Annotated in this window: 48 protein-coding genes and 3 pseudogenes (1 of these 51 cut by a window edge); 33 read left to right on the forward strand and 18 right to left on the reverse strand. The window is 62.8% G+C overall.

All coding sequences use genetic code 11. The features are described 5' to 3' along the window. Window positions 1-308 precede the first annotated feature (308 nt). Window positions 309-1133 carry an alpha/beta hydrolase gene (locus P0D89_RS26105; RefSeq protein WP_408362585.1) on the reverse strand — a complete coding sequence of 275 codons (825 nt, stop codon included), beginning with the start codon at window positions 1131-1133 and terminating at the stop codon, window positions 309-311. Window positions 1134-1885: 752 nt separating this feature from the next. Beyond that, window positions 1886-2149 carry a hypothetical protein gene (locus P0D89_RS26110; RefSeq protein WP_408362586.1) on the reverse strand — a complete coding sequence of 88 codons (264 nt, stop codon included), beginning with the start codon at window positions 2147-2149 and terminating at the stop codon, window positions 1886-1888. A 384-nt stretch (window positions 2150-2533) separates the two neighbouring features. Between P0D89_RS26110 and P0D89_RS26115 the strand changes: the two genes are divergently transcribed. Beyond that, window positions 2534-4396, forward strand: a complete 1863-nt coding sequence (locus P0D89_RS26115) for a hybrid sensor histidine kinase/response regulator (protein WP_408362587.1) — start codon at window positions 2534-2536, stop codon at window positions 4394-4396. On the opposite strand, the gene P0D89_RS26120 is transcribed toward P0D89_RS26115, so the two are convergent. The 3 genes from P0D89_RS26120 to P0D89_RS26135 all read right to left on the reverse strand — a co-directional run bounded on the left by P0D89_RS26120 (window position 4338) and on the right by P0D89_RS26135 (window position 6681). Further along, window positions 4338-5150, reverse strand: coding sequence for a response regulator (locus P0D89_RS26120; RefSeq protein ID WP_408362588.1), 813 nt, complete (start codon window positions 5148-5150; stop codon window positions 4338-4340). The two genes, P0D89_RS26115 and P0D89_RS26120, sit on opposite strands and share 59 nt — an antisense overlap. Before the next feature lie 36 nt (window positions 5151-5186). After that, window positions 5187-5378: a hypothetical protein gene (locus P0D89_RS26125; protein ID WP_408362589.1), complete on the reverse strand. Its 192-nt coding sequence runs from the start codon at window positions 5376-5378 to the stop codon at window positions 5187-5189. Between the two features lie 604 nt (window positions 5379-5982). Further along, window positions 5983-6681, reverse strand: coding sequence for a YbfB/YjiJ family MFS transporter (locus P0D89_RS26135; protein ID WP_408362636.1), 699 nt, complete (start codon window positions 6679-6681; stop codon window positions 5983-5985). 30 nt (window positions 6682-6711) lie between these two features. Here P0D89_RS26135 and P0D89_RS26140 point away from each other — a divergent pair, with 30 nt between their 5' ends. Then, window positions 6712-6969 carry a hypothetical protein gene (locus P0D89_RS26140; protein WP_408362637.1) on the forward strand — a complete coding sequence of 86 codons (258 nt, stop codon included), beginning with the start codon at window positions 6712-6714 and terminating at the stop codon, window positions 6967-6969. Between the two features lie 294 nt (window positions 6970-7263). On the opposite strand, the gene P0D89_RS26145 is transcribed toward P0D89_RS26140, so the two are convergent. Next, window positions 7264-7902 (reverse strand): TetR/AcrR family transcriptional regulator, encoded by a 639-nt coding sequence (locus P0D89_RS26145; RefSeq protein ID WP_408362590.1) that lies wholly within the window; start codon window positions 7900-7902, stop codon window positions 7264-7266. Between the two features lie 228 nt (window positions 7903-8130). Between P0D89_RS26145 and P0D89_RS26150 the strand changes: the two genes are divergently transcribed. From P0D89_RS26150 to P0D89_RS26175, 6 genes are all read left to right on the forward strand, one after another. Then, window positions 8131-8532 (forward strand): nuclear transport factor 2 family protein, encoded by a 402-nt coding sequence (locus P0D89_RS26150; RefSeq protein ID WP_408362591.1) that lies wholly within the window; start codon window positions 8131-8133, stop codon window positions 8530-8532. 43 nt (window positions 8533-8575) lie between these two features. Next, entirely contained in the window at window positions 8576-9331 is a 756-nt protein-coding gene (locus P0D89_RS26155; RefSeq protein ID WP_408362592.1) for an SDR family oxidoreductase, read from the forward strand. Window positions 9332-9578: 247 nt separating this feature from the next. Further along, the gene (locus tag P0D89_RS26160) at window positions 9579-10301 is read left to right on the forward strand and encodes a hypothetical protein (RefSeq protein WP_408362593.1); all 723 of its coding nucleotides are present in this window, start codon (window positions 9579-9581) and stop codon (window positions 10299-10301) included. 442 nt (window positions 10302-10743) lie between these two features. After that, a complete protein-coding gene (locus P0D89_RS26165) occupies window positions 10744-10908 on the forward strand; it encodes an FmdB family zinc ribbon protein (RefSeq protein WP_408362594.1) in 165 nt (54 codons plus the stop codon). Window positions 10909-11381: 473 nt separating this feature from the next. Next, window positions 11382-11651: a MoaD/ThiS family protein gene (locus tag P0D89_RS26170; protein ID WP_408377460.1), complete on the forward strand. Its 270-nt coding sequence runs from the start codon at window positions 11382-11384 to the stop codon at window positions 11649-11651. A 134-nt stretch (window positions 11652-11785) separates the two neighbouring features. Then, entirely contained in the window at window positions 11786-12955 is a 1170-nt protein-coding gene (locus tag P0D89_RS26175; protein WP_408362596.1) for a WD40/YVTN/BNR-like repeat-containing protein, read from the forward strand. 316 nt (window positions 12956-13271) lie between these two features. Here P0D89_RS26175 and P0D89_RS26180 read toward each other — a convergent pair whose 3' ends face one another. Then, window positions 13272-14243: a LysR family transcriptional regulator gene (locus P0D89_RS26180; protein WP_408362597.1), complete on the reverse strand. Its 972-nt coding sequence runs from the start codon at window positions 14241-14243 to the stop codon at window positions 13272-13274. 219 nt (window positions 14244-14462) lie between these two features. Between P0D89_RS26180 and P0D89_RS26185 the strand changes: the two genes are divergently transcribed. After that, complete coding sequence (locus P0D89_RS26185) at window positions 14463-15329, forward strand: SMP-30/gluconolactonase/LRE family protein (RefSeq protein WP_408362598.1); 867 nt, start codon at window positions 14463-14465, stop codon at window positions 15327-15329. 121 nt (window positions 15330-15450) lie between these two features. Beyond that, entirely contained in the window at window positions 15451-16911 is a 1461-nt protein-coding gene (locus P0D89_RS26190) for an alpha/beta fold hydrolase (protein WP_408362599.1), read from the forward strand. A 122-nt stretch (window positions 16912-17033) separates the two neighbouring features. Here the strand turns inward: P0D89_RS26190 and P0D89_RS26195 are convergent, their stop codons facing one another. Beyond that, window positions 17034-17192, reverse strand: coding sequence for a hypothetical protein (locus tag P0D89_RS26195; protein WP_408362639.1), 159 nt, complete (start codon window positions 17190-17192; stop codon window positions 17034-17036). On the opposite strand from P0D89_RS26195, the gene P0D89_RS26200 reads away from it, so the two are divergent. Then, entirely contained in the window at window positions 17133-17372 is a 240-nt protein-coding gene (locus P0D89_RS26200; protein ID WP_408362600.1) for a hypothetical protein, read from the forward strand. The genes P0D89_RS26195 and P0D89_RS26200 overlap by 60 nt on opposite strands. A gap of 101 nt (window positions 17373-17473) precedes the next feature. On the opposite strand, the gene P0D89_RS26205 is transcribed toward P0D89_RS26200, so the two are convergent. Beyond that, window positions 17474-17692 carry a DUF6566 family protein gene (locus P0D89_RS26205; protein ID WP_408362601.1) on the reverse strand — a complete coding sequence of 73 codons (219 nt, stop codon included), beginning with the start codon at window positions 17690-17692 and terminating at the stop codon, window positions 17474-17476. After that, window positions 17692-18345: a hypothetical protein gene (locus P0D89_RS26210; protein WP_408362602.1), complete on the reverse strand. Its 654-nt coding sequence runs from the start codon at window positions 18343-18345 to the stop codon at window positions 17692-17694. The genes P0D89_RS26205 and P0D89_RS26210 overlap by 1 nt, the downstream gene beginning before the upstream one ends. An 87-nt stretch (window positions 18346-18432) precedes the next feature. On the opposite strand from P0D89_RS26210, the gene imuA reads away from it, so the two are divergent. The 3 genes from imuA to P0D89_RS26225 are packed head-to-tail and all read left to right on the forward strand — an operon-like array spanning window position 18433 to window position 23695. After that, the gene (gene imuA / locus P0D89_RS26215; protein ID WP_408362603.1) at window positions 18433-19140 is read left to right on the forward strand and encodes a translesion DNA synthesis-associated protein ImuA; all 708 of its coding nucleotides are present in this window, start codon (window positions 18433-18435) and stop codon (window positions 19138-19140) included. Continuing rightward, window positions 19070-20539, forward strand: coding sequence for a Y-family DNA polymerase (locus tag P0D89_RS26220; protein ID WP_408362604.1), 1470 nt, complete (start codon window positions 19070-19072; stop codon window positions 20537-20539). Before imuA ends, P0D89_RS26220 begins: the two co-directional genes overlap by 71 nt. Before the next feature lie 6 nt (window positions 20540-20545). Beyond that, on the forward strand, window positions 20546-23695 hold the full coding sequence (locus P0D89_RS26225) for an error-prone DNA polymerase (protein ID WP_408362605.1): 3150 nt from the start codon (window positions 20546-20548) through the stop codon (window positions 23693-23695). 79 nt (window positions 23696-23774) lie between these two features. On the opposite strand, the gene P0D89_RS26230 is transcribed toward P0D89_RS26225, so the two are convergent. Further along, on the reverse strand, window positions 23775-24737 hold the full coding sequence (locus P0D89_RS26230) for a GlxA family transcriptional regulator (RefSeq protein WP_408362606.1): 963 nt from the start codon (window positions 24735-24737) through the stop codon (window positions 23775-23777). A 143-nt stretch (window positions 24738-24880) separates the two neighbouring features. Between P0D89_RS26230 and P0D89_RS26235 the strand changes: the two genes are divergently transcribed. Further along, window positions 24881-25597 carry a GNAT family N-acetyltransferase gene (locus tag P0D89_RS26235; RefSeq protein ID WP_408362608.1) on the forward strand — a complete coding sequence of 239 codons (717 nt, stop codon included), beginning with the start codon at window positions 24881-24883 and terminating at the stop codon, window positions 25595-25597. A 153-nt stretch (window positions 25598-25750) separates the two neighbouring features. Next, window positions 25751-26191 carry an SDR family NAD(P)-dependent oxidoreductase gene (locus tag P0D89_RS26240; protein ID WP_408362609.1) on the forward strand — a complete coding sequence of 147 codons (441 nt, stop codon included), beginning with the start codon at window positions 25751-25753 and terminating at the stop codon, window positions 26189-26191. 154 nt (window positions 26192-26345) lie between these two features. On the opposite strand, the gene P0D89_RS26245 is transcribed toward P0D89_RS26240, so the two are convergent. Then, window positions 26346-27326 carry a LysR family transcriptional regulator gene (locus tag P0D89_RS26245; protein WP_408362610.1) on the reverse strand — a complete coding sequence of 327 codons (981 nt, stop codon included), beginning with the start codon at window positions 27324-27326 and terminating at the stop codon, window positions 26346-26348. 455 nt (window positions 27327-27781) lie between these two features. Between P0D89_RS26245 and P0D89_RS26250 the strand changes: the two genes are divergently transcribed. From P0D89_RS26250 to P0D89_RS26265, 4 genes are all read left to right on the forward strand, one after another. After that, window positions 27782-29053, forward strand: coding sequence for an MFS transporter (locus tag P0D89_RS26250; RefSeq protein ID WP_408362611.1), 1272 nt, complete (start codon window positions 27782-27784; stop codon window positions 29051-29053). Window positions 29054-29112: 59 nt separating this feature from the next. Beyond that, complete coding sequence (locus P0D89_RS26255; RefSeq protein WP_408362612.1) at window positions 29113-30030, forward strand: LysR substrate-binding domain-containing protein; 918 nt, start codon at window positions 29113-29115, stop codon at window positions 30028-30030. Window positions 30031-30210: 180 nt separating this feature from the next. After that, a complete protein-coding gene (locus P0D89_RS26260) occupies window positions 30211-31518 on the forward strand; it encodes an MFS transporter (protein WP_408362613.1) in 1308 nt (435 codons plus the stop codon). 70 nt (window positions 31519-31588) lie between these two features. Continuing rightward, window positions 31589-32836, forward strand: coding sequence for a metal-dependent hydrolase family protein (locus P0D89_RS26265; protein ID WP_408362614.1), 1248 nt, complete (start codon window positions 31589-31591; stop codon window positions 32834-32836). Window positions 32837-32883: 47 nt separating this feature from the next. Here the strand turns inward: P0D89_RS26265 and P0D89_RS26270 are convergent, their stop codons facing one another. Continuing rightward, window positions 32884-33795, reverse strand: coding sequence for a DMT family transporter (locus P0D89_RS26270; RefSeq protein ID WP_408362615.1), 912 nt, complete (start codon window positions 33793-33795; stop codon window positions 32884-32886). Between the two features lie 130 nt (window positions 33796-33925). Here P0D89_RS26270 and P0D89_RS26275 point away from each other — a divergent pair, with 130 nt between their 5' ends. From P0D89_RS26275 to P0D89_RS26295, 5 genes are all read left to right on the forward strand, one after another. Further along, complete coding sequence (locus P0D89_RS26275) at window positions 33926-34855, forward strand: LysR family transcriptional regulator (protein WP_408362616.1); 930 nt, start codon at window positions 33926-33928, stop codon at window positions 34853-34855. 98 nt (window positions 34856-34953) lie between these two features. After that, window positions 34954-36036, forward strand: a complete 1083-nt coding sequence (locus tag P0D89_RS26280) for an asparaginase (protein WP_408362617.1) — start codon at window positions 34954-34956, stop codon at window positions 36034-36036. Between the two features lie 401 nt (window positions 36037-36437). Continuing rightward, window positions 36438-37001: a DUF4142 domain-containing protein gene (locus tag P0D89_RS26285; RefSeq protein WP_408362618.1), complete on the forward strand. Its 564-nt coding sequence runs from the start codon at window positions 36438-36440 to the stop codon at window positions 36999-37001. A 188-nt stretch (window positions 37002-37189) separates the two neighbouring features. Further along, window positions 37190-38950 carry a tetratricopeptide repeat protein gene (locus tag P0D89_RS26290; protein WP_408362619.1) on the forward strand — a complete coding sequence of 587 codons (1761 nt, stop codon included), beginning with the start codon at window positions 37190-37192 and terminating at the stop codon, window positions 38948-38950. A gap of 146 nt (window positions 38951-39096) precedes the next feature. Next, on the forward strand, window positions 39097-40122 hold the full coding sequence (locus tag P0D89_RS26295; protein ID WP_408362620.1) for an aldo/keto reductase: 1026 nt from the start codon (window positions 39097-39099) through the stop codon (window positions 40120-40122). A 43-nt stretch (window positions 40123-40165) separates the two neighbouring features. Here P0D89_RS26295 and P0D89_RS26300 read toward each other — a convergent pair whose 3' ends face one another. From P0D89_RS26300 to P0D89_RS26310, 3 genes are all read right to left on the reverse strand, one after another. Further along, window positions 40166-40606, reverse strand: a complete 441-nt coding sequence (locus P0D89_RS26300; RefSeq protein WP_408362621.1) for a hypothetical protein — start codon at window positions 40604-40606, stop codon at window positions 40166-40168. A 255-nt stretch (window positions 40607-40861) separates the two neighbouring features. Then, complete coding sequence (locus tag P0D89_RS26305; protein ID WP_408362622.1) at window positions 40862-41758, reverse strand: SDR family oxidoreductase; 897 nt, start codon at window positions 41756-41758, stop codon at window positions 40862-40864. Between the two features lie 133 nt (window positions 41759-41891). After that, window positions 41892-42635, reverse strand: coding sequence for an SDR family oxidoreductase (locus P0D89_RS26310; protein ID WP_408362624.1), 744 nt, complete (start codon window positions 42633-42635; stop codon window positions 41892-41894). Window positions 42636-42840: 205 nt separating this feature from the next. Here P0D89_RS26310 and P0D89_RS26315 point away from each other — a divergent pair. Next, window positions 42841-43064: pseudogene (locus P0D89_RS26315) on the forward strand (LysR substrate-binding domain-containing protein); the annotation flags it as partial. 30 nt (window positions 43065-43094) lie between these two features. Here the strand turns inward: P0D89_RS26315 and P0D89_RS26320 are convergent. Continuing rightward, window positions 43095-44111 (reverse strand): glutathione S-transferase family protein, encoded by a 1017-nt coding sequence (locus P0D89_RS26320; RefSeq protein ID WP_408362625.1) that lies wholly within the window; start codon window positions 44109-44111, stop codon window positions 43095-43097. A 221-nt stretch (window positions 44112-44332) separates the two neighbouring features. Here P0D89_RS26320 and P0D89_RS26325 point away from each other — a divergent pair, with 221 nt between their 5' ends. Both P0D89_RS26325 and P0D89_RS26330 read left to right on the forward strand, forming a co-directional pair. Further along, window positions 44333-45256, forward strand: coding sequence for a LysR family transcriptional regulator (locus tag P0D89_RS26325; protein WP_408362626.1), 924 nt, complete (start codon window positions 44333-44335; stop codon window positions 45254-45256). A gap of 207 nt (window positions 45257-45463) precedes the next feature. Further along, window positions 45464-45781, forward strand: a complete 318-nt coding sequence (locus tag P0D89_RS26330; RefSeq protein WP_408362627.1) for a single-stranded DNA-binding protein — start codon at window positions 45464-45466, stop codon at window positions 45779-45781. Here P0D89_RS26330 and P0D89_RS26335 read toward each other — a convergent pair. Further along, window positions 45751-46430 (reverse strand): annotated as a pseudogene (locus tag P0D89_RS26335) (LysR substrate-binding domain-containing protein); the annotation flags it as partial. The gene P0D89_RS26330 and the pseudogene P0D89_RS26335 overlap by 31 nt on opposite strands. Between P0D89_RS26335 and P0D89_RS26340 the strand changes: the two are divergent. The 5 genes and pseudogenes from P0D89_RS26340 to rfbC form a co-directional block, all read left to right on the forward strand. Further along, a pseudogene (locus tag P0D89_RS26340) lies at window positions 46430-46689 on the forward strand (MFS transporter); the annotation flags it as partial. The pseudogenes P0D89_RS26335 and P0D89_RS26340 overlap by 1 nt on opposite strands. Window positions 46690-47012: 323 nt before the next feature. Then, complete coding sequence (gene cuyB, locus P0D89_RS26345; protein WP_408362628.1) at window positions 47013-48527, forward strand: cysteate racemase; 1515 nt, start codon at window positions 47013-47015, stop codon at window positions 48525-48527. A gap of 444 nt (window positions 48528-48971) precedes the next feature. Then, window positions 48972-54857 (forward strand): excinuclease ABC subunit UvrA, encoded by a 5886-nt coding sequence (gene uvrA / locus P0D89_RS26350; protein ID WP_408362629.1) that lies wholly within the window; start codon window positions 48972-48974, stop codon window positions 54855-54857. Between the two features lie 872 nt (window positions 54858-55729). Beyond that, window positions 55730-56725, forward strand: a complete 996-nt coding sequence (locus tag P0D89_RS26355) for a GlxA family transcriptional regulator (RefSeq protein WP_408362630.1) — start codon at window positions 55730-55732, stop codon at window positions 56723-56725. A gap of 103 nt (window positions 56726-56828) precedes the next feature. Further along, window positions 56829-56848, forward strand: the start of a protein-coding gene (gene rfbC, locus P0D89_RS26360) for a dTDP-4-dehydrorhamnose 3,5-epimerase (protein ID WP_408362631.1). It continues 532 nt past the right edge of the window; 20 of the gene's 552 nt are visible here — the first part of the coding sequence; its start codon is at window positions 56829-56831; the stop codon falls past the right edge of the window.

The following is a 56848-nucleotide window of genomic DNA, read 5'->3' on the forward strand; positions in this document are numbered from 1 at the left end:
CGAGAAAGCCCACGCTCTTTTCACGAAACGGTTCTCCCGTTGAGCAGAATTCGACGATCCGGCTAGATGCAAAGGTATCGCTAATGGCCGAGCGAATCAACGTTCTTCCCGGGAATAGGCACTTTTTACACGACCACCGAAGTTCACTCGTTAAAGCTCGAGCGGCAGCTGAGGCCAGTGGACGGCCATCAAGAGACATTTGTCCGATCGGCTACCGAGACACTCCTACGGCGGCTTCGATTTCGACACCGGTCATTTCGGCTGGGCGAAAGCCGCAGTCTTTCTGCTCCGATTATCGAATCGCATCTTTAATGCGCGTCGATGAAGGCGGTGACGTCGGCCAGAACCGGTGAGACCGTATTCTGCGCCGCCGAAAACGACTCGACGATCGTATCGTGGCCGTAACCCGGATATTTTTTCAGTTCGACGGTGTCGCGATGCGCTCGCAGCGTGTCTGCGAAACGATCACTGTTATGCGGATCGACATCGGTATCCGCCGTGCCGGCGGCGAGCAACATCGGTGGCTCGTTTCCCGTGACGAATGCGATGGGCAGCGCCCGCTGGCGCAGTGCCGCTGGAAAGATCTCGTCCATGTGAGGGTCGCTCGTCGGAATTGCGGCGTACGGACCCGCGAGTCCGATCATCCCGGCGAGCGAGGTATTCGACATGCCCTGCGCGGCCAGATAGCGCGGATCGGTCGCGAGCATCGCCGCCATATGCGCGCCGGAGGAATGTCCCATCACGAAAATGCGTCCGGGGTCGCCACCGAGTTCGCGCACGTGATCGCGCGTCCAGCGCACGGCAGCAGCAGGGTCGTCGAGAAAGCCAGGGAAGACGGCCTCCGGATAGACGCGATAGTCCGCCGCGATCGTTACGATGCCTCGCGCGGCGAGCGCTTGCGCGACTCCGCGCGACTCCGAGCGATGACCACTTTGCCAGGCTCCGCCGTAGAAATACACGACGACGGGGTGGTTCGCGCGGGTGCGGGACTCGGGCGCATATACGTCGAGCCGCTGGCGGGGCGCCTTGCCATAGGCGATGCCGCCCGGCTCGTCGTGCTCGCGCGCCCGCGACGCGAATATGCCGGCTGCGCATGCGGCCAGTGACAGTGAAATGAACCTTCGTCTCGCCATTGCACGCATGTTGCTATCGACCCGCGATTGTTATCGAAAAAGACGGCTGTCGCGCGCTTGAGCGACGCAAGTCCGAAAACGAACGCGCCCTCGTTCATTGATATCGCGTCAGGCACGCAAGGCACTTGTGTCGACAAGTGATAGCAAGCCGTCGGCCGACTCGATCAGGACGCGGTCGGCCTGCTTCTTCGTTATTAAACGACATCTGAAGATGGCTGTACGTGCGGAAGATATCGTTCGCAACAGGGAAGTCAGCGTCCGCCTGAGGGCCGGACCGCCCGCAAGGGCAGTCCCACGAGTGACCGATGCGCTCAAGAGCGCGACGTTTGAACCGCAATGCGCGAGAGGCCGTTTCACGCCCTGAGTCAGTCTGTCAAGCATTTCGTGGGGACAGCGGACGTCTGCGTGTCCAACTCAGTCATCCTATCCGGGGCTGTCACAACGAGAAGTTCGAATTGAACAAATGGCTTTTCTGTCTCACCGCAATTGCGCTGGCCGCGTGTTCTTCAACGACCGGCATCGTGCCGATCGGTAGCGGAATGTCTATGCTCGGAGTGCAGGATGGCTGGGCTCATCGCAAAGCAAGGGACTCCTATGGAAGGCAGGACAAGGACGTGGAGGCGGCGAGCAGCCGCGGCCGGGACTATGGCTTAAGTGTATTCGCCGTTCGATAGAGAACGATGATTCAAAGACTGCTTATTTCGATCGCCTTCCCGTTGTCCGTGCGGCCCGATCGCCTGGTCAAGGGAAACTCAACTGCCTTTAAGGAGCTCTTGCAGCCGCGCCGCCTCGCCATTTTTCTGTGACCGCACGAGGTCCTGGTAAACTTCCTCGCGGGTTTTGCCATGGAGTCTGGCGGGAGCGCCAGACATGGAGTTTGCAGAAGCGTCCGGACCTTCCGAGTTGTCCGCGCTGGTCTGCGCCTCTGTCGTCGAATTTGTGCTGGTGGCTTGCGCATTGACGTGCCAGGCGCACGTGTAGAGTAGTCCACCAGCGACGAGTAACACCGTTTTCATGAGAATCTCCTTTAACGAGCGTTGCCGCGACGTCCGGTTGCGACGAGACGAGGCAAACGCCCGAACCGCCTCAAGAACAAAAATAATGCGAACGAAAGTCCGGAAGAGGAGGGCGTACCGAGGTGATCGACAGTTACGAAGAAAGCTCGATTCTCGTTTACCGGCGCTGTCATCTCGATTCTCTGTCGACCCGGACGCCGTCGCCACCCACATAGGTAGGTGGGCGGCTGGAATCGAGTCTGAAAAGATGTAGGCGTTGCTGGTCTGGCAGGCGCATCCAGAACGCTACATTTGTATGTATGGCTTTGGATGGCGGCCTGCTATTCTGTTTGAATTGCACGCTGCCCTATCCGCGGACGGCGAATTTCCTGATCGAGCGTCGTCATGAGATCGTCAGGCCTCAGGGTGCACAGGTTCAGATCGGCGGCTCAGGAATCCGCGTTCCGGATGGACTACGCGCGGCGCTTCTTCGGACAGCGGAGTCTCGCCATCACAATCTTCACCGCGTTGTGGGTCGGGTTTTCCATCCACGACTTCGGGCGGTTAGCCGTACTCGATCCCTCCCATCTGCACCACAAAGAACTCATTCTCCTGAGAATCGCCGGGACGATCGGCATGGCGGTGCCCGTGCTGTTGTGGAGCCCACGCGCACTCGACGAGCGCTGGGCCGTCGGGCTGCTCGGTGTCTGGACGATCAGTTGCTGGTTCGTGGTCCTGAGAATGGTACAGATCTATCCAGGCGACCTGGCCTGGCGGGAAGCTTACCCGATCCTGACGTTTGCCCTTTTCATGATATTCATGGCCTTCCGGCTTCGAGTAATCACGGCGGCGTGGCTGATCGGGCTATGCGTCGTCAGTTACCTTGTCATGCTCTATCTCAAGCCCGGTGGCCAGAGCGTCGATGCGCGCGTGGAGTCGGTGATTGCGCATGCCACGATGGTGCCGATGATGTATATCGTCGGTTTGCTCGTCAGCATTCCGCTGGAACGTGCCGCGAGGCGCGAATTCATGTATCGGCGCACCTTGCGCGCGGCCAAGGCGCGCGTCGAAGCGGCGTCACGCGCAGTCAACGAGCAGAACATACGCATGCAAGACCTCGTCAGGGAGAAAGAGCGGTTCTTTTCATCGGCGTATCACGACATCCAGCAACCTCTCGCGGCAATCAACCTCTTCATTCGAAGCGCCCGGACGAGGATCAGGGACGGATACGCGGTGGATCGTGACCTGGATGTCATTGAGGAGACCGCGTGCGACCTTCTCGATATGTTCAAGGACATTCAGGACTATAGCGAACTGGGTTCATATGTTCCTCGTCTTGTGCCGGTCAATACGCATGACGTATTGACCGAAGTCTTCGAGCAGTATCGGGAGACGGCCCGGCTGCGGGGAATCGACTTCAGAATCGCCGGGCGGCGACGGTACCCGCGGTCCATCGAGACCGACCGATCGCTGTTTAAGCGGGCCGTATCCAATCTCGTATCGAACGCCATCAAGAACACGTCTTCGGGCGGCGTCGTGCTTGGCTGGGTGCAGCTGGATGAACGGCTGCGCATCGATGTGTGGGATACCGGAATCGGCATTGCGCCCGCCCATCGGGAGGCGATTTTCTCCGAGTACTATCAGATCAACAATCCGGGGCGCGACCGTTCGAAAGGGCTGGGACTGGGACTGTCGATCGTGCATCGTGTGGTGCGCATTCTGCCGGGACACGGTATTAGTTTTGCCTCGATCGAAGGGCGCGGATCGCGCTTTTCCCTCTATGCGCCGGTTTCGGCAGCCACGCCTGCTGCCGGGGCGAACGATCAGGATGGCGACGTCTACGCGCCCGATCTCAACGGCATGTTCATGTTCCTGTGCGACGACGAACCGATCGTCCTCGAAGGCCTGCGGCGTCTATTCTCGAGCGCGGGCGCGCTCGTGCACGCCGCCGAATCGATAGATGGATTTGAAACCATCCTCGCCGATGACAGCCGCATTCCCGATCTCATCGTCACCGATATCCGGCTGCGCGGCGCAGTCACCGGCAAGGAGGTTGCTGACAGGATCAGGCGTCACTTCGCGTGGGCAGGCGTTATTCCCGTCGCATTTATCACCGGCGAGCTGCTGTCCGATCGCGTCCTTCACGACTTCCCCGAACCGTTCATGCTGTTGCGCAAGTCTTCGGCGCCAAAAGACTTGCTGACGGAGATCAGCCGGTACGTTGCGGCTCAACGGAAGATGATTCCCGATCTTGCGAAGGATCGGTGACGGAAAGTATCCCGAGCGTAATGCCCTTGTCGGCCAGCATCACGATGAGTTCCGTGCGGCGCCGCAGGTTGAAGTGCGCCAGCAGATGACTAATGTATTTGCGCACTGTGATGTCTTCGAGCCCCATCTTCGAGGCGATGGCTTTGGACGGGAGTCCGCGCAAGAGCCACGCGAGCGTTTCGAACTCTCGCGGCGTGAGTCCGAGGCTCGGAGCGTTCCAAGGTGCATCGCTGCCGCTTGGCTGTCGTTTTCCTGATTCGCGTGCCCGTGCCTCGTCGGTGTCGTTCGCGTGTCTCAGCCCAACGATGCTCGCCGCGGGCAGGAACACACCGCCCGAGAGTACGGCGCCGATCGCGGCATGCAGCGCTTCGGCCGACGATGATTTCGGCACGTAGCCCGTCGCCCGCAGTTCGATACATCGGGCAACAGTCTCCACGCTTTCGTCAGCCGATATCACGACCACGCGCAAGGACGGCCGTGCGACTTTCAACTGGACCAGCGCGTCGCATCCGTGGCCGTCAGGAAGTTCGGGATCCAGGAAAACGATGTCCGGATGTTCGATGGTCGTGAGATCGACTCCGTGTGCCAACGTACTCGCATGAAGCAGTTCGACGTCCGGGAAAAGCTCTTTCACAAGCAGTGCAAGTCCCGCTCTGAAGAGTTCGTGATCATCGACGAGCAATACGCGCATCTCATCGTCGCCCAGCAACGCGTGCATCATCGTACAGATGACACACGCGGCGATCGGACACAAGACTACGCCGAGGAACAAGCGGGGGAAGCTCGCCGTCTACCGACGCCCGCTGCGGCCCCACACGTAGCGCACCCAACGTTGCCACCTGCTGCGCTGCGGAGCAAGGGTGTTGCGCGCTGCCTGTTCGTCGCGGTCGCGGTCGACGCTCTTTTGCACCTGCTCGTAGATCTGACGCAACGTCAGGCCACCGGGGCCTTTCTCTTTGTCGGGATCGGAGTCGTCTGTCATGAGAATGGCCTGGTCTGGATGAGTCGACTCGATCTTGATACAGAAGGTCAGTCGCGGCAAGCACGTGGAAGTAGTCTGCCGCCCGACATGAGATTGCATAGCCAAGTCTTCAGGACGATGCGTGGCGGACACAGAAGCATTCATGGATCAGCGCCAGGCTTCTACGTGAACCGCTTTTGAATCCGCAGGACCGGCACAATCGAGAGGAAATTCGCTCAGCGCGGGATTCCTCATGCCAGGCGCTGTTACGTCTTCGCCGTTGTCGCGCCCTTCACCACGTATCGGTCCCCTCTTTGCATGGTTTCCTTTTCTGCGCCCCTATGCCTGCCGCTGGGGGCGCTCGCGTTCCTCGCGCTACTCGTCCTTTCGCCGGTATTGGCCAGCGCCACAGCGCGCGTTTCTACCTAGTGTCGGGGCTGGGCGAGCGGGTCACGGCCGACTTGCGGCGTGCGGTCTATGATCACGTGCTCCGGATGAGCCCACAGTTCTTCGAGCTCAGGGAAGCTTCGGGTTGGGGTAATGCCTTGGTGGACGGTCGCGGAAACGGGATAGCCGCAATGGTTTCTATGCCCGGTGCAGTCGCAGTCACTATACCTGCACGTGATCATGCCTGCTCCCATGAACGACCAGACAGATCAGCGGCGAACGCCACCACCAATGCCACCAACCCGCAAAGAAATATCAGTGCGTAGTTTCCTTCAGTGTGTCTGAAGATGAAAGCGTAGCCATAGGCACTCAATGCCTGGAAGAGCGCGAAGATGACCGTAGCTCGACTCCATGCAGCCCGCTGTCCGAGATTGTCGTTAGGCAATATGTCTTGTACACGTCCAAGAACCACTTGAACGACACCGACCGTGAACACCCCAAGTGTCACGGTCGAAACGCCGATCGCGACCAGATTCTTCGTGAAAGCAAGCAGGCCAAGAGCCACTATCTGAAGAAAAAGCGCGACGCGGTAAGTCCGCCGGTAACCGATCCTGCCGCAGACATATCCTGTGGCCAACGGACCGATGATTCCGGCCAAACCAAACAGGATCCAGTAGGCGGCTCCGGCGCCCGCGCCAAGGCCTAGTCCTCTGGAAAGATAGTCGACGAGCAGGATCATCGCGGGGACAAGGCCCAGAGCGTTTGCGGCAGATTGTCCATACAGAATCCAAAGAGAGATTCGGGTCCCGAGGGCTTCTTCCCCAGAGACATCGACCGCGGCTTCCGGTGGCGCGGATGACGTCCAGCCGAACCAGCTCAACGCGGTCAGCTCGCGGCCCAGATCGCCATTTACCAGGAATCGATCAATCAGCCGCATTCTGTAGCGAGGGCGGTTCTCGCAGCGCTGATCGAGAGTCCGAACCTGCTGGATGAAATGAAGACGTCGGACGAGGCGAAGATGAAGACGCTGCAGGATGAAGCGCTCGACCTGGGCCTGTCGTTGCTGCTTTACTTTGCTGCCAGCGGTCTCGCATTTCACGCTCTGCTGGGCATCTCTCCGCTGGAGGACGCGGATCGCAACCGGTTGTTTGACCGGCTTCTTGACGAAGAAAAATGGCATGGTCAGAACACGCCGGTAAAACGGCGCAGACGATCTGTGGGATGACTGTTAAAGGCAAATAGCGATACCGGACGGTGTTCTCGGTGTAGGGGCTTTCTTTGGTTTTTCGCCTTGGTTTCAGGAACCGTCGGAACGGTGGTAGTCATGCAAGGGCTTGCCGGCTTCAAGTTCGACCCAGTCAGGCGGAAGATTCGTGCCTGCTTTCTGTGTGGCCCTATCGATCGAAATGCACACGCACGCCGCGAGTGCACTTTCAAGTAACTCGTGCGGACGCATGCCGGCATCGCCGCCTATTCCGTTCTTGCAGGTGTCGGACAACACCCGCCAACGGACTTTGCGCTACGCCTGGCGCGAGCGACGACGTGATCGAATTCCGGGTTGTGCATCCACGGCAGTGAGGAGATGCTGGCGGCCCTCATCGAGAATTTCATCAGCCAGTGCCGGGTCAATATCGGCAACAGCACGCGAAAGCAGAAGCGTGCCAACCATCTGGCTGAACAGCGTGATCGCCTTCCTGCGGCTACCTTCTTTGCTTCCACTCGTCTCTTCGATAACTCTGGTGAATTGTTCGAAGTTCCCCGCGAGACCCTCTGCGTAAGCGCTGCGCGCCACTTCGCCCAGCCGGCGGGCGTCGCCTACAAAACCCGACAAGGGACACCCCGCGTCGATATTTGCGCGATGTTCGGGGGACAGGTACCACTGAATCTGTTGCCTGACCGGGTCGGCGTCAGCCGATCTGGCGCCTTCGATTATCGAGGCAAACGCATCTCCACCATCCTCCATCGCCTTGTCCATCACCGCAGCGACCAGTGCGTCCTTTGATTTGAAGTGGTTGTAGAAACCGCCCTGTGTAAAGCCCGCCGCCTTCATCAGTTCGGCGAGCCCGACCGCATCGACGCCGCGCTCCCGAAACAGTTTCTCGGCGGCTGCCACGATTGCTTGCCGGTTTTCAATCGCCTGCTGCCTGGAAACACCCATTCTCCCTCTCCTCAGTCAACAACGACCCAATAAGACTCATCGAAAAATACAATGTTGATCACCATTGACATTGCCGCGGCGTGCGCCCAGAATCCGACCTGATGACAATGTCATTCACCATTGTCTTAAGTATAGCCTTCTTTGCCTGAATGTTCAGGCAGTAGGGGGCACAGCGGCTTTGCGACGCCTGAGCGCGTCGTCAGCCGAGTCTTTAAAGAGGAACTCGAGATGACGAAGACAACCCCTGAACAGAACAAGGCGCTCGTGCTGGAAGCGTTCGACACCCTGTTCAACAAGCGCAACTACGTTGCGGCAGAGCACTTCTGGTCCGATCGCTACATTCAGCACAGCGCCCATATCGCGCCGGGGCGCGAAGGCCTGTTCGATCTGATCCGCACGCTGCCCGATACCTTGCGCTACGAGAACCAGCTGATCGTGGCCGAGGGCGACTATGTCATCGCACATGGCCGGTTTTCGGGAAGCGGCAGACCCGCCGCGTGGATTGCAGCCGACGTGGTTCGCTTCGAAGACGGCAAGCTGGCCGAGCACTGGGATGTCTTGCAGGACGAAGCGACCCAGGTCCAATCCGCGAGCGGCCTGCCGATGTTCGGCGACCGGTTTCCTGCCTGACCACATCAGCATTAATCACTCAAACTTCAACAAGGAAGCGATCATGAAACTCACCGGAAACACGATCTTCATTACGGGCGGTGGTTCGGGCATTGGCCGCGGGCTAGCCGAGGCGCTCCACAAGCGCGGCAACAAGGTCATCATCGGCGGCCGCCGGCGCAGTCACCTGGACGAGGTGATGGCGGCGAACCCTGGCATCGCCGCGATCGAGCTCGACATCGGCGATGTCGCCAGCATCGAGCGGGTAGCGGCTCAGTTGATTGCGGACTATCCCGATCTCAACGTGCTGATCAATAACGCCGGTGTCATGCAGCCGGACCAGGCGGGCGGCCACATCGACGACGCGCTGATGGTGTCCACCATCACGACCAACCTCATGGGACCGATCCGCATGACGTCGGCGCTGATCGACCACCTCAAGACCAGGAATGACCCTGTCGTCGCCTATACGAGCTCGGTGCTGGCTTTCGTGCCGTTGGCCATGACCGCCGTGTACTCGTCAACCAAGGCGGCGCTTCATTCGTACATCCTCTCGCAACGCTTCATGCTGCGGGACACGACGGTTCGCGTACTCGAGATCGCACCGCCCTGGGTGCGTACGGACCTCATGAACAGCCGCGAAGCCGAACAGGCGATGCCGCTTGAAGCGTTCATCGACGAAACGATTGCTGTCCTCGGAACGGATGTGGACGAGGTTCTGGTTGAGGGTGCGAAGCAGTTCCGCGAGAACCCGGGGCCTGATGAGCACGGGTTCGTCAATGGCTTGAATGCACAGATGGCGGAAGTGCTGGGTGGGTGAATGGCTGCCCGCGGGATAGGTGGTGGTGATACAGGCGACCTCGGAGCAGAACCAGGCGCTCGTGCTGGAAGCGTTCGACACCCTGTCCGACGAGAGAGGACTACGTTGCGACCGAGCGCTTCTCGTCGCCTGACCACGGATGGCGAACAGGAGTCGCTCCGCCATCTGGGCGCGCATCGCGGCAGTTCAGGACCCTGCATCGGACAGGCGATAGGCCACCGGGGCAGACCAACGGTAGAGGCACGATATGACGAATGATCTTTTGAAGCTGGCTGTCGAGGCCCATGGAGGCCTTGCGCGCTGGAACGCGTTCAGAACGCTCGAAGCTGAAATGTCGATTACCGGCGGCATCTGGCATGTGAAGCAGAAGCCAGATATTTTCAGGCACGTTGTGGCCGCGATGGACACGCAAGCCCAGCGTGTCGAACTGCGATCATTCACGACGCCCGACCGACACTTCCTTTTTACCCCTGGCCGCATCGCTGTCAAATCGACGGACGGACGCATCCTCGAGAGTCGCGACAATCCGCGTTCATCCTTCGCCGGACATAGTCAACAGACACCGTGGGACGATCTTCATGCAGCCTATTTCTGCAGTTATGCGCTGTGGACCTATTTCAGCACGCCATTTCTCTACACCTACCAAGGCGTAGTCACCGAAGAGTTGTCGCCATGGCGTGAAAACGGTGAGCAATGGCGCCGCTTGAAAGTAACATTCCCGGATTCCATTGATACGCATTCGCGCGAGCAGGTTTCGTACTTTGGCCCGGATGGTCTGCTGCGGCGCCATGATTACACCGTGGACATCATGGGCGGCGCTACAGGCGCAAACTATGCGTCGAACTACCGGGAGTTTGACGGCATCATCGTGCCGTCGACCCGGCGCGTGTTCGCTCGTGACGCCGATGGCCAGAAAATTGACGAACCCCTGCTGGTTGCCATCGACGTTGGCACGGTCTCGTTTCGCTAGGGCCCGGTCGCGGGGGAAGCCTTCCAAGGGGGCATGGCGCTTGATAAGAGACGGCTGCATGGGACGTTACGACTCTTCGCAGCGGGGGCTGCGCCGATCGGAAGTCAGAAACCCAGGAGGTAGTGCTGTTCGCTACTGCTGAGGGTCTCTTGTGCCCACTCAAACGAACATTCCCGCGACGATTCCAGGCGTCTGTAACGGGTCGGGGTGGGGCCCGTCACGACGACCCGAACCCAGCCAATGTGGGGCGGCTGGCACGTGCAACCGCCTGGCCATGCACGGGAATTCTGGTATTGCCTGCGGCGCGTGCGATGAACACGGGGCGAGAAGCGCTAGCGGGCGTTTCCTCCACTTTCCCGCACTAGAATGGGGTACTACACTGTCGGCGTCGGTGTTGGTATCTGGCCAGCACGACGCGCGGGATTCGTGTTGGAGGAATGCCATGCCGACTTATCAGTACAAGTGCGAAAAGTGCGGTGAAATGTTCGAACATGCCGAACACCTTGCTGAGCATGAAACCGCTCATCCAAATTGTCCGAAGTGCGGAAGCGAGGAGGTTCAGCACATACCCACGCCGTTTGTTGCGAAAACGTCGAGAAAGAGCTGAAATCTGTCTGGCCGGGTAAAGGCAAAATCCGGCCATAGCCCGCTGTTCGCCGACCCCACAAATCCGTCATTCGAACGGCTGATCCACTCCGAACCTGCTGGATCGCTTGATGGGAGCATCTCGGCGGCCATAGCTGCCGCTCGCTGATCTCAACTCGCACACCGCTTAAATAAGGGAGCCCGTCGTCGCTTGATGGAAATGATGGTGATCTGCTTTCGATCTCGATGGATGTGAATTTGGGCGACGCCATTCCGCAGTTCGCGCCAGCGCTTTTCGTCGCGCGCTTCGATCGTGCAGAGTGTGACGCCCGTCGGGTCGACCTCGTCTGGTCGGTCTGTGAAGGGCGGTGAATCATGCCGCTTTGACAATGTACCGAGACCAATCGTGGTGCATGGCAATGCCCCGACGCACACGGCGAAACGCCTAAACTACAGAACCAACGGACACGGCCAGTCCCGCGACACAACCCCGCCATGGCACACATCTTCTTCGCTGCTTCGATTCAGCGGCATATCGCGACGCCCGAGCGCGAGATCGACGCGCGCACGCTCGGCGAGGCGCTCGAGGCCGTCTTCGCCGCGCAACCTCGACTGCGCGGCTACATCCTTGACGATCAGGGTTCACTGCGGCGGCATCTCGCCGTGTTTGTCGACGGCCAACGGGTGCGCGACCGACAGCATCTGGGCGATGCGCTCAGCGAGCAAAGCCGGGTTTACGTCGTACAGGCGCTGTCGGGCGGATAAGAGGCTTCCATCCGTACCCCGAGCTTTGCATAGGACCAGAGTGCGAAGCATGGGACCGGTGTAAGTGCTGAAGCACTTACTCCTATCGACATAAGCGCTGAAGCGCCAACTCTGGTCGACAGGAGACACTCGACATGAGCGATCGATTGTTCGTCGCAACCCGCAAGGGGCTGTTCATTTTGCAAGCCGATGGCGAGGGCGGCTGGAAGCTCCATGAGCCGTATTTCGCCGGCGAGCCGGTGAGCATGGTGCTGCGTGATCCGCGCGACGGATCGCTGTATACCGCGCTCAATCTCGGCCACTTCGGGGTGAAGCTGCATCGCCGCCGCTCGGGCATGGCGGATTGGGAAGAGTGCGGGGTTCCCGTCTACCCGCCGCAGCTTGCCGACGAGACGCACCCCGCTGACGGCGCGAACGCGAGCATGAACGCGAGTGCAGACACCAGCGCGGACAATGCGAGCGCAGCCTCGCCCAGCCCGCCGCCGCCCTGGACGCTTCAGCAAATCTGGTCGCTTGAAACCGGCGGCCCGGACGAGCCGGGCGTCTTGTGGGCCGGCACGATTCCCGGCGGCCTCTTCCGTTCCGACGATGGCGGCGACACATGGGTGCTCAACCGTGCGCTATGGGATCGCCCGGAGCGCCGCGAATGGTTCGGAGGCGGCTACGACGCGCCGGGCATCCATTCCGTGATGGTCGATCCGCGTGACAGCCGGCACGTGACAATCGGCGTATCGTGTGGCGGTGTCTGGCAAACCACCGACGGCGGCGCGACCTGGCGCGTGACTGCCGAGGGCATGGAGGCCGACTACATGCCGCCGGAGCGGCGCGGCGATGCCAACGTGCAAGACCCGCACCGCGTCGTGCAATGCGCGGCAAATCCCGATGCGCTGTGGATGCAACATCACTGCGCAATCTTCCGTTCGATCGACGGCGCGGCGCACTGGCAGCGGATCGAAGCGCAGCCATCGAGCTTCGGCTTCGCGGTTGCCGTACATCCGCGCGATCCAGACACCGCGTGGTTCGTGCCCGCCGTGAAAGACCAGTGCCGGTTCCCGGTTGACGGCCAGTTCGTCGTCACGCGCACACACGACGGCGGCCGCACGTTCGACCGCTTCTCGAACGGGTTGCCGCCTGCACCAGCGTATGACCTCGTGTATCGGCACGGGCTCGCTGTAGATGACTCCGGCAAGCGCCTCGCGATGGGGTCGACCACCGGCTCGCTGTGGACGTCCGACGACGGCGGCGAAAGCTGGCAATTGATTTCAGCGCATTTGCCGCCTGTTTATTGTGTCCGGTTTGGATGAGGGCGGGGGCGGGCTAGTGAGACATGAAACGCGCACGTTCCCGTTCATTTTGCGGACATATCCTGAATGCGTTGATCGGCGTGATGGATCAATACTTCGCGTCATCGGCGCCAGCGAACGTCTCTGCGCAGCTCGGCCGTCTGATGTTCAAGTATGACGGGGCGCAGATTCGGCGATCAACGCGAGGACAGCCATCGCTGGCGTCTGATCAGCGCTGGCGGACACGCGCACGCCCCTTCGCGAGACGCAGCTTTTGGCGGAGGAAAGCACTTTATCTTCGCCAGTTTAATGGGCCGTTTACTGGGCGGGGTGATGCTTAGTTCACCAGCGCAACTTCCCGCATGAGCTGCCTGAACCAAAGCAGCGCCGGATCACGCTCCTGAAACTTGTTGTACTGAACGACTTCGACAAGTCTGGGAATGGGATATGGGCACGGAAGCAACCGTAGTGACGGTGAGTCGCGCTGTAGCATTAATGCAAGACGGGTCTGCAATGTAGCAATCCGTTGGGTCCCAATCAGGAAATGCGGGACGACTCGAAACGTCTCCGCGGTTACCTCCGCTCGACGGACATATCCCAACGCCGCTGCAGCGCGGCTGTCAGATGTGACAATTGCGCCTCCAGCCCACTCCATGATCACGTGACCCAGTTCGAGATACTGGGCCAACGTAAGGACATCTCCAATCCGGTCGTTTTCCGCCCATGCCAGGCATGACCACGAATCCTCGAATATGGGTTCGGCGGGGTAAGCCGGCCCGGCGCGGAAGTCGGGCGTAATAAGCAGATCGATCTCGGCATTTTCCAGATGCGAAAGCCCCAGTGTCGCTGCGGTACGCACGCGGAACTTCATGAGCGGTGCCTCGACGGAGGCACGCCTCAGGACCTCTCCGAGAAACACACTAATCACGTAGTCGGACGTTTCCACCACGATCTTCCGATCCGACGTCGCGGGATCAAACTCAGGACTGTCGCTGGTTATTGCCTGAATTTGCAGCAACACCTCGCGGACCGGGCGCCTCAGGCCTGCGGCCCTGGGCGTTAATACCATTGCCTTTCCTACCTGAACAAGCAGGTCGTCCCTGAAATAATCGCGCAATCGTGCCATTGCACAACTGGTGGCGGACTGGCTCAGAAATAGCCGCTGGGCAGCTTTCGTCACGCTGCATTCATCCAGTAGCGCGTCCAGAACCACCAACTGGTTCAAATCAAGCTTGTTAAACCGCATCGCATCTTCCTCATTGATCGCATCAATACTTGAAGCGCGGAAGATCAATTTTACGACTTTCATGTTTCAAGGCATTGTTCCCATGTGAACCGATCATCGACAACGCCTGGGCCCGATCTAGCGGCGTGATGCAACAAGGGAGTCAACGACCTTGAACGTGTCTTTGATTAGGCGGGCCCTGGCTGACACAGGAGGAGTGATTCAATGATCCGGCCACTTTTTACGATTCAGCCTCTAGCGCGATTGCTATCATTTTCCCGTAACGCGACAAGCGCGTTGGTAATGCTCCTCGTCGTCGGCCACCTGAGTGCCGGCGAACCAGGCAAAGTCGAGACCGTTGCTACGGGCCTGCGGTTTCCCGAGGGTACGGTGTTTGTTGGGAATACGCTGTACTTCGTCGACTACGGATCCTCGGATGTGCTCCGTCTGGTAGACGGCGCGGTCCAGAAGGTGTGGCATCAAGATGGCTGCGGCGCGAACGGCCTCGCTCAGGCCGGCAGGAGTCTGCTAGTTGCATGCTATGACAGCGGGACGATCGCCGAGATCGCGCTGGACGGACGATTGATCGACACAATCAGGTCGGACGTCAGAGGGCTGCCGTTCCTCCACCCCAACGATCTTGCCGCCGACCAGAAGGGCGGTGTGTACTTCACCGCATCGGGATCCGACACGGCACCCGGCAAGGTGTACTACCGCGGGGCCGATCGCCGTGTGCGGGAGGTTGCTTCAAACATCCACTACGCGAACGGACTGGTTGTCTCGCTCGACGGGAAACGCTTGTATCTGGCCGAGAGCGCGGCGGGCAGATTATTGAGTTACGCGATCGCCCCGGATGCCGGGCTGAGTGACCCGAAAGAATTCGTCAAGCTGGACGACGTTCTTGCGAACGCAGGACCGCAGGCGTTCACACCGGATGGTGTGCGCATGGACCGGTACGGAAATGTGTTTGTCGCGCTGTATCGGGGCGGTGGCTTTGCGGTTTTCTCATCGGCTGGCAAGTTGATTCGAACTGTCGAACTACCTGCATCGCACCACAGCAACCTTGCCATCTCTCCCGACGGCAAGTCTGTCCTCGTGACCGCGGTAGATGACACGCCCATTGGGGAGCGCCGCGGCGCGATCTTAAAAGTGCCCAATTCAATCCCTTGATGGATGAGAAATATGCCGCTGAGGTCGGTGGCTGCGTTTCGCTCACCCGACCCTGAACAACCACGCAAGACCGGCAGAACCGATCTCCGTAAACATGGCTCGCCCGCCTGGAAGGAATTTCATGTTGCTCTGCAAACTCATGCGACTTGCCGTGTGCATTCTTACGGCACCGGTCCTTACCTTTTCCGGAATCGGTGCGCAGGCGGCCGAGGTGTCGTACCAATACGCCAGCGTTGACGGCATCAAGATCTTCTACAGAGAGGCCGGAGACAAATCGAAGCCGACGCTGCTGCTTCTCCATGGCTTTCCCTCGTCCTCGCATGAGTTCAGAGACTTGATTCCGCTGATATCCCAGAACTTCCACGTCGTGGCCCCTGACTTTCCAGGCATGGGTTACAGCGATGCACCTCGGGCCGACAAATTCACGCCTACGTTTGACAACGTGACGGCCGTTATTGAAAAATTTGTCGCAAGTCTCGGCGATCCGCATCTCATCGTCTATATGACCGACTTCGGCGGTCCAGTGGGCATGCGCATGGCAGTGCATCATCCGGACTGGATCTCCGGACTCATTTTTCAGAATGCCATTATCTCCGTCGCGGGCATCGACCCCTCCCGGCGCAAGCGTGACGAAGCGATCTCTGGTGAGATCACGCCGGAGAAGCGCGCGTTGGCGGAGAGCCATGTATCACTCACGACTGCGCTGTTGCTCTATCAGCACGGCGCACGCAACGCTGCGGCGCTCAATCCTGATGCCTGGACCAATGACGCGGTCGCCCTTGCGAACCCCGATAGCCGCCGGATCATGACCGACCTGCAGCTCAACATTCCGAGTAACGTCGCATCGTTCCCAGTATGGCAGGCCTATCTGCGTACGCATCAGCCGCGGACGCTCGTGGTGTGGGGCAAGAACGACCCGATCTTCTTGCCGGCGGGCGCCGAAGCCGTCAAGCGGGAAGTGCCCGATGCATCGGTCCACTACTACGACACGGGTCACTTCGCGCTGGAGGAAGACCATATCGATATTGCCCGGCAAATTAACCAGTTCTTCGCTTCAACGCATGTCCGAGGTCAAATCGAATCGGTTGACAGCCGTGAATTCACAGTGTTCACCCGTGAGGGTGCGCATATGAAGCTGACGCTCGGAGACCGGACGCGATTCGCCGCGGTCAAGCCCTTTGATGCTGCCATCATCAAGCCCGGCACCTATGTCGGTGCTGCCGGAACGTCAACGGCCAGTGGCGTCCAGGCAATGGAGGTAATGGTGTTCAGGGAGGAGCGGCGTGGAACCGGAGAAGGACATTACGACTGGGACCTGACGCCGGGAAGCACCATGACGGGCGCCACGGTAACGTCAGTCACCGAGAAACCCGACGCCCGTGACCTCAAAGTGAGCTATGGCGAAAAGACGCTCACCGTCTCAGTACCGCATTCAGCGCCGGTTGTCACCTTCGCCCCAGCGGCTTTTGCCGATCTCAAGCCGGGAGCAGCCGTGTTCGCAGTCGTGGTGCCCGGTGATCATGGGCAAATGAGTGCAGTCAGCGTCGTCGTTGAGAAGGATGGCGTCAAACCGCCGATGTAGCTCGCAGGTCAATTGAGTACGCAAGCCAGGGACCTTTTCGCGGCCGAAGAGACAATTGCGCCCAGCCTCCTGGAGAACCGGCTCGCCCCATATCAGAGACGCTTCCGCGAACGGGTTCCCAATCATGAACACAGGAGAAAACCATAACCTTCGACGGTTCGGCCATCAAGGCGCTGCTGGACGACGCGGTCTCGAAAGGTGCCGTTCACGGCATTGCGGCAGTGGTAGTTGACCGCGGCGGTCCGCTGTTCCATCAGGCCGCCGGCGAGGCAGGCCACCACACGATGTTCCGCAACGCCTCGATGACGAAGGCTGTGGCCACTACGGCGGCGCTCCAGTTTGGCGGTGTACCAGCAGATGGAAGTGGCCGTACCCGCAGCATGATGCCGGAGCGCGAGCGGTGCGAATGGGGCCAACTCCTGTGTGCTCAGGTTGGTGCGCTCGCGGTCGGCCTTGAGTGACCGCTTTCGTGTTGCCCTCGTACCTGTTGTTGCACCCCTGACGGCTCGACCGGCGGCAACAGGGCCGAATGCGGAAGTTCAAACCATAAGGTTTTCAGCGCTTACCCATGACTATCAATCCAGGCACGAGCCCAGTCCAGGCCAGCGTGGTGTGCTTCGTCCTCTGTATCGAAATAGCTGAGGATTCCCGATGCTTCGACAAGCTTGCCCAACCGGGTGATAGTCCCGCTGGCAGCGTAGCGTTCGGGTTGCAATATGTCTTCCTGCTGGAGGATGGCATGACCCCAGATGCTGTAGCCGCGATAGCTCTGCGACTCCATCAGCGGATCAACTCTGCTGACATGCTTCGGGAATCAACACGAAGCACATTGCCTTCAGGGGTTATCTGCCGCGGAATTTGAGACATATCGGGTGCGTGTGCCTGCACGTTCTCTCGAGGGTTGGTTTTCGTCGCAAGCTTTGCAACCGGCGTTGGTGCGCGCCGCCTGTAGAGCTTGACTGCATGCATGGCACCGCGGCGATGAAGTAAGGCTTTATGGGTGGCCTTCACGTGCGGCGCGCTCGCCCGTGCTTCGGGCGGATTCCAGACTTCGACATAGCTGCCGGCCGCGAACGCGGTCGGAGCAAACGCCATCAGTATGGTCAATCCAGCAATTTTTCTCACAAACTCTCCTTGCAGCCTGTTCGCCTTAGCCATTTCTTCAAGCTTTCCCGAGCCCGACGCACCCGCCATCGCAGCCGCGGCAATACCGCTGGTCCCTGACTGCGCCGTCGACGTGCCAGATGTTACCCGTGGCCGATGAAGCGGTGCCAACTGTGCGGCCATTTTCACTGGCGTAGAAGGTCGGCTTTGCAGCTTTTCCGCGCCTGAGCGCTTTGTCGACCGCCTCATCGCCAATCGCTGCCCGCAATTTCGCGGTGAAACGGCAATCTCCGGCATCGGATAGCCGACGTGGCGAACGCGTGCATCCATAGTTCAGCCTCGAATTAAAAGTGTCAGTCCACTGTCTCAAAATTGCGTGTACGATACTGTATAAATATACAGGTTTTTGATCCACTCATGTCCACCGCTATCGTTCCGGCTGAAGAGATACACCCGTCCCTGTGGCGGGCGTCCCAGCTCGCCCGTGGTCGTGGACGGGTCGTTGAGACGGGCTACCCGGCGCTGTCCGCCGAATTGCCGGGCGGCGGCTGGCCGGTCGGCGCGCTCGTGGACCTGCTGGTCCAGCAGGCGGGCGTCGGGGAGCTTCGGCTCCTGCGACCCGCGCTCAGCGCCGCGGGGAACCGGCCGGTCGCATTCGTGCAGCCGCCGCACACGCCAGACGGGCTCGGCCTGAGCTACATCGGCCTTTCCATCGAACAGGTGCTGCGCATCAATGCGCAGAAGACCGCTGACGCACTCTGGGCAGCGGAGCAGATTCTGCGTGCGGGCAGTTGCAGCGCACTGGTTTTCTGGGCGCAGTACGCGAAGTCGTCGTCGCTCAGGCGCTTGCATCTCGCTGCGCAGTCTTCCGAAACGCTGTTCGTGATGGTGAGGCCGCTCGCCGCCGCGCAGGATTCGTCTCCGGCGCTTTTACGGTTGGCGTTACGACCTTCATCCGACGGCCTGACCGTCGACATCGTGAAACGACGAGGGCCCGCTCGCGCAGAGCCTCTGTCGATTCCTCTTCAACCCACCCCTGTACTGCTTTCCCGACATGCGCGTCTTTCTCGCCGTTCACTTGCCGAAATTGCCGCTCGAGGTCTTCCGACCGAAGTGGTCGCCTGAGCCGTCTCACGGGAGTGCCGTGCTTGAGAAAGACCAGGTGATCATCGCCGATGGCGTCGCGAGAGCTGCCGGGATACGTCTCGGAATGAAGCGCGGTGGCGTGCTCACGCTGTCGCCGGAGACGGAAATGCACGAGCGGGACGTGGGGCGAGAGGAAGCCGCCCAGCGGGAGGTCGGGGTGGCATTGATGCGCTTCTCACCCGAAGTCGCGCTGCTCGATGAGGCGAGCGTCGTGGTCGAAGTCGGCGCAAGTTTGCGTCTGTTCGGCGGACTGCTCGCCTTGTGCCGGGAGGCGAAAGCCGTGCTCGCGACGCTCGGGCTCACCGCGCGCATCAGCGCGGCGCCAACCGGGCAGGGCGCATGGCTACTGGCGAAATACGGCAACCGGCGCGTGCTCAAGCTCGCTTCGCTCGAACAGCGGTTGTCCATGTTGCCGATGAACGCCGTGCCGGAGATCCGGCGGTTCGTCGACTGGTTTTCCGGTCTTGGCTGCGAAAGCATCGCCGACGTCAGACGCCTGCCGCGAGCAGGTCTGCAACGCCGTTGTGGTGAACATCTGCTCGACTCGCTCGACCGGGCGTTCGGGACGGCGCCCGAGCTCTTCGACTGGCTTGAATTGCCGCCTACGTTCGCTGCGCGCATCGAAATGCCGGATCGGCTCGAACATGCAGAGGGCGCCGTGTTCGGCGCGCATCGGCTCATCGTGCAGCTTTGTGGATGGCTTTGCGCGAAGCAGCTGGCGGTCACCGCGATCAGACTCCTGCTGGAACACGAACGTGGACGCGACGCCATCGAACCGACGATCATCGACATCGCGCTGGGCGAGCCGACGTGGCGGGAAGAACATCTCGTCCGGCTGCTCAGGGAGCGGTTGCATCGTATCGAATTGAGCGCACCCGTTATTGCGCTCCGTCTTGAGGCGTCGAAGGTGGAGTCTGCCGCGCCCGCATCGGATACGCTTTTCCCCGAGCCCGGCGGCTCCAAAGAGGATCATGCGCGCTTGCTCGAACTGCTCGTCGCGCGGCTTGGCGAAGAGAATGTCCTTCGACCCGCGCCGACAGCGGACCACCGGCCTGAAATCGCCAACCGCTGGGTGCCGGTGACGCAGCAGGCAAAGCTTCAGGAACTGCCGCAAGGGCTGCCACGACCGACATGGATGCTGGACGATCCGGTGCGCCTGTTGATGCGCCAGCACCGTCCGTTCTATGGCTCGGCACTGCGCATGGTCTCGCCGGGTGAGCGGATCGAGAGCGGCTGGTTCGACGGCGAACTGGTCACGCGCGACTACTTCGTCGCCCAGGCGGACGACCAGAGCTGCTACTGGATTTACCGCGAACGCGTGAGCAGCCGCGATGCGGAAGAAGAGCCACGCTGGTTTCTACATGGCCTGTTTGGATGAACGGTCATGGACTCGACCTTCAACATTCTGCCGGCATATGCCGAGCTTTTCTGCTTTTCGAATTTCACGTTTCTACATGGTGCTTCGCATGCTGAGGAGCTATCCGAACGGGCAGCGCAGCTCGGCTATTCGGCGCTCGCCGTGACCGATGAATGCTCGCTGGCCGGTGTCGTGCGCGCGCACGTCGCCGCGAAGGAAGCGAAGCTGCCGTTTATCGTCGGTTCGTATTTTCGACTCGTGAACGCTGACGGGTCCCCCGCGTTCGGGCTGATCCTGCTCGCCAGAAATCGCGAAGGCTACGGCAACCTGTCCGAGCTCATCACGCTGGCGCGCACACGGGCGCCGAAGGGCGAATACAGGCTCACACCTCAGGACCTGTCGAGACCGGACAGGGAAAACCGGCATCTGCTGGGCATGCCGGATTGCTTTGCGATTCTGGTGCCGCACTTTCCTGCGAAAGAAGATGTGCTGGCCGCGCAGGTCGAGTGGCTCGACGAAACATTCACGGGCCGCGCGTGGGTCGGGTTGGTACTCCATCAGCGGGCGATGGACGACATCCATCGGGGCGCCGTTGAATTTGTCGCCCGCAATCAGGATGTGCCGGTTGTTGCGCTGGGAAACGTCGTCATGCACGTACGCTCGCGCAAGCCGCTGCAGGACACCATGACGGCGATCCGCGTCGGCAAACCGGTACACGAATGCGGATACGACCTCGCGCCGAACGCCGAGCAGCATCTGCGCTCCAGACTGCGGCTTGCGAATCTCTATCCCGCCGAGGCGCTCGCGGCGAGCGTCGATATTGCAAACCGCTGCACGTTCTCGCTGGATGAGCTGCGCTACGAGTATCCGGACGAACTGGTCCCGGCGGGCTTCACCCCTGAGGCCTACCTTCGGCAGGAAACCTACATCGGCGCGCGGCGGCGCTTTCCATCAGGCATTCCGCACACAGTGCAGGAGCAGATCGAGCACGAACTGGAACTCATCGCCGACCTGCAATACGAGCCATATTTCCTCACGGTATACGACCTCGTGCGTTACGCACGCAGCCAGCACATCCTCTGTCAGGGACGTGGCTCGGCTGCAAACTCGGCGGTCTGTTACTGCCTGGGCGTGACCGAGGTGGATCCGGCTCGCGGCAACATGCTGTTCGAACGTTTCATTTCGAAGGAGCGTGGTGAGCCGCCTGATATCGACGTCGACTTCGAGCATCAACGGCGCGAAGAAGTCATCCAGTACATCTACAGCAAATATGGACGCGATCGCGCGGCCATTGCCGCGGCCGTCTCGACCTATCGTCCGCGCGGCGCGCTGCGCGAAACCGGCAAGGCGCTTGGAGTAGATCCGCAGATTGTCGACCTCGTCGCGAAATCACACCACTGGTTCGACACGAGTCAGAACCTGCTCAAGCGATTCGCGGAGTCCGGGCTCGATCCGGAGAAACCTCTGATCCAGGCCTGGGCCAGGCTGGCGTCGCAGTTGCTCGGTTTCCCGCGCCACCTGTCGCAGCATTCCGGTGGCTTCGTGATCAGCCGTGGCAAGCTGACCCGCCTCGTGCCGGTCGAGAATGCCGCGATGGCGGACCGGTCCGTCATCGAATGGGACAAGGACGACCTCGAGTCGCTTGGCCTTCTGAAAATCGATGTGCTTGCACTCGGCATGCTGTCGGCCATCCGGCGAACCCTGGACATCGTGTCGGAGCGGCGCGGGGAGCGCTTCGAGATGCAGGACATACCCGCTGAGGATTCGCAGACTTACGACATGATTTCGGCTGCGGACACGGTCGGTGTATTCCAGATCGAGTCGCGTGCCCAGATGAGCATGCTGCCGCGCATGCGGCCACGCACGTTCTACGATCTGGTCATCGAAGTCGCGATCGTCCGGCCAGGTCCGATTCAGGGCGGCGCTGTGCATCCTTATCTGCAGCGGCGTCAGGGATTCGAGCCGGTCTCCTATCCGGGCGACGCGTTGAAGACCGCACTGGGCAGGACACTCGGCGTGCCGATCTTCCAGGAGCAGGTGATGCAGGTCGCGATTCTCGCGGCCGGTTTTACCGCTGGGGAGGCTGATCAACTGCGGCGTGCGATGGCCGCCTGGAAGCGCAAGGGTGGACTGGAGAAGTATTACGACCGCATCGTCAACGGCATGCAGCAGCGCGGCTATGACATTGCGTTCGCCGAATCCATCTTCGAGCAGATCAAGGGTTTTGGGGAATATGGTTTTCCGGAAAGCCATGCGGCCAGTTTCGCGTTACTGGTCTATGCGAGTAGCTGGCTGAAATGCCATGAGCCCGAGGCGTTTCTTGCCGCGATGCTGAACAGCCAGCCCATGGGCTTTTACTCGCCATCGCAGCTCGTGCAGGACGCGCAGCGCCACGGCGTCAAGGTCCTGCCAGTCGACGTGACAGTGAGCAACTGGGACTCAGTATTGGTGACGTTGCCTGACGCGAAGCGACCGGCGGTGCGCCTCGGCATGTCGCTGTTGCGCGGCATGAAGGATGGCGCAGCGGAGCGCATCGAGAATGCGAGAGCGGTCCGGCCATTCAGCAGCGTCAAGGATCTGGCGCGCCGCTCGCAACTGGATCGGAAAGACCTTCATGTGCTGGCCGATGCCAATGCGCTGGCATCGCTCGCCGGTAATCGCAGGGAGGCACTGTGGCAGTCCGTCGCCGCTGTACCAGACAAGGATATGCTCGCGGTGGCTGCGGTCGAGGACGAAACACCGGAGCTTGGCGCGCCGACTGAGGCGAGCGACATAGTGTCCGATTACCGGTCTGTCGGCCTGACGCTCGGCCGGCATCCGCTCGAATTGCTGCGGCCGCAACTGCTTGCCAACCGGTTGATGCCGGCGTCGACATTGCGCGGCTACCGGGACGGGCGGCTCGCACGCGGATGTGGGATTGTCACTGTGCGTCAGCGGCCAGGCACGGCGAAGGGCGTGATGTTTGTGACGCTCGAAGACGAGACGGGCAACGTCAACGTGATCGTGTGGCCGAATCTGCTTGAGAAACAGAGAAAGGAAGCACTAGGCGCATCGCTGCTAGCGGTCTACGGCGTCTGGCAATGCCAGGGGGAAGTGCGCCATCTGGTGGCGCAGCGGCTCGTCGACATGTCGCATCTGCTGGGTGGCCTGGTGAGCACAAGCAGAGACTTCTGTTGAGCCGGCCACCACGACGAATGCGCCAGTTTCTGGATCGTGTCACCGATAGTTGTGCAGGACTCGACGTGCCAATCAGACGCTAATTCATGTCGGCACGAAGTTCCCGCACACCACGCCCAAGCCTTCGACGCAACAAAGTGCGCAATGTCGCCGAGTCGGCGTAGCCAACCTCGCTCGCAATTGTCTCGAGGTCGTAGCCAATTGAGACGAGGTTCTGCGCGCGTTCGATTCGCACGTCCTGGAAGAACGCCAGCGGCGACTTGCCAAGGACTGCTTCGGTGCGGCGCTGCAAGGTGCGTGGTCCGACGGACAACGCGCTCGCCGCTGCCTGAAGCGAAAACCCTGAAGAAAGATTCTCACGAGCCCATCGCTCGAAGCGCGCGACCAATGGATCGGCGTGAGCGAGATGATCGGGAATGATGTATTCGGCTTGGGATGAACGCTTGTCAATGAGCATGAAGCGAGCGACGAGCGTCGCCAGTTCCGGGCTCGCCTGACGCAGCAACCATAGCGCGAGGTCGAGATGACCCATCGCGGATCCCGCTGTGACTACGCGATGCGACGCGACGACCATGCGTGAATCATCCAGATTGACAGCCGGATAGCGTTGCCGGAAGAAGGGCGCCAGCGACCAGGTGGTCGTCGCCTCCCGGCCGTTCAGAAGCCCGGCTTCAGCTAACACGAACGTGCCGATACATGCCGCCGCGATGCCGACGCCGTCGGCGTGCCAGGTACGAAGGTAAGCCATCGCGTCGCGCACATCACGACGCTCCAGCGCCTCGATCAGGCGTTCCGGCTGTCTGGCACCCGGCGCAGGGACGACCACCCAATCCGGCTGACGAACAGTACCTGCCGGTTCGACCAGCGCCGCCAACCCATGCGCGGTACGGATGCGTCTGCGCATGCCAACGAGCCTTACGTCGAAGGGCGGTGCGGGGAACCCCTGGGCGGCGGCCAGTTCGTTGGCCATGGCGAATGCATCCAGTAGCACCGTGAGCCCGGTGTCGAATACGCCGTCGAGCGCGAAGATAGCCAGTCTCATGTCGTGAATGATGCTATTAATGTCATTTACGACTATAGCCCCGTTCCGGTTGGTCGTCTAGACTGCGCAGCAATGCGCCGATGTAATGCGTTGGCTGCACGTCAAACCGGTGCGACAGGCATGCAGTCGCGAAAGGAGAAGGTATGAATGGTTCGATACAAGTTGATCTGGACCGTCCGATCTGGGCGGCACTCACAACGAGGCAGGCACATCTTGGGCATGGAGATACGCTTGTCCGCCGATACCATCCCGATGTCGCGCCCTTTGCTGCTCTGGCATCCGAAACGTCCGCTGCATACCAGGCGCTCCACCAGCTTCTGATGCCTCAAGAACAGGTCGTGTTGCTATCCGTCGAACCGATGGTTCCGGTCGACGCGCTACAAATGACGCACCTGGGCGTGATCCATCAGATGATCGCCACGCACCACGAAGCTGGGAGTATGGACGAGCGGGAGGTAATCAGGCTGGGTCACGCGGATGCAAAAGATATGCTCGCTCTGGTCCAAAAGACCAAGCCCGGCCCTTTCGGCAAGCGAACTTGCGAGATGGGCAACTACATCGGGATTCGCGAGCGAGGGCATCTCATTGCGATGGCCGGCGAACGAATGTGCGTCGATGGCTACGTTGAGATAAGCGCCGTTTGCGTAGATGCAGACTATCGCGGAAATGGCCTTGCGGGCCGGCTCGTGAAAGTCTTGCGTAGAGAAATTGAGCAACGGGGGGAAACGCCGTTTCTCCACGTGTTCAGTGACAACGTTTCTGCGATTGAGTTGTATAAGCGGCTTGGCTTCGCATTGCGTCGCACGTTTCACCTTACCCGCATCGGACATGCTGATCCGCTTTCTACTTCCACTCTTTAGACCTTTTGTCGAAGGTCGAACCGGGGCCGGCCATCGGTTATCTGGGCGGCCCCGGTGATTGCCGGAAACGAATCTGTCATCTCTCGGGACGGTTTGTACCGCCTTGCCATTCTTCCTGAACCGTCCCTCCTCAGCCAGTGAAAGGAACTCATCATGCTCAAAAACATCCTCATTACTGGGGCTAGCAGTGGCTTCGGCCGCGACACCGCAGAGACGCTCGCACAGGCCGGACACCAGGTATTCGCGTCCATGCACGACGTCGCCGACCGTAACCGGCCCCATGCCGAGGCCCTGCAAGCCAAGGGAATCCATGTCGTCGAGCTCGACGTGACAGATGACACTTCCGTCGAGCGCGGCGTGACTTCGGTGCTCGAGCAGGCCGGACGCCTCGACGTCCTCGTCAACAACGCGGGCATCCCAATTGCCCAGCTAGTTGAACAACCAAACGGCACGCGTCCCGCACGTTTGGTAGTGGGGCAGTCATTCGGCGCCGACATCATCAACGCTCAAGCAGTGTCGATCCAGGCCCAGTTGATTGAGGGTCTCGGTCTCGGTAAGCTCGCCGAACTGCAAACCGGGTCGGCGGTCGCTTGAAAATGCAGATCGGTATCAAGGTCGACTTAGTCCGGCGCATCGTATCCGTGCCATCAGTCGTCGGATCGAGTCCCCAGTAAGTTTAAGAGCTTGCAGGGGGTATTTTTCTGCTGCGTCGAATCGTTCATCACCAGGCCGAAAGCCGCGGCGCAATTTAGCTCTTTCGGCCCGTCGCCTTAACTCGCTCACCCACGCGGCCACCCTTCGTACTGCCGCCTTTCGCCGACGTTTGCGCGGCCCGACGTTCGCCCCACGCGCGCACCGCATCCGCGAACAACCTCAAAGCCGCAGGCTGATGACGATTAGCTGGATAGTACAGACAGAGCCCCGGAAACGTAGGACTCCATTCCGGCAACAACTGAACCAGCCGCGCGGCCGCCAGATGCTCCTCAACCAGTTCGTCAGGCACCCACGCAATACCAATCCCGGCGAGGGCCGCCTCGATCATAAGATTGATATTGCCGAGCGTCATCGGGCCGTCGACATCAATGCTCGCCGTCTTGCCCCGATGCGTCAGATCCCAGCGGTACAGCGTGCCGCTTTCGAAACGGAAGCGGATGCAACGATGATTCATCAGATCGTGAGGGGCCTTCGGAGCCGCGTGACGCGACAGATAGTCGGGCGATGCAACCGCGGCGAAGCGCATATCCCGGCCGAAGCGAATGGCGATCATGTCACGCGGCACGTCTTCGAGCACACGAATGCCCGCATCGAATCCATCGGCAACGATATCGACGAGCCGCGAATCCACGACGAATTCGACATGAATGTCCGGGTACTCGGCGAGAAAACCCGGCAGCACGTTGCGCACGAGCTGTTTCGCCGACGACTCCGATGCGCTGATCCGGATCGTGCCCGACGGCCGGTTGCGTGCCGCCGTGACTTCCTGAACCGCGTCGTCGAGATCGGCGAGCGCCGGGCCGACGCGACGCAGCAACTGCTCGCCCGCTTCGGTCAACGCGACCGATCGTGTGGTCCGGTTGAAAAGGCGCAGGTTCAGCCGCGCCTCCATGTTGCGCATCGCGTGACTCAGCGCGGAAGGCGAGAGCCCCAGCACCCGGGCGGCGGCGCTGAAGCTGCGCTGTTCGGCAATGGTGACGAAGGCGGTCAGTTCTGAAAGGCCAGCGCGCGGCATTTATGAATTCCGTTCAATATCTGATGGAATTATAAGTTGATTATTGAACGATGGTCGGGTGAGAGTCATCAGCAAAGGAGCTGGGAGTTACGCCGTCGTTCGCAATGACAGGAGTCCCGGAAGCGGGCAGCGATCACGATTTCGCTTCGCAATTCCCGACTCTCCACCTCGCCTGGGTGAGTTTGTTGTATCAGGTAGCGCTGAATGCGGTTGAACAAAGGGAGCCGGCCCGCGGCGGCAGGTTCACTCGTCCTCACCTCGTGCACCGGCGACGCTTCTTCGGCGCTCTCTTTCACTTGAATTGGCGCCGCGTCACACCGCAATGAGTTAGCGTTCGCACACGTACCACCAACGCATCGCGAATCGCACGATGCCGCGCCAACCGTAAGCAAAAGCAATCATCTTGCTCTAAACTAGCGCCCGCCCAAGCCCGCTACGTAAAGAACTACACACCGATGCCGCCGTCTCCAGCCGAACCCGCCGAACCCGCTGATTCCCCCATCTTCAGTCTGCCGAAGCACCCGCCGTTTCAACGCTTCTGGTGCACCCGCATCCTCTCGTCGCTGTCGTTCCAGATGCTCGCAGTGGCGATGGGCTGGCACATCTACGCGCTCACGCATAGCGCGTTCGCACTCGGCCTCGTCGGCTTCGCGCAATTTCTGCCGATGTTCATGCTGACCCTCGTGGTCGGCCATGTCGCCGACCGCTACGACCGCCGCCGCATCGCGGCCATCTGCCAGAGCCTCGAAAGCGTCGCTGCGTTGCTATTCGCTTTCGGCACATTCGGCGGCTGGATCAGCGCGCCGGTCATCTATGTGCTGGCCGCATGCGTCGGCACGGCGCGCGCGTTCGAATCGCCCGCGGTCGCTTCGCTGTTGCCCGCGGTCGTGCCGCGCGGGTATCTGCCGAAGGCGACGGCGTGGGCCACGTCCGCGAATCAGACCGCGCAGATCGCGGGCCCCGCACTGGGCGGCCTGTTGTACGGCATCGGTCCCGGCGCGGCCTATCTCGCGTGCACGTTGTCGTTCGCGGCCGCCGCCGCGTCCGTGTGGAGCATTCCGCTGCAAACCCGGCCGGCGAGCCGCGCGCCGGTGACGCTCGAGTCGATCTTTTCGGGCATCGCGTTCATTCGTAAGGAGCCGGTGATTCTCGGCGCGCTATCGCTCGATCTGTTCGCGGTGCTGTTCGGCGGCGCGACGGCGCTGTTGCCGATCTTCGCGCGCGACGTCCTGCACGCGGGGCCGCTCGGTCTCGGTCTACTGCGCTCAGGCACCGCGATCGGCGCGCTCGCGGGCACCATCTGGCTCGCGCATTTCCCGTTGCGCAACCGGCCCGGCGCGGCGATGTTCGGGGGCGTGATCGCGTTCGGTCTCGCGACGGTGGTGTTCGGGCTGTCGCATCAATTCTTCGTGTCGGTGTTCGCGCTGATGGTGCTCGGTGCATCGGACACCATCAGCGTGGTGGTGCGGCTCTCGCTCGTGCAATTGCGCACGCCCGATGAAATGCTCGGACGTGTCAGCGCGGTCAATTCACTTTTCATTGGGACGTCGAATCAATTGGGCGAATTCGAGTCAGGTGTGACGGCGGGGTGGTGGGGCGCACGGCCGGCTGTGCTGGTCGGCGGCATTGCGACGATCACGGTCGCGTTGCTGTGGATGAAGCTGTTTCCCGAACTGCGGCGCACTCGCTCGCTGGAGCGTGAAGCGGAACTGGCGACGAGCTCGTAAGGGAGAGCCGCTACCCGCAGCCGCTATGATGACGCGATCGTCACTCGGCAACCTTCATCATGCGCATTGCCCCATTACCCCCGCTCCAATGTCTGATTGCGTTCGAATCGGCCGTGCGGCATGCGAGCTTCACAAAAGCCGCCGCCGAACTGCATCTGACGCAAAGCGCGGTGAGCCGGCAGATCGCCCAGCTCGAAGACTTTCTGGGCCGCTCGCTGTTCGTGCGCGAGCATCGCGCATTGCGTCTGACGATCGCCGGCGAAGGCTACGCGAAGCATGTGCAGTGGCTGCTAGCCACCTGTTCCGAGGCCACGCTCGACGTGATGAAGCGCTACGGCGACCTCGAACTGACGATCGCGTGCTCGTCCGGCGTCGCGGTGTTGTGGCTCACGCCGCGGCTCGGCGCGTTTCGCGCCGCGTATCCGAACGTCAAGATCAGAATGATCGTGCGTGACGGGCTCGCGTCGCTGTCGCCCGCGGAATTCGACGTGGGTTTGTACTACAGCCGCCAGCGCGCCGAGCCGCATTTCACCGCGCGCCGCATCTTCGACGAAGAGGTGTACCCGGTATGTTCGCCCGGATATCTCGCCGGCCGCGTACTGGAACCCGCCGACCTCGCGCAGGAAACCTTGCTGATGCAGGAAGACGGCCAACGGCAATGGATGTCGTGGCCCGAATGGTTTCGTCTGAACGGCGTGCAGATGCCGGCGTCGCCGCAGGCGATCGCCGTCAATCACTATCCGCAGCTCGTGCAGATGGCGATTCTCGGCCAGGGCATCGTGCTCGGCTGGCGGCACATGATCGACGCGTGTCTCGCCGAAGGCCTGCTGGTGCGCGCGACCCAGGCGTCGGCGAGCCACGGTGGCGGCTATTACGTGGTGTCGCCGAACGACCGCTCGCAGAACCAGGCTGCGCGTGTCTTCACGCGCTGGCTGTTCGAACAGGCTGAAGAGCAGGCGGGCAGAGCGGCGGGCTGACTATCGCTTGCCGACCGCTTCGCATGCGCTACGCGCATGCATGCATGCGAATCTATCGTTTCGAAAACAAATCAGCTGTCTCTAGGATCGGCGTCATGCATGCGAAGGCGCCACTCGATCTCGGCGTGGCGCGTTGCGGAACCTTCCGCCTGACAGGGCAGCCAGATGAGGAAAGAGACCATGCAGGGAACGCTTTCATCGAACGTCGCACTCTCCGTCGACACGCTCGCGCAGCAGCGGCGGCGCGCCATTGTCGCCACCGTGCTCGGCAACGGGCTCGAGTGGTTCGACTTCACCGTGTACAGTTTTTTTGCGGTGATCATCGCGAAGCTGTTCTTTCCGACCGGCAATGAACTGACCTCGCTGCTGCTCGCCGTGGCGACTTTCGGCGTGGGCTTTTTCATGCGGCCGGTGGGCGGCATCGTGCTGGGCGTGTATGCGGACAAGGTCGGCAGAAAAGCGGCGCTCTCGCTGACCATTCTGTTGATGGCGGGCGGCACCGCGCTGATCGGCCTCGCGCCGACCTACGACCGGATCGGCGTGTGGGCGCCGGTGCTGATCGTGATCGCGCGCCTGCTGCAAGGCTTTTCGGCCGGTGGCGAAATGGGTAGCGCGACCGCCTTTCTTACCGAATACGCGCCGGCGGACAAGCGCGCTTTCTATTCGAGCTGGATCCAGTCGAGCATCGGTTTCGCGGTGCTGCTCGGCGCCGCGGTGGGCACCTTCGTGACCGCGAATCTGAGTGCGGACGCGCTGCATTCGTGGGGTTGGAGAATGCCGTTTCTGATCGGCATTCTGATCGGGCCGGTCGGCTATTTCATTCGCAGCCGCATGGACGAGACGCCGGCCTTCAGCGCCGTCGCCGACGAAGCGAAGAACGATTCGCCACTGGCCGATGTGTTCCAACGCTTTCCGCGCGAAACGTGCGCCAGCTTTTCGATGGTGATCCTGTGGACGGTTTGCACTTACGTGCTGCTGTTCTACATGCCGACCTACTCGGTGCGCATCCTGCATCTGCCGCAATCCACCGGCTTTTTCGCGGGCATGTTCGGCGGGCTGATGATCATGTGCTTCTCCCCGGTGGTCGGCAAGCTTGCTGACCGCTTCGGGCGCCGGGTCTTTCTGTCCGGCGCGGCCGCGCTGATCCTGCTGCTCGCATGGCCGATGTTCGCGTACATCAACAGCGCACCGGGCCTCGCTTCACTGATGGTGTTCCAGGGCGTGTTCGGCTTGCTGATCGCCGCCTACACAGGCGCGATTCTCGCCGCGTTCTCCGAACTGTTTCCGACCCGGGTGCTGTCGACGGGACTGTCCGTCGCCTACAACTTCGCGGTAACGATCTTCGGCGGCTTCGCACCGTTTTTCATCACGTGGCTGATCGCGTCGACCGGCAGCAACATGGCGCCTGCGATCTACGTGATGATCGCCGCAACTATCAGCCTCGCCGGCACTTTCTTCGTGCGCGATCCGCGGCGGGTCCACGCCTGAGGCGACGCGTCGGGCCGCGTCCGGTCTCGCGAGGCCGGACGGATTCCTTCATCCAGTCAGGAAAACTTCAATGAGCATTACGGTAATCAGCAGCGGCAACGTACTCGATCTGGCGCAGGGCGCGTTGCTCGAACATCATCACGTGGTCATCGAGAACGGCCATATCGTCGAAGTCACCGACCGTCCCGTCGATCTGCCGAACGCGCGAGTAATCGACGCTCGCGGCAAGACGGTGATGCCCGGGCTGATCGATTGTCATGTGCACGTGCTGGCTTCGCGCGCGAACCTCGGCGTGAACGCGGCGCAGCCGAACATCCTCACCGCGATTCGCGCGCTGCCGATTCTAAAGGCGATGCTCGGACGCGGCTTCACCAGCGTGCGCGATGCGGGCGGCGCGGATTGGGGGCTGACGCAGGCGCTCGAAAGCGGTCTCATTCCGGGGCCGCGGATTTTCCCGTCGGGCAAGGCGTTGTCGCAGACGGGCGGCCATGGCGATTTCCGGCCGCGTGGCGACGTGCTAGAACCGTGTTCATGCGCGTTTCGCGCGGGCGCGATTGCGCGCGTGGTCGACGGTGTGGACGCGGTGCGCCTCGCCGTGCGTGAGGAGATTCAGAAGGGCGCCACGCAGATCAAGATCATGGCGTCGGGCGGCGTCGCGTCGCCGACCGATCCCATCAGCAACACGCAGTACTCCGAGGACGAAATCCGCGCGATCGTCGCCGAGGCGCAAGCGGCCAATACCTACGTGATGGCGCATGCGTACACCGGCCGCGCGATCTCGCGCGCGATTCGCTGCGGCGTGCGCACGATCGAGCACGGCAACCTGGTCGACGAAGCGGCCGCACAACTGATGCACGAGCACGGCGCGTTCGTCGTGCCGACGCTGGTCACCTACGATGCGCTCGCCAAACACGGTGCGGATTACGGCTTGCCGGCCGATTCGATCGCGAAGATCGAAACCGTGCGGCAGGCGGGGCGCGACTCGTTGCAGATCTACGCGAAGGCCGGTGTGCCGATGGGATTCGGCTCGGACCTGCTCGGCGAGATGCACACGTTCCAGAGCGACGAGTTGCGCATTCGCGCCGACGTGCTCGGCAATCTCGAAGCGTTGCGCTCGGCCACCACGATCGCCGCGGATATCGTCGATCTGAAGGGCAAGCTCGGCGTTATCAGCGCGGGCGCGATTGCCGACGTGCTGGTGGTCGACGGCAATCCGCTGAAAGACATCAGTGTGCTGACCGGCGAGGGCGAGCGTCTCGCGTATGTGTTGCAGCGAGGCGAAGTGGTGAGCGAGCGGGGCATCGTCGCGGCGCGTTGACCGGCAGGCGTGTGGCGTGTGTGTGCATACGTGCGGAGCGCCGCACGTCATGCCCGCGCCGCGCTCGTACGCCATGCGCTCCAGCGCACCGTCGCCAGAATCGACGCGCCGACGATCAGCGCGCCGCCGACCCACGCGGCCGTTGAAATCCGTTCACCTAGCCAGATGCAAGCGAACAGCGCGCCGAACGCCGGTTCGCTGCCCATCAGCAGCGACACGCGCGTGGGACTGCTGCGCTTGATCGCGAAGTTCTGCGCGAAGAATGCAAACAGCGTGCACGCCAGCACCAGATACGCGACGTAGGCCCAGAACGTTGCGTGACCGCTGAGCGCGGGCACCGCTTGCCACTGACGCGGCGCGAACAGCCAGGCCGCCGCCGCGCTGCCGAACGCAACCACGCCCGACTGCACCGCCGTCACCGACAAAGGCGGCAGTGCCGAATCGCGCATCACGCGTTTGGTCACGCACACGGTCAATGCGCGCAGCAAAGCGGCGAGCAGGATCAGCGCATCGCCGGGATTGAAACTCAGCGCGCCGTCGCCGGCCAGCAGCCACGCACCGAGCAACGACAGCGCCACCGCCGACCATTCGATGCGGCTCGGCGTTCGCTTGAGCAACAGCCACTCGACGAGCGGCGTCAACACCACGCACAGGCTGATCAGAAACGCGGCGTTGGCTGCGCGTGTCATCAGGATGCCGAAGGTTTCGCAAAGAAATATGCCAAGCAGCAAGATGCCGGCGATCAGCACGCCGCGCAGCGTGCGGGCGTCGGCGGCGCGCAGATGGCGCAACGCGGGCGACAGGATCACGAACGTGATGCCGAAGCGCAGCGCCAGCAAACCCAGCACCGGGTAAAACGCCAGCGCGCTTTTGACGACGCCGTAACTCGTGCCCCAAACCACCGCGACCGCGAGCAGCATCAGATCGGACAGCAGGAGCAGACGTTCTTGTTTCGACATGGCGGACCTTGGCCTGAAGCAGTGGAGTGCGTATTGTCGAACTATGCGTACAGGAAGATAATCGGGTCGGCGCGCACAGCTTTTATGTCGCGAATGCATTAATCCAAAACCTGCCCGGGAGCCTGTCCAGATGACCCCAACCGAGCTTTTCGCGCTGCTGCCCGACATGGCGGTGTTCGCGCGCGTCGTCGATGCCGGCAATTTTTCGGTGGCCGCGCGACAGCTGGGCAGCACGCCGTCCACGGTGAGCCGCCAGATCAAGCGGCTCGAAGACGCGCTCGCGACGCGCCTGCTCGAACGGTCCACGCGCGCGGTGCGAGTCACGGAATCGGGTGCGCAGGTGGCGCGATTCTGCCGCGACATGGTGAGCGCCGCGTCGGCCGCGGTCGACGCCGCCGGGCAACTGGCCGCGAGGCCCCAAGGCAAGGTCAGCGTGAGCGCGCCGACCCAGTTCGCGAGGGCGGTGATTCATCCGCTGGTCGCCGGCTTTCTGCGCGCGTATGACGAGGTGGACCTGCAACTGCTGTTCACCGACCACGACGTCGATCCGCTCGTTGACGATGTCGACCTGGTGATCCGCTTGACCGAACATCCGCCGCAAGGTCTGGCGGGCCGAAGACTGGGCGCGGTGCGCTGGCTACTGGTGGCATCGCCCGCGTATTTGCGCGAGCACGGCACACCGGCGCAGCCGCGCGATCTGCTCAGGCACGCGTGCATCTACCTCGGCGAAACCGCCGATGACAACCGCTGGCGCTTTCGCCGTGGCGCGGAATCGCAAAGCGTCGACGTAAAGGGACGCTATATCGCCAATCATGCGCTCGCGCGGCTCGAAGCCGCGCAGCAGGATTTCGGCATTGCGAGCGTGCCGGAGTTTGCCGCGACCGGCGCGTTGCAAAGCGGCGCACTGGTGCAGGTGCTGCCCGACTGGCAGCTCGTCGCGCGCGCATATGTGGGCTCAGTGTGGCTGCTGTATCCGCCGAACCGTTTCTTGCCGCCGAAGGTGCGGGCGTTGATCGACTATCTGGTCGAGCATCTTCACGATGCCCACGACGCCACGTGACAGCGGCCTGGTTCGATCCATGAATCGAACGTAGAATCGCTCGCACCGCCGGCGATTCAGTGCGCTCGCACTGCCGGCGCGACTCCAAGGAGAACGGCATGACCCTGCACGAAAGCGCGCCGGTCGCGGCGACTGTCTATCGCGGCGACGCGATTGAAAACACGCATCTTGCGCACGTCGCGGTGGTCGACGGGCGTGGCCGCCTGTTGTATTCATTCGGCGATCCGTCGCGTGTGACGCTCGCGCGCTCCGCCGCGAAGCCGGCGCAAGCGCTGGCGGTGCTGGAGACCGGCGCGCTCGAGCGTTTCGGCTTCGACGAAGCGGACCTCGCGCTGATGTGCGGCTCGCATAGCAGTGAGGCGCGCCACATCGAACGCGCGCGCAGCATGCTCGCGAAAGCGCAGGCGAGCGAAGCGGACTTGCGCTGCGGCGGCCATCCGCCGCTATCCGACGCGGTGTATATCGATTGGCTCAAACGCGACTTCACGCCGGGCGCCGTGTGCAGCAATTGTTCCGGCAAGCATGCCGGCATGTTGGCCGGCGCGCGTTCGATCGGCGCGGCGATCGGCGGTTATGAACGGCCCGAGCATCCGATGCAGGCGCGCGTCAAGCACACGGTCGCCGACGTGTGCGATCTGCCGGACGACGCCGTGTTGTGGGCGATCGACGGCTGCAATCTGCCGACGCCGGCGTTTCCTCTGGACCGCCTCGCGCGGCTGTTTGCGAAGCTGGCTGCGGCGCAGGACGAGAGTGCGGCCGGGTCGGCAATGTCACCGCGCACGGCTGCGCTGGCCAGGATCTACCGCGCGATGACGAGGTATCCGGAACTGGTCGCCGGCGAGGGCCGCTTCTGTACCACGCTGATGCAGGCGTTCGACGGCGCGCTGGTCGGCAAGGTCGGCGCGGACGGCAGCTATGCGATCGGCGTGCGCGCGTCGGCGCAGACCGCGAGAGCGGGTGCCGAAGGCGCGCTCGGTATTGCCGTGAAGATCGAGGACGGCAATCTCGGCATGCTGTATGCGGTGACGGCGGAACTGCTTGCGGTGCTCGACATCGGGACGGTGGAGCAACGCGCGAAGCTCGATGCGTTTCATGCGCCGAAAAGGCTCAACACGATGGGTGTCGAGACGGGGCGTGTTGTTTTTTCTGTCGGGCTTGAGAGGGTCGCAAGCGGGGCGTGAAGCAACCCGGCGGTGGAGATTCGAAACAGAGCGACGTCGGCGCCTGGCCATACGACAAGAGTGCCGACCACTCGGTCAATCAACCGCCCCCGCCGCTTCACGCCGCCACCGCCCCCAACACATTCCGAATCCGCGCATGAACCGGTTGACGCGAACGTACGCGCCCTGAAAAGAAGGGGGAGCGCCATACCCCGTGCGCCGTGTCATTCATATGAAGCTTACCTAACGTTACAGAAGCGACAGCATCGTTTCACATGGCCCGCGACGCGCCTCATAGAATCGACAGCGATCAAAGCGTGGCGTCGTCAGCCGCTCGCAAGCCGGCTGCAAGGTTTTGCGCGGCGCGATGTTCGAGGCGCACACGCACCGTTGTTGTTTCGCTTCCACCTCAAGGAGAACGTATGATCCGCTTGCCTCTCGCCACTCTCGCCAGCGCCTGCATGACCGGCCTTCTGGTTGTCGCCACCACCGCCAGCGCGCAGACCGCGCCGGCCGCAGCCGCGGCCGACGCAGGCCGTTTGCACGCCGCCGACCAGACGTTCATCGCGGACGGCACCAAGGCCGTCGCGACGCAACGCGACGCCGCACGCATCGCCACCTCGCGTTCCACCGACCGCGACGTGAAGGCGTTTGCCGAACGCGTGTCGAGCGACAACGCAAAAATTTCCGACGCCCTGCGTGCGGCGAGCCCGCGCGGCGTCGACGTGCCGAAGAACGATCCTGACGCGGCGGTGCTCGCGAGCATCAACAATCTGCGCGGCGCGGACTTCGACAAGGTGTATATCGAACAGGTCGCGCTCGCCGGCGAACAGAAGGCGTTGTCGGCGTTCCAGGCGGAAATCGCGTCGGGCCGCGACGAGCAGTTGAAGGACGCCGCGAAGAAGGCGTTGCCGACCATCCAGGAGCACTACGCGATGGCGCAGGACCTCGCCAAGCGCAAGCATCTGTCCAGCACGGTTCAGTAAGGTGATCTCGCGCGCCGCGCTTCGCGCGGCCGGCCGGTGATGGTTCGATGCGGGGCTTTTCGGCGATAATCGCTGCTTTCTCTGGCGCTGTTTGCGTGCCGCGTTTCGCACGACGCACGCAAACCGCGGCAGAAGTGGACCGATGTTCATCGACGATTTCCCGCGCCTTCCATCAAAGCTGACCGTGTATGAGCAAGCCCGGCAATCTGCCGCAACAGTTGGACCATATGCTTCGGCAAGCCATCGCGCTGCAACAGAACGGCGCGATCGTCGAGGCCGAAGAACTCTATCGCGAGATTCTCGAACTCAAGCCACGTCATTTCGACGCATTGAAATTGCTGGGAGAACTCGCATTGCAAACGGGCCGTGCGCAAGAGGGCAGCGAACTGCTCAGAAAGGCGCTGGCCGTCAATGCGAAACAGGCGCCGGTTCATTCGAACCTGGCGTATGCGCTCAACGAATTGCAGCGCCATGGCGAAGCTCTTGCGAGCGCCGATCGCGCGCTGGCTCTACAGCCGAACTTTCCCGACGCACTGAACAATCGCGGCAACGCGCAAGCTGCGCTGAACCGACCGCGCGATGCACTCGGCAGTTTCGATCGCGCCATCGCGTTGGTGCCGGAATTCGCGGTGGCCTGGAACAATCGCGCCGGTGTGCTGCGCGACCTGGGCCACGCCGACGAAGCGCTCGCAAGCTGCGATCACGCGCTCGCGTTGCAGCCGAACTATGCGGCTGCGTGGAGCAATCGCGGCAATGCGCTCAGCGATCTGAACCAGCCTGAAGAAGCGGAACGCAGCTATCGGCGCGCGCTGGAATTGGCACCGGCGTTTGCCGATGCCTGGAACAACCTCGGCCTCGCGCAGATCGATCTCAACCAGCACGCGCACGCGCTGTCGAGTTACGAACGTGCGCTCGCGATCAATCCCGCATCGGTCGAAACGCGCTGGAACCAGGCGCTGTGTCTGCTGCAAATGGGGCGCTTCGAAGCCGGCTGGCGCGAGTACGAATGGCGCTGGGAGCGCGCGCGGATCAAGGCGGACCTGCGCGGGTTCGCGCAGCCGCTTTGGCGCGGCGATTTTTTGATCGACGGCAAGACGATCCTGCTGCACGCGGAACAGGGTCTCGGCGACACGCTGCAGTTTTGCCGTTATGCCGCACTGGTGTCGAAGCTCGGCGCGAGGGTCGTGCTCGAAGTGCCGGCCGCGTTGATGCGGTTGCTGACCACGCTCGACGGTGTCGATCAGTTGGTCGAAGCGGGGCAGCCGTTGCCGCCGTTCGATTGCCACTGTCCGTTGCTGAGTCTGCCGCTCGCGTTCAGGACGGACGAGGCCAGCATTCCGGCGGCGACGCCTTATCTCTTCGCGGACCCCGAAGCCGCGCGCGCATGGCGCGAGCGAATCGATGCGATACCGGATGTGAAAGCTGATGCAAAAGCTGATGCACGGACTCATCGCCGTCTTAATGTCGGCCTCGTGTGGGCGGGCGAAAACCGCTCGCACATCGCGGAACTGCGCAAGATCGACGCTCGCCGCTCGATCGCGTTAGAGCGCTTCGCGCCGGTTCTCGATGTGCCGAACGTGCGCTTCTTCAGCCTGCAAAAAGGCGCGTCGGCGTCGCAGTTATCGCGTAGTGAACTGAGCGCGCACGTCGTCGATTACACGCAAGAACTGCACGATTTCGCCGACACCGCCGCGCTGGTCGACAATCTCGATCTGGTGATTTCGGTGGACACGTCCACGGCGCATCTGGCCGGCGCGCTGAACAAACCCGTCTGGATTCTGAACCGCTTCGACACCTGCTGGCGCTGGTTGCTGGAGCGCCGCGACACGCCGTGGTATCCGGGCGCAAGGTTGTTCAGGCAGCCCGCGTTGGGCGACTGGGACAGCGTGATGCGAGCCACGCGCGAGGCGCTGGCTGAGTTGAGCGCTTCGTCGGCGGGCGGCGCGTAGTTGAACGAGTGGTGGTGGGACGAGCAGTGGAGCGCATCGCGGTTACGAGCGTTGCTTCGTAACCCCGCGCACCCGCCGACACGTTTGTCCGGACGCGCGTAGACTGAACGTCCGTTTATAGACGGCTATGCCACGGAGAAACATCAATGGAATACAGACATCTGGGTGCATCCGGTTTCAAGGTGCCGGTACTGAGTTTCGGCACCGGCACGTTCGGCGGCAAGGGCGAGTTTTTCGAGGCGTGGGGCGCGACCGATGTCGCCGAAGCGCGTCGTCTGATCGACATCTGCTTCGATGCGGGCGTCACGATGTTCGACAGCGCGGACATCTATTCGAATGGCGCATCCGAGTCGGTGCTCGGTGAAGCGCTCAAGGGCAAGCGCGACAAGGCGATCATCTCGACCAAGGCGACCTTCCGTTTCGACGAAGGCCCGAACAGCGTCGGCTCGTCGCGCTTCCATCTGATCCAGGCGGTCGACGCGGCGCTCAAACGCTTGCAGACCGATTACATCGACCTGTTCCAGTTGCACGGCTTCGATGCCAGGACGCCGATCGCCGAAGTGCTGTCCACGCTGGACGATCTCGTGCGCGCCGGCAAGATCCGCTACACGGGCGTATCGAATTTCTCCGGCTGGCATCTGATGAAGTCTCAGGACATCGCGGACCGCTATGGCTATCCGCGCTACGTCGCGAATCAGACTTACTACTCGCTGGTCGGCCGCGACTACGAGTGGGAGTTGATGCCGCTCGGCGTCGACCAGGGCGTGGGCGCGGTGGTGTGGAGTCCGCTCGGCTGGGGGCGTCTGACCGGCAAGATCAAGCGCGGCCAGCCGCTGCCCGATTCGAGCCGGCTACACAAGACCGCCGACATGGGCCCGCCGGTGCCGGACGAGTACCTGTTCCGCGTGCTCGATGCCATCGACGAAGTGGCGGCCGAAACCGGCAAGACGGTGCCGCAGATCGCGTTGAACTGGCTGCTGCAACGGCCGACGGTGTCGACGGTGCTGATCGGCGCGCGCAACGAGGAGCAACTGCGGCAGAACCTCGGCGCGGTGGGCTGGAATCTGACGCCCGAGCAGGTTGCGAAGCTCGACGCGGCGAGCGCCGTGCGTCCCGCGTATCCGTACTGGCATCAGGAAGGATTCGCTGAACGTAATCCGAAGCCGGTGTGAGCGCGCGGTTGCTCATGCTGAAGTGCGACGCTCCGGTTCGATGTCATTGCGCGAGTGCGGCCGGAGCGGCGAACAGCTCTGCGTAGTAGCGGCGGCCCGCTTCGATATGCGGGCCGAACGCGAAACCTTGCGCGAGCATCGCGTCGAACTCGGTGCGTTCTATTTTCATCACGTAGCTGTGCTCGGTAATGACGACTCGGCATGAGTGGTTGGTCACCGTGGCGCTGAACCATTTGCCGGCGCTTGCATGATCTGCCGCATGCGCATGGCCGCCGGCTTCGATCTGCCAGCCGCCGTTCAGCAGAATCCAGAAGGCTTGATCGCGCGCGTCTGCCGCGCCGCCGTCGCATTGCGCGACGACGGTGCCGGCAAGCGCTTCCCATTCGTGCGAGTGGCCGATCACCCAGCGTAATTGCTCGGTCGTGAGGCTCGTGAAGAACGGCGTGTGCTTCAACAGATGAAGGTACGTGACCGACGGTTCCATGGTCGTGCTCCGCGTGGTGATGGAAGCGGTAAGCGGTGGAGGCGGGACATCGCAGGCGGTGGCGAGCAAGGGCAGTAGTGCCGCGCATGTGATCAAGGTGGGGCATTTCATAGCTTGGGGGTTCAGATGGTTCCGGCAGTTGCGAGTGGGAACGGGGCTCGCGGGGTGCAGCAAGAGACAAGCAGCAAGCAGCAACCACGCAACTTCGCCGCCGCCGATCTCGCCCACTTGCCGCCTGACATCACACCGCGAACCTCATCGCCTGACCCGCGCCTCCAGCAAATCCCCCATCCCAATCCGCCGCGCAAACTCGATTCGCACCCGCTCCGACACCTCGAGCACTTCGCGCGCGCCATCACCGACGAAGTCGATCACCGGTCGCATCGGCCGTTCACCCGACGGCAACCCGACGATCCGCACGACTTCATCGGCGACAGCTTGCGGATCGGCGTCGTCAGGCGTGAGTTCGGACAGGCGCTCGCCGATCCGGTCCATCACGCCGTCATAGCGTGCATACGCGGCCGCGCGTGCGGCGTCGGCGGGATTGCCGGCGCTCGGGAAGTGCTCGGTGCCGCGCGTGAACGCGCCCGGCACCACGATCGAGGTTTCAATCCCGAAGCGCGCGATCTCATACGCCAGCGTGACCGCCAGCGAATCCATCGCGGCCTTCGCGGCGCCGTACGGACCGAGGAACGGCGGAAAGCCGCCCTTCGTCGTCGAACTGCTGATCCACACCATCAGCCCCGCTTCCTGCTCACGCAGATAGGGCAGCACCGCGCGATTGACGCGTTGCGCGCCGAACACGTTGGTGTCGAACACCTTCATCATTTCCTCGGGCGTGAAAGCCTCGCTCGGGCCGACCACCAGGTGCCCGGCGTTGTGCATCACCACGTCGAGCCGTCCCTGCTCGCGGACGATCGCCGCGGCAGCCGCATCGGCCGATTCTTGCGACAGCACGTCGAGTTCGAGTGGGTGCAGCTGGATGTCCTTCAAGTCGGCGAGCGCGCGCAACGCATCGGCGCGCGGCTGGTTGCGCCCTTCGACATCGCGCATCGTCGCGTAGACGATATGGCCGGCTTCGGCCAGCGATTGGGCAGTGAGTTTGCCGATGCCCGTACCGGCGCCCGTGACCAGGATGACGTTCTTGCGCATTGTTTCGCTCCGTTTCGATTAGATCCGATCAATTCGATTCGATGAAAGTGATCTGAGCGCGGAAGCCGCGCCGCAAAGATTCGCGACGCGTGTCCAGCGTCTGACCCGCTGTGATCAGCGCCCGTGCAGCGCGTCAGGCGACGCCGCCGTTGGCGCGCAGGATCTGACCGTTGACCCAGCCCGCGTCCGCACCGGCGAGGAACGCGACCACCGCCGCGATATCGTCCGGTTGGCCGAGGCGTTGCAGCGGCGGCATCTTCGCGAAGTTCTGGATCTGTTCGTCGGTCTTGCCGTCGAGGAACAGCGATGTCGCGATCGGACCCGGCGCCACCGCGTTGACGGTGATGTTGCGGCCGCGCAGTTCCTTCGCGAACACATGCGTGAACGCTTCGACCGCCGCCTTGGTCGCGTTGTAGATCGCGTAGCCCGGCATGTTCAGCGCGAGCGTGGTGCTCGAAAAGTTGACGATGCGGCCGCCGTCGTTCATCCGCGCGGCGGCATCGCGCAAGGTGTTGAAGGTGCCGCGCACGTTGATGTCGAAGGTCTGGTCGTACAGCGCGTCGCTGGTGTCGGCGAGCGGCAGGGTCTTGAGCACGCCGGCGTTGTTGATCAGTACGTCGACCTTGCCGAGCTGCTGCTCGGTGACCTCGAACATGCGGCGCACGTCGTCGGCTTTCGACACGTCCGCCTTCACCGCGATCGCCTTTGCGCCGGCAGCGGTGAGTTCAGCGACGAGCGCATCGGCTTCGGCGGAACTGGACGCGTAGTTGATGGCGACCGCGAAGCCATCCTTCGCGAGACGTTGCGCGACGGCCGCACCGATGCCACGGGATGCGCCGGTCACGATGGCGACTTGAGCGGTGTTCAGCGTGTTCATGATTCGTGTCCTTCGATGTGGTGAGTGGGTGAGACGAATCATGGATGCTTTCCGGGCATAGATAATCGGGTTGGGCCGGACATCATCATTCCATTTGCTTCAACAATTGGCGGCGGCAAACCGCTGGGGCGTCGACCATGGATCGTTTCGAGGATCTGCTGGTGCTCGTGCGGATCGCCGCGCGTTAGAGTTTCACGCGCGCCGGCAGGTGCCGCAGTACCGCGTCGCGGGAGAGCTGGCGGCAGGTCGCCTCAAAATCATCCTCGCGGATTTTCCCCGCCGCCTATGCCGGTTGCGGTGTTGTATCCGCGGAGCCGGCAGTTGTCGTCGCGCGTGCGGGTGTTTGCGCCCTGGCTGCGGAATATTTTTGAAGCGGGGGAGGAGCGCGAGGAGCGTGAATGGGTTCGTGCAATGAGGCTGTTCGCATGAGCGTCACTCCCTGACCGGTTGCGGGTGCGCTCACGAGCCAGGCGCGCTCGCCGCCGTCGCCGACCACGCACCGAACCGCGCCCGCTCATGCGGTGCGTTGAAATCCTGAACCGGCCCGAACGGCACGATGCCGGTCGGATTGATGCTGCGATGGCTCTCGTAGTAATGCCGCTTGATGTGCATGAAATCGACCGTCTGCGCGATGCCCGGCAGTTGATAGATATCGCGCGTGTAGGCGGCCAGGTTCGGATAGTCGGCGATGCGGCGCAGATTGCACTTGAAGTGACCGACATATACCGCGTCGAAGCGGATCAGCGTGGTGAACAGCCGGATGTCCGCTTCGGTCAACTGCGCGCCGGCCAGATAGCGTTGCGTCGCGAGTTGCGCGTCGAGCCAGTCGAGCGTGTCGAACAGCGGCGTCACGGTTTCCTCGTACGCTTGCTGGGTGGTGGCGAAGCCCGCTTTATAGACACCGTTGTTCAGCGTGTCGTAGACCCGCGCGTTGATCGCGTCGATTTGCGCGCGCAGCGGCGCCGGATAGAAATCGCCCGGTTTCGCGCCGAGGTCGTCGAAAGCCGAGTTCAGCATCCGGATGATCTCCGACGACTCGTTGCTGACGATGGTCGCCCGCTGCTTGTCCCACAGCACCGGCACCGTGACGCGGCCGCTGTAGTGCGGATCGGCGGCCGTGTAGACCTGGTGCAGCAGCGTCGCGTGATTGACGCTGTCGGGCACGACGCCGGGGCCTTCCGCGAAGGTCCAGCCGTTCTCCAGCATCAGCCAGTGCACGACCGACACATCGATCAGCGCCTCGAGGCCCTTGAGCGCCCGCACGATCAGCGTGCGATGCGCCCACGGGCACGCGAGGCTCACATACAGGTGATACCGCCCGGCTTGCGCCGCGAAGCCGCCGACGCCGCTTGGCCCCGCCGCGCCGTCCGCGGTCACCCAGTTGCGGAACGCCGCGTCCTTGCGCACGAAGCGTCCGCCGGTCGATCTCGTGTCGTACCAGCGGTCCTGCCATTGACCGTCCACTAAAAGTCCCATGTCCTTCCTCCTGGTGCGCGCGTTGCGATGCGAATGCACTGGCGGCGCGCAATGAATGTTCCACCTGCGGCTGCGAGCCGGCGGGCGTGGTTCGTGCGATTTTCCCGAACTCACCTCGCAGTCACCTTTCGAAAGCGAATTGCCGCTATATACGCATAGTGAACTAGCTTCTCCGCTTTGCCGTACCATCTTTGCGTCGAACTCGTTCGAAGGAATGGAACATGTTGTCGGAAGACGAACTGGCTTTGCTCGACGCGATTCGCGAGACCGGCAGTCTGTCGCGCGCGGCGGCGCGCCTGGGCAAGGCGCCGTCCACGGTCTCGCATGCGGCGCGACAACTCGAAACGCGCTTCGACGCACTGCTGTTCGACCGGCGCCGCTACCGTCTGCAACTGACGCCCGCCGGCCAGCTTCTCGCCGATGAAGCCGGGCGACTGATGCTCGACATGGCGCGCATGACGCAGCGCGTTCGGCAGATCGCGAGCGGCTGGGAGGACCGGCTGTGGGTGGTCACGGACGAGATCCTCGAATTCGAATTGCTGATGCCCGTGGTGCGCGCATTCGATGCGCTGAACTCCGGCGTCAAGCTGCGCTTCACGCACGAAGTGCTGAGCGGCACGTGGGAGGCGTTGCGCGACGGCCGCGCGGATCTGATCGTCGGCGCGACCAATGAGCCGCCGGCGATTCCCGGTCTGCGCTGGTTCGAACTCGGCGTGATGGACTGGGTGTTCGCGGTGTCGCCGCGTCACCCGCTGGCGGCCGTCGAAGGGCCGCTCGGCCGCGAGCGGATACTCGAGCATCGCGCGGTGGTGGTGGCCGATTCGTCGCGTGCGACGGCGGGACGCGCGTACGGATTGATAGGCGGACAGGCGTCGCTGGCGGTGCCGAGCATGCGGGCGAAGATTCTCGCGCAGCGCGACGGCTTGGGTGTGGGATGGCTGCCGCGCCAGCGGGTGGCATCGCTGCTCAAGAAGGGCGAACTGGTCGAGAAGGCGAGCGCCGACCCGCGCGAGCCGAACGTGTTGTACGTCGCCTGGCGCGGCGATCATGAGGGACGCGCGCTGCAATGGTGGCTCGAACAGCTGCGGCAGCCGCGCCTTGCGAAACGCCTCGTGCGGGGCGTGGATCTGGTGGTCGGCGGGTGATCGGCGCGTAACTGACAAACCATCGGCCGTTGGCTCACAACGGGCAAGCGGCAAGCCAGCGCCGTTCGCCGAGCCACGCGCGACAGCTTCTTTTCCCAGCCCGCGTGCCTTCTCGTGGGATCATACGCACCGTGCCGGGCGATAGCGCTTTTGCACAGCACGCCCGAAGGAAATCCTCCCTGGGCACGCCATAACAGGAGCAACACGATGATCGAAGGACTGGTGGGCGGACGTGTATACGGCGAGGCGCAGATCCGCACGGGGCAGAACGGCAGGCGCTTCGTGACCTGCAAGGTGCGCGCGGCCACCAACGACGGCGACACGATCTTCGTCAACGTGATCGCGTTCGACGACGACGTGCAAACCGCGCTGCTCGCGTTGAGCGACGCCGACAGTGTCGCGCTGAGCGGCACCCTGACGCCCAAGGTCTGGACCGACAAAAATGGCCTGGTCAAACCGGCCGTGGACATGATTGCCCACAAGCTGCTAACGGCCTACGACGGCCGCCGCGATGAAGGTGAATGAGGCGAATTAGCCGCAAGAGAAGTTTTCGCGGACTTGCCGCCAGCATCGTTCAGATACTCGACGAAACGGTCGGCGACCGGCTCCGCGTCGCCGCTCCTGCGCAACAGCAGCACCTGCGATAGCAGCGTCTCGCCGCGCAACGGCAGAAAGCAGACCCACGGGTCCTCAATCTGCCGCAACGTATAAGGCACCAGCAAGGCACCAGCGCGACCCCCATCCCGAAGCCGACCATCGTAACGACGGTTTGTCACAACCGCGCCTCATGGCGAATCAATGGACTGAAACCCGCGCTCACGCACTGCGCGATGATCAGATCGTGATAGTGCGGCGATACGGTGCGCGGAAACAGAATGAACGGCTCCTGCGCGAGCGCGCGCAGATCGACGCGGTGCTTGCGCGCGAGCGGATGATCTACGGGCAGACAGCACAGGAACGGCTCGGAAAATACCGGCGAGGAAATCACGTCGGACGGGAAATTGCCTCAATGCGCGCGGTCCATGTCGATCTGCATCTGCTGGACCGCATGTACCTGCTCGCTGGTGTTCATCTCCTTCAGCACGATTTCGACGCCCGGATAGTCGGCCTCGAAGCGGCTCACCGCCTGCGGCATTCCACGGTACAGCATCGAATTCACGAAGCCGATCCGCAGGCAGTCCGGCGGGGTTGATCCTGTCGCTACTCGCGTTTCGCGCGGTGGCGTCGATGGATAAGGACGCGTTTCTCGCCTGGGGCAGGCGCCTGCCGTTTCTCGACAGCGCGGTGCTGGTGGTGGTCGGCCTGCTGATCCGCTCGGGGGTCGACGAATCGCCGGAATTCCGCGCGCTCTGAAAGCGCAACGGCGGGTGATCGCGCTGCCGGTCGCCGACGTGCTGCGCGACGCGTGGCGGACCGTGTTGCTGTGCCTCGGCGGCCCCGTGCTCGCGCATCGCTATCCGGGCGCGTGGTGGTCGCTCGCGGTGTTCGATAGCTGTCTGGCCGGCGTTTCTCTGGTGTGCATCGGTACGCTGGAGCGTCGCAAGCAAGGCGCGGCGCATGGCGCCGTCGAGGCGGCTTAAATCGGCGGCTGTTCCGCGCGCCGGGCCGTGGCGCGCGGAAAAAATTCGAAAGAAATCGGAAAGAAATCGTTTTTCGTGGTTAACCCCACGTCATGCGCGGCCGACATGATGTCATCCTCAAGCGCAAACGCCGCCGGGCCTTCAGGCGGACGGACAAGACGACGGGGGAAATCAACATGAATCGCTTTCGTTCGCTGGGTGTGGCGGCTGGCGCGGCGCAGCTCGCCAGTGCCGACATCCTGAGCAGGATGAGCACCGCGCCGCGCCGCGCCGGCACGGCGCGGCCGTTCGACCTGTTGCTGGAGCCGCGAAGCTGGCAAGGCCCGGCTGCGCCGCACGCGGCGAACGCGCAGTTCAAGATCCACATGTTCGACACGATGCGCGCGTTCGAAAAACGCGGCGTCGATGCGATCGTGCTGCCGTGCTTCCTCAGTCATACCTTCATCGACGAACTCACCGCGAACCTCACCGTGCCGGTCGCCAACATCATGACGGCGCTGGTCGCGCATGTACAGCGCACGTTTCCGTCGGTGCGGCGGATTGGCGTGCTGACTTCCGGGGCCATCCGCGAAAACGGCCTCTTTGAACGTTATTTCGACGCCGCGCGCTTCAGCGTGCTGCATCCACGTGACGGCGCCGGGGTGGACTGCGTGACGAGCGCCGTGTATGGCGACGAGGGCATCCGGAACGGACGCGTGCACGGCCGGCCAGTCGAATTGCTGCGCGCGGCTTGCGCGGATCTGGTCGCGCAGGGGGCCGAGATCATCGTGCCGGGACTGGCCGAAATCGGCCTCGTGTTACGCGCGCTCGGCCTGTTCGGCGTGCCGCTCGTCGACGCCAATCAGGTCTACGCGCGCTATGTCGCGGCGGGCCGGTACGCGCAGCAGGAGCGGCGTTTCAAGCTGGGCGTGGTGGGTGGCGTCGGTCCCGCGGCGACTGTCGATTTCATGGCCAAGCTGGTCCGCAATACGCCGGCCACGCGCGACCAGGACCACATCAAGGTGATCGTCGAACAGAATCCGCAGATTCCGGACCGCACCGACGCGCTCGTCGGCAACGGCGCCGACCCGACGCTCGCGCTGTATGCCGCGTGCAAGACCCTGGAAGAAGGCGGCGCGGATCTGATCGCGATTCCGTGCAATACCGCGCATGCATTCGTCGAGCGGATTCAGCCGGGGTTGGGCGTTCCGATCGTCAACATGCTGACCTGTACCGCCGATTACCTGCGCGAGACGTTCCCGGGCTTGCACGAAGTCGGCGTGCTGGCCACGTCCGGCACGCTCGCGAGCCGGGTCTACGAACAGGCGCTCGATGCGCGCGGCTTCGCACAGATCGCGCCGGCCGCGCCTGCGCAGGCGCGTCTGATGAACGCCATCTACGGCCCGCGCGGCGCGAAGGCGGGCTACACCTCGGGCGAATGCAGCGACGACCTCGCGGCCGCCGTCGACGATCTGGTCGCTCAAGGCGTGCAGGTGATCGTGCTGGCCTGCACCGAGTTGCCGCTGTTGCTGCGTGATGCCGTGCTGGCGTGCCCGGGCGGGCGGGTGCTGCGGGTCGTCGATCCGACCGAGGTGCTGGCGCGGCGCTGCGTCGCGTATGCGCTTGGCGGCGGCAGTGCGCAAGGCGCCGTGACCGGCTCGGCTGAGTTAGCCGAGGGCGGCCGGTTCGGCGTGGCAAGCGCGTACGGCTAGGAGCGGTTTGCCGCGCTCGCTCGCCTGTGCTGCATGGGTGCGGCACGCGGCAGGTAGCGGGCGCGAGATGTTTCGCGATGCTGGGCTCTCTGGCGCCGCCTGGCCCTCGTCGCGCTCCGTGCTCCCCTCTGTGCTGCCCTCTTTGTACCCTTTTGCCGCCGCGCGCGGCTCAAACAATCCTTTCCCGATTGGCACAACGCTTGCGGCCCGCCGGCACGGCGCGAGTTTTTTTGTCGCCAGGGAAGGCCCGAAGCGCGGCACCAATCCCGCCGCTTCGCGTCATGGAAAACTGTATAGATATACAGTATAGTATCCCGTTGCAAGCCGTGGCTCCGGTCCGCATATCGCGTTCGCCGCGTAGGCGCACCGCCGCCGGCTGCACCGAACTTGCGCGGTCGCGAGGCGTCCGTGAGAGTGGCCCACTCATTCAGACGGTCGGAAAAATTGTCATCTAACGGCACTATCAAGATTCGCGGCGCGCGCCAGCACAACCTCAAGAACGTCGATCTCGACGTGCGAACCGGCGAAATGACGGTCGTCACCGGGCCGTCCGGCTCGGGCAAATCGAGCCTCGTGTTCGACACGCTGTACGCGGAAGGGCAGCGGCGCTACGTCGAAACGTTCAGCGCCTACGCCCGGCAGTTTCTGGACCGCATGGACCGGCCGCAAGTCGACCGGGTGGACGGCGTGCCGCCCGCCATCGCGATCGACCAGACCAATCCGGTGCGCAGTTCGCGCTCCACCGTCGGCACCATGACGGAACTCAACGATCACCTGAAGCTGCTCTATGCGCGCGCGGCCGAACTGTTCGATCGCAAGACCGCGCAGCAGGTGCGCCACGACACGCCGGAAACCATCTACGCCGAATTGCTCGAGCGCACCGCGCAAGACGAGCCGCGGCTGGTCGTCACGTTCCCGGTCGAGTTGCCGGAGTCCGCGTCCGAGCAGGAAGTCGAGCAGTGGCTGTCGGCGAGCGGCTATACGCGTGTGCAGGCGCAGCGCGAAGTCGATTCGCCCACCGGCAGGCGCAAGCTGCTCGATGTGGTGGCCGACCGCTTCCGCCTGCGTTCGGTCGACAAGCAGCGGGTGGTCGAGGCGATCGAGGCGTCGCTCAAGCGCGGCGGCGGGCGCGTCAACATTTACGTGCTGCCGGCCACGCAAGACGGGCCGCAGAGTCAGGACGCCGAGCCGCAAATCTGGCGTTTTTCCACGGGCCTGCACAGTCCGGAAAGCGACCTGCGTTACGCCGATCCGCAACCGGCGCTGTTCTCGTTCAACTCGGCCTACGGCGCGTGCGAAGTCTGCCGCGGGTTCGGCCGCGTGATCGGCGTCGATCTCGGGCTGGTGATTCCCGACGCACGCAAGACGCTGCGCGACGGCGCGATCAAGCCGATGCAAACGCCCGCGTGGAAAGAATGCCAGGACGACCTGATGCGCTACGCGGCGAAGGCCGATATCCGCCGCGGCACGCCGTGGGGCGAGCTGACGGACGCCGAGCGCGACTGGGTCATCAACGGTTCGCCGGATTGGAACGGCAAGTGGCAAAGCCATTGGTACGGGGTCAAGCGCTTCTTCGAATATCTCGAATCCAAAGCGTACAAGATGCATATTCGCGTGCTGCTGTCGAAGTACCGCAGCTACACGCCGTGCGAAACCTGCGGCGGCGCGCGTCTGAAAACGGAGTCGCTGCTGTGGCGCCTCGGCAGCAAAGCGAATGCGGACGAGGTACTGCCGGCCGCCCAGCGCTTCATGCCGCGCGGCGTCGAATGGCAGCGCGCGCAGCTCGAAGCGTTGCCGGGCCTGACCGTGCACGACCTGATGCTGATGCCGATCGAGCGCATCCGCCGCTTTTTCGACGAGATCAGCCTGCCGAGCGCGCTGCTCGACGACGCGCTGAAGCTGCTGCTCGCCGAAGTTCGCACGCGCCTCAAATACCTGTGCGATGTCGGCCTCGGCTATCTGACGCTCGACCGGCAAAGCCGCACGCTGTCGGGCGGCGAGGTGCAGCGGATCAACCTGACCACGGCGCTCGGCACGTCGCTGACCAAGACGCTGTTCGTGCTCGATGAACCGAGCATCGGCCTGCATCCGCGCGACCTGAACCGGATCGTCGAAGCGATGCACCGGCTGCGCGACGCAGGCAATACGCTGGTGGTGGTCGAGCATGACCCGTCCGTGATGCTCGCGGCGGATCGGCTGATCGACATGGGCCCGGGGCCGGGCGAGCGCGGCGGCTCGATCATTTTCGACGGCGCGCCCGAGGCGATCCGTGCGTCCGGCACGCTGACCGGCGAGTATCTCGCGGGCCGCCGGCATGTGGCGGACGCGGCGCACTGGTCGCAACGTCCGGTGGACGCCAACACGCCGCGCATCGTGCTCGAAGGCGCGACGGAACACAATCTGCGCGATGTCACGGTTGAAATTCCGTTGCAGCGGCTCGTCTGCGTGACGGGCGTGTCGGGCTCCGGCAAATCCACGCTGCTGCAGGACGTGCTGTATCCGGCCATGGCGCGGCACTTCGGGCTCGCCACCGAATCGCCGGGCGCGTTCAGAAGCCTCACCGGCGCGGATCAGGTCACCGACGTGGTGTTCGTCGACCAGTCGCCGATCGGCAAGACCGCGCGCTCGAATCCGGCCAGCTACGTCGGCGCGTTCGACGAAATCCGCAAGCTGTTCGCGAAGGCGCCGCTCGCACAACAACGCGGCTACGGCCCCGGCATGTTCAGCTTCAACTCGGGCGACGGCCGCTGTCCAACCTGCGGCGGCTCGGGTTTCGAACACATCGAAATGCAGTTCCTGAGCGACGTGTATCTGCGCTGCCCGGATTGCGACGGGCGCCGCTATCGTGCGGAGCTGCTCGAAGTGAAGATCGAGCGCGGCGAGCCGGCGCGTGCGCTGAGCATTGCCGACGTGCTGGAATTGACCGTCAGCGAGGCCGCTGCTTACTTCGCGAAGGACGCCGAAGTATTGCGCGTATTGCAGCCGATCATCGATGTCGGCCTCGAATACGTGAAACTCGGCCAGCCGGTGCCCACGCTGTCCGGCGGCGAGGCGCAGCGGCTCAAGCTCGCGGGCTTCCTCGCCGAATCGGCGCAGCCGCGCAATGCGCGCAGCGCGAAGCAACCGGTCGCGAAGCGTCTGTTCATGTTCGACGAACCGACCACCGGCCTGCATTTCGACGACATCGCCAAGCTGATGCAGGCGTTCGGCAAACTGCTTGCCAGCGGACATTCACTGATCGTGATCGAACACAATCTCGACGTGGTTCGCGCGGCCGACTGGCTGATCGACCTCGGTCCCGAAGGCGGTGACGGCGGCGGCCGCGTGCTGTGCGCGGGCACGCCGGAAGAGGTCAAGCAGTGCCCGCAATCGCATACCGGCGAAGCGCTGCTGCAATACGACCGCGCGATGGGCGCGGTGGCCGAGACGGAGTCGCCCGGCATGCCATTGCAAAAGGCGCTGAGCGCGGCGCGCGCGCGCCGGGCGATCGAAGGCGAGGACGTGGTGCGCATCGTCAATGCGCGCGAGCACAACCTGAAAGCACTGGACGTGGACATCCCGCACGGCAAGTTCAACGTAATTACCGGCGTGTCCGGTTCGGGCAAGTCCACGCTCGCTTTCGACATTCTGTTTCATGAAGGGCAGCGCCGTTATCTCGAGTCGCTGAATGCGTATGCGCGTTCCATCGTGCAGCCGGCCGGGCGGCCCGAAGTCGACGCGGTGTACGGCATTCCGCCGACCGTCGCAATCGAACAGCGGCTCTCGCGCGGCGGCCGCAAGAGCACCGTGGCGACCACGTCCGAGGTGTGGCACTTCCTGCGGCTGCTCTACGTGAAGCTCGGTTTGCAGCATTGCATTCACGACGGCGCGCCGGTCACGTCGCAAAGCGTGGAATCCATTGCGGCGCAGCTATTGCGCGACCACAAGGGGCAGCACGTCGGTTTTCTGGCGCCGCTGGTGGTGAACCGCAAGGGCGTCTATACCGATCTCGCGAAATGGGCCAAAGCGCGCGGCAATACGCATCTGCGCGTGGATGGCGAATTCGTGCCGGTGGACCCGTGGCCGAAGCTCGATCGCTTTCGCGAACACACGATCGAATTGCCGGTGGCCGACCTCGTCGTGTCGGCGGATCATGAGGCCGACTTGCGCGAGGCGCTCGACCGCGCGCTGGAAGTGGGCAAGGGCGTGATGCATCTGCTGGCGCCGCTCGATGGTCTGCATGATGCGATCAACGGCGGCCGTCCCACGGCGAAGCTCGGCGCGGTGAAGGTGCTGTCCACCAAACGCGCGTGTCCGGTGTGCGGCACGAGCTATCCGGAACTCGACCCGCGCATGTTCTCGTACAACAGCAAGCACGGCTGGTGCACGACCTGTGTCGGCACGGGTCTGTCGCTTACGCGTGAACAACGCGCCGCCTATGACGACACAATCGTCGTCGACGACAATCGCGGCCGCGAGCAGAGCTTGCCGTCGGAGGAGCAGGAGCCCGAAGGACTCGTCGACGAACCGTGTCCGGATTGCTCGGGCACGCGCCTGAACCCGACCGCGCGCGCGGTCACGTTCAACTCGCAGGCGATCGTCGATGTCGCGCAATGGACCGTGTCGGACACGCGCGCGTGGATCGATACGTTGGAGATGAGCGGCCGCGACGCGGAAATCGCGCGCGACGTGATCAGCGAAATCGGCAGCCGCCTGCAATTTCTGGAAGAGGTCGGGCTCGGCTACCTGAGTCTCGATCGCGCGGCGCCGAGCCTGTCGGGCGGCGAGGCGCAGCGCATCCGGCTCGCGGCGCAGCTCGGCAGCAACCTGCAAGGCGTGTGCTACGTGCTCGACGAGCCGACCATCGGCCTGCATCCGCGCGACAACCAGATTTTGCTGAACGCGTTGCGCAAGCTGGGCGAAAAGGGCAATACGCTGGTCGTCGTCGAGCATGACGAAGACACGATCCGGCGTGCCGATCACATCATCGACATCGGGCCGGGTGCGGGCAAACGCGGCGGCTCGCTGATCGCGCAGGGCAGCGTGGCGGACCTGTCTGCGCAGCCCGATTCGCTGACCGGACAGTTTCTCGCGCAGCCCATCGTGCATCCGTTGCAGCCGCGCCGTGAAGTGGTCGCGTCGGGCAAACGCGCGGCCGCGGTGCCGGAGAACTGGCTGACCGTGCATGGCGGCAAGCTACATAACTTGCGCAATGTGACGGTCGGCATTCCGTTGTCGCGGCTGGTGGCGGTGACCGGCGTCAGCGGGTCAGGCAAGTCGACGCTTGCGCGCGATGTGCTGATGACCAATCTGCTGGATGCGGTCGGGCGCTCGGTGCTGTCGTCGCCGGCCACGCGGCGCGCGCGCGCGGCGGCCGAGGACAAGCCGGCCGCGAACCGACGCTCCAGCGTGCTGGCGCGCTCGGCGCCGCGCGCGCCGCTGAACGTCACGCATGCATGGCAAGGCTGCGCCTCGATCACCGGCTGGGAGAGCATCGACCGCGTGCTCGAAGTCGATCAGACGCCGATCGGCAAGACGCCGCGCTCGTGTCCGGCCACGTACATCGGCGTGTGGGACGCGATCCGCAAGTTGTTCGCGGGCACACTGGAAGCGCGCGCGCGGGGCTATACAGCATCGCGATTCTCGTTCAATACCGGCGAAGGCCGTTGCCCGGCTTGTGAGGGGCAGGGCGTGCGCACGATCGGCATGAGCTTCCTGCCCGATGTGAAAGTGCCGTGCGACGTTTGCCACGGGCAGCGCTTCAATCCCGAGACGCTCGCCGTCACGTGGCGGGGCAAGAATATCGGCGACGTGCTGACGATGGAAATCGACGAAGCCGTCGAGTTCTTCGCACCCATCTCGAACATCGCCCATCCGTTGCAGTTGATGAAGGATGTCGGGCTCGGCTATCTGACGCTCGGCCAGCCGTCGCCCACGTTGTCGGGCGGCGAAGCGCAGCGGATCAAGCTCGTCACCGAGTTGAGCAAGGTGCGTGACGACATCACACGGCGCGGTCAGAAGTCGCCGCATACGTTGTACGTGCTGGATGAGCCGACCGTCGGCTTGCATATGGCTGACGTCGCGAAACTGATTCGCGTGCTGCATCGTCTCGCGGATGGAGGCCATAGCGTGGTCGTCATCGAGCACGATCTCGACGTGATTGCCGAAGCCGACTGGATCATCGATCTCGGTCCGGAAGGTGGCGTGGGCGGCGGGGCGATCGTCGCTGCGGCAAATCCGGAAGGCTTGTCCCGCGTCGCGGCGAGTCACACCGGCGCGGCGTTGCGGCCTGTGCTTGCGCGAACGCAGAACGGCGCGGTTGTGGTCGCGGGCGAGGGCACAAACGGGTGATACAGCAAAGCGGCGCAAATGCATTTGCGCCGCTTTGCCTGGCCGATGCATGCGTGGGTCCGTGCGGCTTGACAGACCATCGCCTTGTGGCGCGCGGATGGTTTCCTGCAGCGGCGATTCAGCTTGGGCCATGCATCTCGACGATCGTGCCGCGACCGTCGAGATGCGCGCCGTTTGCGGCTGTGCGTAAAAAGCCTATTCCGTATCCGTATAATTGCTGCATTGCGTTAATCATCTGACGTATAAAGGCGCCACGCTAAATGGGCGCTTAAATCATACGTAAATAAACTGCGATGTTTCAAAATTGAATCAATTTTGAGTGCCTTGAAAATTGTCGCGGAATCCAGCGGTTGGGTACACTTCGGAATATCGGACTTCATCGCCTGAATTAGACCGGTAAATTCCCAATTTGCGAATAAAAAGCCGATTGGATGGGGATTATCTTGCGGATATTGGAGTTCAGGTTTGAAACACTTTAGAAGTCCACCGAAAGCTTCTCACTGTCACAAAGTCATTCTTCGCAGATTCTGAAAGTCTCTGCCTATATCCCGTGAAATCCAGGCTGAGCATGCTTTTCCGGGAAGCGGCCCAAGCAGGACCACTGCGCCTGCAGCGCAGTCCGCGAACTCGTCACACTGTCATATCGAACACGCGATAACTGTTTTCTTCATACATTCGTTCGCGTGATGACGATTTGTTTTTCAAATTTACTATAGCGATCTATTCCGCTAATATCACGCATAATCCGTTAAATGGCGTTGCCGGCGGTTTTAAACCGAAAATAAATTCATTCGCTCGCCACGGCTGGCTAGCTGCCTAGCTGGCTAGCGGGGCTTCGGGGTCCACAACGTATGACCGTTTGGGGAGAAATCATGCCGCACATGCACCTTGATACTGCGAGAATTACCTGGCTGCATACGCCTACCGTGAATGTGCGTACTGCAGCGCGGCGAATCGGCATTTTGCTGTTCGACGGCTTCTGGCTGCTAGGGCCTGGCACCGTGGTCGAGATGTTCCAGAGCGCCAACGAACTCGCGGGCTCGCGCGCCGGCGAGGAGCCACCTTATGAAGTGCAGTTTCTGTCGCTGGACGGTGGCAGCGTCGCCAGTTCGTCCTCGGCGCGAATCTGGACCGAACGTATCGACCCACGCTATAGCAGCGGTTTCGACGTGCTGTTCATCGCGGGCGGCTACGGCGCGCGCGAGGCCGCGCGCGACGAGCGGCTGCTCAACTGGCTGCGCACGGTGCAGGCGCGCACCCGGGCGATCGAAACGATCGGCGAAGGCCGGCTCGTGCTGGAAGCCGCGGGACCCACCGACCATGACGGGCTGCAACTGAATCGCTACCCGGGCGGCGCGTCGAGCGAGGCTGCGCTGAACGCCGTCAACGACCGCCATGACTGCGCGCGCAGTGCGTTGATGTTCATCAAGCGCGACCTCGGCGCCGAACTCGCGCGCAGCGTCGCCGACCGCGTGATGCCGGGCATGGCCGCGACCTGGGTGCCGTTGCCGGCCGAGGGCGGCACGCTCAGCGTGGCCGAGAAGATCCGCGCCGCTGCGCGCTGGATGGAAGCGAACTGTGACCGTCCGGTGTCGGTGGCCGACGCCGCGCAGGTGGCGGCGATGAGCGAGCGCAATTTTCTGCGGCGTTTCAAGCACGAAATGCAGGTCACGCCTTCGGACTACCTGCTCCAGGTGCGGCTGCGCATCGCGTGCAACTTCCTCACCGAAACCGAATTGCCGGTCGACAAGATCGCGCGCCGCAGCGGCACCGGCAACGGCGATCGTCTCGCGAAAATCTTCCGCAAGCGCATGGCGCTGTCGCCCACGGAATATCGCGCGCGCAGCAGGGTGTCTAATGAGGCGTAGCATGTAAGCGGGCGACCGTGCCGACGGGTGCGCCTCATCGTTCGATGCGGCCGCCGCTGCGGCCATCATTTCGCCGGCCAGCCTTCTTACGAGCATAGTGGCAATGGGCAACAAGGTAATGGC

Origin of the sequence: Paraburkholderia sp. RL18-085-BIA-A (assembly GCF_046027075.1) — a bacterium.
In the GTDB taxonomy this organism is placed as follows: domain Bacteria; phylum Pseudomonadota; class Gammaproteobacteria; order Burkholderiales; family Burkholderiaceae; genus Paraburkholderia.

What these genes read in the sequence shown, in the direction of transcription:
- P0D89_RS26105 (WP_408362585.1), bottom strand. Translation starts at nt 1,133, where the DNA reads ATGGCGAGACGAAGGTTCATTTCACTGTCACTGGCCGCATGCGCAGCC.
- P0D89_RS26110 (WP_408362586.1), bottom strand. Translation starts at nt 2,149, where the DNA reads ATGAAAACGGTGTTACTCGTCGCTGGTGGACTACTCTACACGTGCGCC.
- P0D89_RS26115 (WP_408362587.1), top strand. Translation starts at nt 2,534, where the DNA reads ATGAGATCGTCAGGCCTCAGGGTGCACAGGTTCAGATCGGCGGCTCAG.
- P0D89_RS26125 (WP_408362589.1), bottom strand. Translation starts at nt 5,378, where the DNA reads ATGACAGACGACTCCGATCCCGACAAAGAGAAAGGCCCCGGTGGCCTG.
- P0D89_RS26135 (WP_408362636.1), bottom strand. Translation starts at nt 6,681, where the DNA reads ATGCGGCTGATTGATCGATTCCTGGTAAATGGCGATCTGGGCCGCGAG.
- P0D89_RS26145 (WP_408362590.1), bottom strand. Translation starts at nt 7,902, where the DNA reads ATGGGTGTTTCCAGGCAGCAGGCGATTGAAAACCGGCAAGCAATCGTG.
- P0D89_RS26150 (WP_408362591.1), top strand. Translation starts at nt 8,131, where the DNA reads ATGACGAAGACAACCCCTGAACAGAACAAGGCGCTCGTGCTGGAAGCG.
- P0D89_RS26155 (WP_408362592.1), top strand. Translation starts at nt 8,576, where the DNA reads ATGAAACTCACCGGAAACACGATCTTCATTACGGGCGGTGGTTCGGGC.
- P0D89_RS26160 (WP_408362593.1), top strand. Translation starts at nt 9,579, where the DNA reads ATGACGAATGATCTTTTGAAGCTGGCTGTCGAGGCCCATGGAGGCCTT.
- P0D89_RS26165 (WP_408362594.1), top strand. Translation starts at nt 10,744, where the DNA reads ATGCCGACTTATCAGTACAAGTGCGAAAAGTGCGGTGAAATGTTCGAA.
- P0D89_RS26170 (WP_408377460.1), top strand. Translation starts at nt 11,382, where the DNA reads ATGGCACACATCTTCTTCGCTGCTTCGATTCAGCGGCATATCGCGACG.
- P0D89_RS26175 (WP_408362596.1), top strand. Translation starts at nt 11,786, where the DNA reads ATGAGCGATCGATTGTTCGTCGCAACCCGCAAGGGGCTGTTCATTTTG.
- P0D89_RS26180 (WP_408362597.1), bottom strand. Translation starts at nt 14,243, where the DNA reads ATGAAAGTCGTAAAATTGATCTTCCGCGCTTCAAGTATTGATGCGATC.
- P0D89_RS26185 (WP_408362598.1), top strand. Translation starts at nt 14,463, where the DNA reads ATGCTCCTCGTCGTCGGCCACCTGAGTGCCGGCGAACCAGGCAAAGTC.
- P0D89_RS26190 (WP_408362599.1), top strand. Translation starts at nt 15,451, where the DNA reads ATGTTGCTCTGCAAACTCATGCGACTTGCCGTGTGCATTCTTACGGCA.
- P0D89_RS26205 (WP_408362601.1), bottom strand. Translation starts at nt 17,692, where the DNA reads ATGGAGTCGCAGAGCTATCGCGGCTACAGCATCTGGGGTCATGCCATC.
- P0D89_RS26210 (WP_408362602.1), bottom strand. Translation starts at nt 18,345, where the DNA reads ATGGATGCACGCGTTCGCCACGTCGGCTATCCGATGCCGGAGATTGCC.
- imuA (WP_408362603.1), top strand. Translation starts at nt 18,433, where the DNA reads ATGTCCACCGCTATCGTTCCGGCTGAAGAGATACACCCGTCCCTGTGG.
- P0D89_RS26220 (WP_408362604.1), top strand. Translation starts at nt 19,070, where the DNA reads ATGCGCGTCTTTCTCGCCGTTCACTTGCCGAAATTGCCGCTCGAGGTC.
- P0D89_RS26225 (WP_408362605.1), top strand. Translation starts at nt 20,546, where the DNA reads ATGGACTCGACCTTCAACATTCTGCCGGCATATGCCGAGCTTTTCTGC.
- P0D89_RS26230 (WP_408362606.1), bottom strand. Translation starts at nt 24,737, where the DNA reads ATGAGACTGGCTATCTTCGCGCTCGACGGCGTATTCGACACCGGGCTC.
- P0D89_RS26235 (WP_408362608.1), top strand. Translation starts at nt 24,881, where the DNA reads ATGAATGGTTCGATACAAGTTGATCTGGACCGTCCGATCTGGGCGGCA.
- P0D89_RS26240 (WP_408362609.1), top strand. Translation starts at nt 25,751, where the DNA reads ATGCTCAAAAACATCCTCATTACTGGGGCTAGCAGTGGCTTCGGCCGC.
- P0D89_RS26245 (WP_408362610.1), bottom strand. Translation starts at nt 27,326, where the DNA reads ATGCCGCGCGCTGGCCTTTCAGAACTGACCGCCTTCGTCACCATTGCC.
- P0D89_RS26250 (WP_408362611.1), top strand. Translation starts at nt 27,782, where the DNA reads ATGCCGCCGTCTCCAGCCGAACCCGCCGAACCCGCTGATTCCCCCATC.
- P0D89_RS26255 (WP_408362612.1), top strand. Translation starts at nt 29,113, where the DNA reads ATGCGCATTGCCCCATTACCCCCGCTCCAATGTCTGATTGCGTTCGAA.
- P0D89_RS26260 (WP_408362613.1), top strand. Translation starts at nt 30,211, where the DNA reads ATGCAGGGAACGCTTTCATCGAACGTCGCACTCTCCGTCGACACGCTC.
- P0D89_RS26265 (WP_408362614.1), top strand. Translation starts at nt 31,589, where the DNA reads ATGAGCATTACGGTAATCAGCAGCGGCAACGTACTCGATCTGGCGCAG.
- P0D89_RS26270 (WP_408362615.1), bottom strand. Translation starts at nt 33,795, where the DNA reads ATGTCGAAACAAGAACGTCTGCTCCTGCTGTCCGATCTGATGCTGCTC.
- P0D89_RS26275 (WP_408362616.1), top strand. Translation starts at nt 33,926, where the DNA reads ATGACCCCAACCGAGCTTTTCGCGCTGCTGCCCGACATGGCGGTGTTC.
- P0D89_RS26280 (WP_408362617.1), top strand. Translation starts at nt 34,954, where the DNA reads ATGACCCTGCACGAAAGCGCGCCGGTCGCGGCGACTGTCTATCGCGGC.
- P0D89_RS26285 (WP_408362618.1), top strand. Translation starts at nt 36,438, where the DNA reads ATGATCCGCTTGCCTCTCGCCACTCTCGCCAGCGCCTGCATGACCGGC.
- P0D89_RS26290 (WP_408362619.1), top strand. Translation starts at nt 37,190, where the DNA reads ATGAGCAAGCCCGGCAATCTGCCGCAACAGTTGGACCATATGCTTCGG.
- P0D89_RS26295 (WP_408362620.1), top strand. Translation starts at nt 39,097, where the DNA reads ATGGAATACAGACATCTGGGTGCATCCGGTTTCAAGGTGCCGGTACTG.
- P0D89_RS26300 (WP_408362621.1), bottom strand. Translation starts at nt 40,606, where the DNA reads ATGGAACCGTCGGTCACGTACCTTCATCTGTTGAAGCACACGCCGTTC.
- P0D89_RS26305 (WP_408362622.1), bottom strand. Translation starts at nt 41,758, where the DNA reads ATGCGCAAGAACGTCATCCTGGTCACGGGCGCCGGTACGGGCATCGGC.
- P0D89_RS26310 (WP_408362624.1), bottom strand. Translation starts at nt 42,635, where the DNA reads ATGAACACGCTGAACACCGCTCAAGTCGCCATCGTGACCGGCGCATCC.
- P0D89_RS26320 (WP_408362625.1), bottom strand. Translation starts at nt 44,111, where the DNA reads ATGGGACTTTTAGTGGACGGTCAATGGCAGGACCGCTGGTACGACACG.
- P0D89_RS26325 (WP_408362626.1), top strand. Translation starts at nt 44,333, where the DNA reads ATGTTGTCGGAAGACGAACTGGCTTTGCTCGACGCGATTCGCGAGACC.
- P0D89_RS26330 (WP_408362627.1), top strand. Translation starts at nt 45,464, where the DNA reads ATGATCGAAGGACTGGTGGGCGGACGTGTATACGGCGAGGCGCAGATC.
- cuyB (WP_408362628.1), top strand. Translation starts at nt 47,013, where the DNA reads ATGAATCGCTTTCGTTCGCTGGGTGTGGCGGCTGGCGCGGCGCAGCTC.
- P0D89_RS26355 (WP_408362630.1), top strand. Translation starts at nt 55,730, where the DNA reads ATGCCGCACATGCACCTTGATACTGCGAGAATTACCTGGCTGCATACG.